Source organism: Sphingomonas sp. GV3, from assembly GCF_031082075.1.
In the GTDB taxonomy this organism is placed as follows: domain Bacteria; phylum Pseudomonadota; class Alphaproteobacteria; order Sphingomonadales; family Sphingomonadaceae; genus Sphingomonas; species Sphingomonas beigongshangi.
Genome location: NZ_JARWLE010000004.1, coordinates 1 through 50,804 on the forward strand (window position 1 = coordinate 1; position 50,804 = coordinate 50,804).

Here is a 50,804-nt window from a genome sequence, read left to right on the forward strand (position 1 = left end):
ACGTCGGCGAGCAGACCCGCATCGAGGTTCATCGCGCGCAGGAACTCCAACCGGTCGAGCAGCCGGTTCGCAGCGGCGGAATTGTTGCCCGGCTCGATCCGGCGCAGCCAGATGAAGCGACTGATCGCGCTTGGCAGCATCTCGGGGGCGTCACATAAAACGGGCACAGATATACGGTAACGGCGATCATGCCGGCAGCCGGACGGTCTGACGAAACGGGCGCAGTTCGCCATCACGCGGTGCAGGATCGGACCAGAGATAGTCGCCGGTCAGATTGATGTGCTGCCACCCGAGCGGGGAGAGGTGCTGGAGCAGGTCGGGCGACACCGGGCGGCCTTGCCGATCGAGATGGCGCATGGCGGCTTCAAGGTAGGTGGTGTTCCACAGCACGATCGCGCCGGCGACCAGATTGAGTGCGCTGGCGCGGTGTCCCTGGGCTTGCAGGCCGTGATCGCGGATGCGGCCGGTGCGATGGAAAAAGATCGCGCGCTTGAGTGCGTTCTGCGCCTCGCCCTTGTTCAGCTCACGCGTGGCCTGGCGGCGCTCCTCGGGCCGTTCGATCCAGTCGAGCGTGAACAGCGTGCGCTCGACGCGGCCGATTTCGCGCAGCGCCAGTGCAAGACCGTTCGCGCGCGGATAGGAGCCGAGCCGTTCCAGCATCACCGATGCGCTGGTGACGCCGGTGCGGATCGAGGTCGCGAGCCGGATCACGTCGGTCCAGTGACCGGCGATCAGCGCCTCATCGATCGGCTGCGCCGCGAGCGGGGCGATATCCGGTCCGGGCCGCATGTCGGCGAACAAGTGCAGGCGCCGGGCGGCGATATTCGGGATGCGTGGTGCGAAGCGGAAGCCGAGCAGGTGGCATAGCGCGAAGACATGATCGGAGACGCCGCCCCCATCGGTATGGTGGCGCTCGATCGCGAGGTCAGCGCCATGGTGGAGCAGGCCGTCCAGGACATGCGCCGCTTCGCCGGCTCCGGCGGAGATGACCCTGGAATGGAACGGCGCATAACGGTCGGAGACGTGCGTGTAGAAGGAGACGGCGGGATCGCTGCCCTTGTGCGGGTTGATCGCGCCGGTCGCCTGCGCCCGCCTGTCGAGCGGGAAGTTCTGCCCGTCCGAGCTGGATGCGGTGCCGCTGCCGAACATCGCGGCAAGCGGCATTCGGTGCTGCGCATCAGCCAGACTCGCCAGCGCCGTGCCGTAGCTGTCCTCGCGCAGGTGCCAGGCCGACAGCCATCCAAGCTGGCGCTGCGTCACCAGTCCGCACGCCTCGGCCATGCGGGCGTGGCCCAGGTTGGTGGCATCAGCGAGAACGGCGGTGAGGATCGCGCGCGGATCGTCATGCACCCGTCCCGTCGTCAGATGGGTGAAACAGTCGGTAAGGCCTGTCCAGCGATCCACGTCGGCGAGCAGGTCGGTGATCCGGATCGACGGCAGGTGCGCGTAGAGCGGGGCGAGCACGCTTTCCGCTTCGTCGGGCGTGATCGCCCGCAGGGGTGAGATGCGCAGACGACCGTTCGCGAGCTGCACGTCCTCCAGCGTATCGGCTGCAATCTTCGCCTCGACCTCCGCCAATCGACGCGCGAGCAACGCCTTGCGCTCGGCCAGCCAGCCCATGGCCGTATCGGCGACGGGCACGGGCAACGGCCCTGCGTCGCGCATCGCGGCGAACACCGGTGCAGGAATAAGCTGCTGTTCGACCGCGCGATAACGTCGGCTGCCCTCGACCCACATGTCGCCGGCGCGCAGCCGATCGCGTAGTTCGGCCAGCACGCAGAACTCGAATGTCCGTCGATCGAGGGCGGCGCGGTCGATGCGTCGTCGCCAGGTGGCGCGGAGGAACCCGAGCGACACGTCAGGCGGCAGCTTGCGCAGATGACTGCTGCCGAGGTCGCGCATGACGGCGACGGCGTGGGCGAGCGGAGCGCAGGCCGGCACCGCCCCGAAGGTGAATGCGGCGATGAACGCCGGTCCGATCTGGCGGAGGATCGGCGCATTCGAGCGGGCAAGCTCGATAGGGTCGAGCGGGTCCGGGCGGACGAGGCGGCGTGCTTCCTCGACCTCCGTCGCCAGTGCATCCCAACCTATGACGCTCTCGATGGCCGCGAGCGGGTCGGTTCCCCCGTTGCGCGCCGTCATGACCACCTCGCCGAGCCGGGCGAGCAGGCGTATCTTGGTGTTGATTGTTCGCCGGTCGCGCTTCAGCGCAGCCTCTTCGCGACGTTCCGCACGCCGGAAGAGCTGTCCGAACAGACGCTCGAACATCAGCACGGCATCGTCGGTCAGCGTCACCTGCGTCTCGATCGCGGTGGCGACCAACACCGCACGCCTGCGTACCGGGTTGAGCGTGGCGAGATGCTGGGCGGTGAGCCGGGCGCCTTCCTGTGACAGGCGACGCAGCCGTTCGGGGTGGATCGCCGCGACGAGGCCCGGATCGAGGTCGATGGCGCGCAGGACCGCCAGACGGTCGAGGATCGCGGAGAAAGCCCGGCGTCCCGGCTTGCCTGGCGGCTGACGTACCCACGCCAGCACGCTGGTCGATGTGCTGTCATGCCCGTCCAACAGCGCATCGAGCCGGTCGCGCCGCATGACGGTGAGGTTTCGGGTAAGTAGGTCGCCCACATGGCGCTCGGCATCGAGCAACGCCTTGCCGACCATCCGTTCGACGGGCGTGATGCCCGGCACGATGATCCGGCGCCGGCGCAATTCATCGAGCAGCAGTCTCGACAATGCCACGCCGTTGGTCGTCGTCAGCGCAGGCGGCAGGAGCCACGCCTGAAGCTCCACCCGAACGGGCCGGGAGAAGGGCTGAAAGCCAAACACATCGCGCAGCGTGTCGAGCTGCTCGTAGCGGGTCGGACCACGCGCCGCGTAGTCGGCCAGTGCTTCCGGCGCGATTCCGAGTTGCTCGCCGACGAAGGCGAGCGGGGCGTGGCGGATGACCTCGCCCGGCCGGAGTAGCCGCCCCGGATATCGCAATCCACATAGCTGGATCGCGAAGCCGAGCCGGTTGTGCGGGCGCCTGCGGCTGACGATCACGCGTAGATCCTCGGCGCTTAGCGTCCAGTGCCGGACCAGCGTGGCTTCGTCCTCCGGCAAGGCGAGGAGGTCGGCGCGCTGCGCCTCGGTCAGGACGGAACGGCGTGGCAATTGGGATCAGGCCCTGGCGGGGGCGGTCCACCCGATCCTTGCCAGCGTATCGATCAGCGTCGAGCGGGCGACGCCGAAGTTGCGGCACACCGCCGCCTTGCTCGCGCCTCCGTCGAGCGCGGCGGTGATCGCCTCGATCTTCTCCGCGTCGATCATCGGCGGCCTGCCGCCCTGCCGCCCCCGGCGTTTCGCCGCGGCGAGTCCGGCCATCACCCGCTCGCGGGTCAGCGCACGCTCATACTGCGCCAGCGCGCCGAACATCGAGAACAGCAGCTCGCCGTGCGGCGTGGTCGTGTCCATCGCCTCTGTCAGCGAGCGGAAGGCGATGCCGCGCGTACGGAAGTCGGTGATGATCGACAGGAGGTGCGGCAGCGAGCGCCCGAGCCGGTCGAGCTTCCACACCACCAGTGTGTCGCCTTCCTTCAGCCAGGCGAGGCAGGCCTTGAGGCCTGGACGGTCGTCGCGCGCGCCGGACGCCTTGTCGGCATGGATGTGACGCTCATCCACCCCGGCCGCGATCAGCGCGTCACGCTGAAGGTCGACCGATTGCCGGTCGTCGGCCGACGACACCCGCATGTACCCCACCAGCATGTACGACAAACCCTCCCAGCCCGGTTTCCGCATAGTAGAACAAGACGACAGGGTTTGTCGTGCAAATTTGGCGTACTTTGGCTTCCGGTTATCATCAGCTCGGTCCGCCCAGCGGAAATCACCTGTTTGGCGACAGGTCATGGCGGTCGCCCGACCTGTCAGAAGACCTTCCGCAGATTGAAGCTGAACACGCGTCCGAGCGGGTCGAGATAGGCGGGCTGGTAGCTGAGCGGTGTCGCGCCGGCGCGGTCGCGCACCTGCGGGCGGGTATTAAACAGGTTGGTGACGCCGATGGTCGCGCGCGTGCCCTTCAGCCATGCGGGTGCAGCGGAACCGCCGAAGCGTTCGGCAAGGTTGGCGAACAGGCTGAGGTTCACTGTCGCGAAATCGCCGAAGCGCAGGTCGTCCGCGGCGTTGGCCAATCCACCGATCCCGGTTCCGCTCCGCCAGGTGGCCGTGACGCGGGCGCCGAGACCCCGCTTGAAGGCGCCGGCCTGGAACTCGACCTCGTGACGACGCCGGCCACCGCCGAAGTCGACTGCACCGCCGTCGAGCAGGTCGAGTGCGGGAAGACCACCGCGCAGGGTAATCGCGTCCTCCAGGTACCAGTTGTGGTACAGGCTGACGAACACCCGGCTCGTCAGGTTGGCGGCATTTCTGGACATCGCGCTCCCCGGCTCGGCGCGGGTGAAGACGGCATTCGGCAGCGCCCGCCGGGCTTCCGCCTCGCTCGCAAACACCCGCGTCCGGGCGTTCTGAATGCCTGGGGGAACCGGTCCCAACGGCCGGGTGAAGTTGATGCCCCAACGTACCTGCCCCTGACGAGACTCGGCGAAGTTGAGTGGACGTCCGTCGATCCGCTGAAGCCGCCCTTCGCCATCGCGCGTGAAGCGATCAGGGAAGGCGGCCTCGATCCGCGGCGTCACAATCGGAAAGGCGGCGATCGGATCGTCGATCCGCGTGGCGACATAATCGAGGCTGAGGGTCAGGTCGGTGCGGGCGAGGGGGCGGACGTTCAGCCCGATCCTGACGACGTGACGATCGTCGGGACGAAGGGCCGCATTGCCGCCCGATACTCGCGTGACGTCGACCACCTCGCCCCGGCCGATATCGAACGTCCGGACATTGGGGGTGACCAGCAACGGTCCGCCGAGCTGCTCCAGCGTCGGCGCGCCTTCCTCATTGGTGACGGAAGCGATGAAGCCGACCGCATCCACCGGTGACCAGGCAAAACCGTAGCCGAAGGTTCGCAAGGTTCCGGCATCGGACAATCGCTCGACCGCGAGGTTCACGTTGGCGGAAAGGTTGCCGATCGGGGACGCTATCCTGCCGGCACGGCTGAGAAGTGGAAGGTCGAGACTGACCTGCGCCGACGCCCGGTCGCGGGAAAGGTCGGATCGGCCATCAGGGCCGCCACGTGACGATCGGCCCTCGAAGTCGCGAACATCGACACCGCCGCGCACGCTCGCCGACACCGGTCCTGCGGGCAGTTCCAGAACCGGGCCGGTCAGGAGAAGGTCGGCATTGGCAAGCGTGTCGATCGACCGTGCCTCGTCGCGCATGACGATCGTATCGGAGACATCCGTGAGCACCTTGGTGCTGGTACGGTCGTAGTTGCCGGTGAACGTCCACAGCCACCGCCCGGTCCTGCCGCCCAGCGTGGTGCCGAGGTGCCCGACGCGACGGTCGCTGTCACGCCGCAGCGGGCCATCCACGCCGAGCCCGAACAGGCTCGCGCTGCTGTTCGCCTCGAAACGGGCGTTCAACGTCGCCGACACGTCGCCCAGGACATGACCGCCGACCAGCACGTTGACGGAACCCTGCTCGCTTGACGGCAAGAGCGTTCGGAACCGGCCGAGCTCCGGCGATCCGGAAAACTGCTGCACATCCCGGTCGCTCTCCAGCAGCGACGCGGCGCGGTTGTACGTCGCGCCCAGGCCGATGCGGGTATCCCCGCGGAGCCTGAGATAGTCGACATTGCCGACGCCGTTGTCGCGCCCTCCGTCGGTCGGCGCAATATAGCTGACTTGGCCGACGCGAGAGATGAAGCGCTCGTACGTCACCACGTTCACGACCTTCTGATCGGCTCGATAGCCGTATCTAAGCGCCAGTTCTTCGGGAAACACCTCCATCCGCTCGATCGCTTCGGTGGGTATCCGGGCGATCTCGGAAAAGTCCGACACGCGCCGGCCGTTGAGCAACGTGACGGGGCCGCCGTCCCCGCGCCCTCGGTTGCTCGCCACCTGCGGACCGATCGCCTCCAGCAGCGCGCCGATATTGTCGGCACCGAACGCCCTGATGTCGAGCTGGTTGAACGTGCGTTCGGCCGGAAGGTCGCCGACCACCGCACCACGTGGCCGCTGTCCGGTCACGACGATGTCGCTTCCGTTCGCGCCTGCACCGGGCTCACCCGTCACCCTCGTAAGCGCTGACGGATCCTTGCGGAACCGCTCTTCCAGCTGACGCTGAATCTCGGGGGGCAGAGGCTTCCCATCGGCACCGCGAAACTCCATCCGGGGTACGGTGCCTTCGGCAGGGATCGGCGTGTCGGCGGGCACATCCGCCCGGCCCGGCGATGTCGGAACCTGGATCGGCGGAGTGGAAGCGGCAGTCCCTGACGTCTGCTGTGCGTGAAGCCCGCTCGACGCCACCCCCGCCAGCAACCCCGCCACGAATTTGTGTCTCACCTTCATGCCATTTTCCCCTGACCGTTCGTCCGGGTGGCGTTCAAGCGGAGCAGGGTAGCGTGGTGATGGCCGTTCGGTAGCGAGCCATGATACGCAAATGCTACATGACCTTGGTAGAACCACGTCATGAAAGCCGAGATTATCGCAGCGAGCACGATCCTCATCGTCGACGACGATGCCAGCATCCGCGATGCGCTCGCAGACTTCCTCGGCGGGCACGGCTATGCGGTCCGTACCGCCGGCAACGCCGCGACGTGCGAACGCGAACTGGCCGAGGCATCCGTCGATCTGATCGTGCTCGACGTGATGATGCCGGGAGAGGACGGGCTGTCGCTGTGCCGCCGGCTCGCCCCCGCCGGTACGCCGATCCTGATGCTCAGCGCGCTGGACGCCGTGACAGACCGGATCGTCGGGCTGGAAGTCGGCGCATGGGACTATCTGACCAAGCCGTTCGAGCCGCGCGAGTTGCTGGCGCGGGTGCGGGCGCTGCTGCGAAGGCCGGGGGCGGAGCGTCCCGCTGCCGGCCGCGCATCCGGCGGAGTGGTGTTCGCCAGTTGGTGGCTCGATATGGCCGAGCGACGTCTGCGCGATCCCAACGGACGCGTGCTATCGTTGAGCGAGGGCGAACACGCATTGCTCGCAGCCTTCGTCAGCCGCCCGGGCCGTATCCTCACGCGCGACGCGCTGCTCGATCTCGCGCGCGGGCTGGACGCAGTGTCCTATGACCGGGCGATCGACATCGCCGTCAGCCGCCTGCGTCGCAAGCTGGCCGAGGCGCATCCGGACCCCCTGATCGAGACGGTGCGCGGTGTCGGTTACCGCTTCCTGCCAACGGTCCATCCGGCATGAGGCGCGCACCCAGCGCGCTCGTGGCGATCGGCGGCTTCGGCGTCGCCGTCGCCACACTGAGCGTCGCGACCACCGCCGCGATCGTCATCCTCGCGCCTCAGCCGCCCGTGCTGCGCGTCAGCGCAGGCGAAGCCATCGCGGCGTTGCACAGGCCGGTTCCCGGATTCGAACGCCATCTCGTTGCCGAGCCGCCCCAAGGTGCGCGCCTGAAGATGCTGGAAGGACTGATCGCCGCTGAGTTGGGCCGGTCTGCGCGCGACGTGCGGGTGACATGGCCGGACGGTACGGCGCGGATGGGCATGCATGTCCAGAAGGCGACGATCAAGATGGCGCGCAGCCCCGGTGCCGCTGCGCTGCCGCCGGCGTTCGTCCTCGTGCAGCGGGCGCAGGGCCGGTTCGATATGGTCGCGCCAGGTGCCGCAGGCGGCGTGGCCCGCGCCGCACTGATCAGCCTGCCGATGACCGCCTTCACGACGAGCGTACGACAGCCGGACGGTCGCTGGCTCAGCGTGGAGCCTGCGCGGCCGTTCCTCGGCGGATGGCAACGCAACATTCTGATCGCCTTGGCCATCAGCCTCCTGCTGCTTGCTCCCATCGCATGGATTTTCGCGCGGCGGCTGACCCGCCCTTTTCGTGCCCTCGCCGGGGCGCTCGACGACGATCGCGCATCTCCGCTTCCGCACGAAGGACCGCGTGAACTGCGCGAAGCGGCCGCGGCGATCGCCGCGATGCGGGACCGGCTCGCCATCGAGGCGGCAGAGCGCGCGCGGATGCTGACGGCGATCGCCCACGACCTGCGCACGCCGCTGACCGGCCTTCGCCTGCGGATCGAGGCCGCGCCCGAGCCGCAGCGTGCCCGCATGGTCGCCGATGTCGAACGAATGCAGGCGATGATCGGCGAGGTTCTGGCCTTCGCCCGCGACGCCGCCGCGCCGGCCGAAGTGGTGGATGTCCGGCCTCTGCTCACTGCAATCGTTGAGGATATGGGTCAGCGCAGCGCGATCGTCCGGCTCCTGCCCGGTGACGAAGCGCGCGTTTCAGTGCCCGAACTCACCTTCCGGCGCGCAGTCGAGAATCTCCTGCGTAACGCGATCGATTATGCAGGGGGCGGCAGGCTTACCCTGCGACAAGCCGACACCAATGTGTGTATATCGATAATCGATGACGGCCCCGGTATTCCGGCCGGCGATCGGGAGCGCGTGCTGCGTCCGTTCGAACGCGGCGACGCCTCTCGCAATCGCGACACGGGCGGCGCAGGCCTTGGCCTCAGCATCGTCCGCGACTTCGCGGCCGGACACGGCGGTGACTTCACCTTGGCCGATGCCCCGAACGGCGGAACCATCGCGACGCTTAAGTTGCCTTCTGCGTAACGGCCCGCACCGTCCGTCGGCCTTGCCCAGGCGCTAGCGTATATCTGTGCCCGTTCTATGTGACGCCCCCATCTCGGTCGTCAGCCGGTCGAGCCGGGTGCAGGCGACGCGATCAAGACGCGCAGCAATCCGCTTCTCGATCCCGCGCTCGGCCGCGACCAGCGCGTCGGCGCACAGCCGCTCGATAGTGGTGATCGCTGGCAGGATGGTCATGGTGTCGCGGCAGCGGGCGACGAAGCGCCGGGCGAGATCGTCGTTCGAACGCGCCTGTTCGGCTTCGACGAGCAGCCAGTCGCGGAATGCGCGTGCCGGTGCGCCCTGACCCGGGAACGCCCTGTAGCCGTAGGTCCGGCGCAGCATCTCCATATGCTGCTGGCGGGTCTGGCGTCGCACAGCATAGCGGACGAGCGCGTCGCCCGCTATGCCGAGTTGGGCACCGAGGAAGGCGGACACCGCCAGCGGGATGACCTCGCCTGGTGCCAGCATACGGCCGGGATAGCGCAATGCGCACAGTTGCAGCGCGAAGCCGATCCGGTTCTCCGGCCGGCGTCGCCGGTCGATATGGATCAGGTCGTCGTCGGCCAGGATGTAGTGCCGCAGCAGCGATGCCTCGTCGCTCGGCAGGTCGAGCAGCGCCGACCGCTGCCGGGCGCTCAGGATATGGCGGCGCGGCATGGCCCAAGTGTCCCGGTTGAACAGAAGTCTGTTTTGGACAACACTGACCCCGCGCAGATCAAGGGTTTTCGAGGCCGGTTTTCGGGAAGGTTCAATTGGGACAACGCGCCGCCATCTACGCCCGCGTCTCGACCGCCGACCAGTCGTGCGAGCGGCAGTTGCGCGACCTTGCCGGTTTCGCCGAGCGGGGCGGCTATGAGGTGGTGGGGACTTTCCGCGAAACCGCCTCGGGCATGAAGGCCAACCGCTCGGCACGCGCCGAGGTGATGAAGCTGGCGCAGGCCCGCCATATCGATGCGATCCTCGTCACCGAACTCAGTCGCTGGGGCCGGTCGACGCAGGATCTGCTCGATACGCTCAACCGGCTGTCGGGCTGGCGGGTGTCGGTCGTCGCGATGAGCGGCATGACGTTCGAGGTCGACACACCGCACGGGCGGATGATGGCGACGATGCTCGCCGGCATCGCGCAGTTCGAACGCGATATGCTGAGCGAGCGGGTGCGCTCCGGCCTCGCCGCGGCACGGGCGCGTGGTCGAAGGCTCGGGCGGCAGGCCGGCGACCAACCCAAGTCCGACCGGCTCGCCCCCAGGGTTCTGGCGCTCGTCGCCGAAGGCCGCAGCTATCGCTGGATCGCGCGCGACCTCGGCCTCAGCAAGAACACTGTCGCCGCGATCGTAGGCCGGTCGCGGGTGGACACGGAACCCGTCGGCGAGGTGGTCGTCTGAGATGACGGAAGGTCAACGCCTTACCGGTGGACGCACCACCCCGGGAGTGGTTCGGATAGGCGATACCGTTCGTCGTCCCGTCACCCACAACGTGGCGTTTCAGCATGACTGCCTCCTGCATCTTGAATATGTCGGGTTCAGCCAAGCGCCCAGGTTCCTCGGTATCGACACGGCAGGCCGAGAGATGCTGTCCTTCATCCCGGGCTCGGTTCCTGATGATCTCGGCTATTACACGGACGCGCAAATTCGCATGGCCGCGGCTCTGCTGCGGGGTTTCCACGATGCCACCACCACCATGCCTTCGGTCAGGGAAGGTGGCTTCGAGGTCGTGTGTCACAACGATTGGGCTCCTACCAACACCGTATTCCAGGCCGATGAACCGAGCGCGATGATCGATTTCGACACAGCGCGTCCGGGAGAAAGACTCTGGGACGCGGGATATTCGGCCTTCACCTGGCTTGACCTCGGCAACGATGACTATTCTGCCGATGAGCAAATCCGCAGGTTGGATGTTTTCGCGCACGGATATGGTTGGCCGGAATGTACGGTCGCCCGATTGGCGGTCTATGCCTTGGCCAGGCAAACCGCCTTGGCGGCATCGACCCGCGCGCGAGGCAAGTCGGAGATTGCGGATTGGGCCGCCGGTTGCGCTGACTGGACCGCGCTCAACATCGTCGAGCGGCTGCTCCCCACTGGCTACTCCTGACCCTTCACGACCCGCTTAGGGTGTCATTTCGCCCTCAGCCGGAACCGACCCCTTCCTGTTCGTTGGTCGCGGTGGTGAGGTTAAGTGATTCTGTTAAATAGGAATCGTTAAGAAGGTTAAGGGGTCCAGAAAGCCGAATATTCCCAGCGTTATCAACGGTCTGCGGAACCACGTGGTGGGTGATACCCCGTGATTCGGTGGGTGATCCCCCGATATCACGGTGGGTGATCCCCCGAAGCAATGGTGGGTGAAACCCCGAGCCGCCGGGCCTCAAAAGCGGCGTCCGTAACTGGTTATCCACAAGCAGATGGTCCCGCCGGTGTTGGCGCAAGCTGCGGGCAGCCGGTTGGTCGCCTTCCGCCGGTGGGTGATACCCCGATAGTTACTGGGTCGGTGGGTGAAACCCCGATAGTCAGCGCCTCCCGGCAAGCCGGTCCATGCGGGCGTCCACCTCCTCAGTGCGTTGGCGATCGGCGTCGAAACGTGCGCGTCGCTCTTCTTCGGCTCGCGCCTTTTCAGCAAGCGCAAGCGCCTCGGCTTCGCCGCGCCGCTTGAAACGCACTGCGGGGCTCCTGTCTGCCGTCTCCGTCAATTCCATCGTATAATCGGGGAGCTGGTCGGCCTCGATCACGCGACGGAGCATCCGGTTGAACTCCTTGGGCTGCGCATCACTGCCGGTCTTGTCGCGGAGCAGCTCGACGCGACACACCCACCCACCCTGCTGCGATCCGACGTGCTTGCGTCCGATGCGATACAGCGCCCGCTCCAGCCCGCCCGACAGAAGGAAATAGTCGGGGTGCATGGTCAGCAACGACTTTTCGTTGACGATCCCCTCGTAAACCCAATCGGACAGGGTCAGCGTCATGCCGCGGGGCTGTTCGGTGTCGGCGTCGGTGTCAAACGTCCAGCTATCCAGCCAGTTGAAGCCAGCCTTCTGCCGCCGCTTAGTGGCGCGAATAGAGGTCGTGATGCTGGTGGTCTGAAGCCGGAGAAGCGCCGCCTGTAGCTCCTGATAGTCCCGGCCGCCGGTGCTGCGCTTGATCGCGCGCAACAGGTCGTAGGGCGTCGTCGTCAGCGTACGAGGCAGGTCGTTCAGGCCCTGCTGCTTCATGCGGTTGAGCGTGGATGCCGCCCATATCAGAATATCGGCATCCCATATCGTCGCCATGCCGTAGTCGGGGATAGCCTGCACGCGCACCCATGCCTCGCCGTCCGGGCTCTTGTACTCGATCGGCTTCAGGCGCTTGCGCTTCTGGAGCGAGAAGAACGGCCGCTCCATGACCTCCCGTTGGTCGCGAAGCGGAAGGTCGCCCAGCGCCGGGATGAACAGGTCGAACTCGGGGTTGGGATCGCGTCGCTTGGTCACGGCGCAAACCTGGTATGGCCTCGCTTGACCAGATACTGGCGGAGCAACCGTTCGGTGATGACGGTCAGCGGCTCACCGCCCTCCTCGACGCTGAGCTGACGCAACGCGCGGTGCATGTCCTCGGGAATGTGGATCAGCACCGGCTTCTTGCCCGGATGACTGCTGCGGCGCGCGGGTGTGGCCGGCGCCGGCGCGTCGGCGGGCCGCTGCGATCGGCGCGGGGACACAACCGGGCGCGGCTCAGGCGCGGTATCGGCAACGGGAACCGGTGCCGGCTCCACAGCTTCGTCATCGAAGATGCCGGCGAGCGCGGAAGGCTTGCGCGCCATTATGCTGCCTCGCTTACTGGCTTAGTCGTAAAGCCGCTTAGTCGCTTAGCCTCGGCGTAGCTGGCGCGCAGCTCGGCCGCCGCCTTGCTGTCGGGCTCGGTTTCGCTCGCGGTGCGCCCCAGCGGCGTCGCCTTGTAGAAGTCCTTGCGATAGTGGAGCCGGCTGTCGAACAGCGTCACGCCCTTGGCCGCAAAGCCGGCGCTCGCCTCCTGCCCTTCCCCGCCCTGATGAGGCACTTGGGTAAGGATGACGGCGAACGGCGTCCCCGCCTGCTGCACCTGCTTGACCGTCTGCAACACCGAATGAACGTCGAGCCCGCGCGGCGCAACGGGGATGATAACGAAATCCGCTTGCTCGGCCGCGAGCATGGCAATGTCCTTCGAGTTCGCCGGCGTGTCGATGATGATAAGGTCGATCTTGCCGCTGCTGCGCCCACGCGAGACGTGGAGCGGCAGGCCCGCGACGCTGCTGTCCTTCACCATCACGTCGTCATCGTCGCGGCGCTCAGACCAGTAGAGCGCCGATCCCTGCCGATCGTCGGCGTCGAGGATCACGACGGCTGCACCCTCCCTCGCCGCCTCGACGGCGAAGCCGGTCGATAGCGTGGTTTTTGACTGCCCGCCTTTCTGCGCGATGATAGCCCATACCTGCATAGCTGCTGCTCCTTACTAAGCGGCTAAGCGACTTATGCCGCTTAGCCGCTTAGTCGTAAAGTCTCTTAGTCCTTATCTTCACCGGCACCTTCGTCGGCGTCCAGCGGATCATGACGCATCGCACCGTGCCCTTCGATCGCACACACCGGCGCGCCCACTTCCTTCAGCCATTTGCGCGCGGCCCTCACCGTGTAGCCGCACGTCTTGCACTCGCATTTGAGCAACCGCGTCGCCTGCTTTTTCGGCCGCGTCGTCTCGCCGCCGGTATCGAGCCGGGCATGGGGGAGGGGGCCTGCGACCGCGAGGATGGACGCAACTGTCGCGAGGAAGGCGTCGCCCGGCGTGGTGGCGGTCATCTTCCCGACCAGACCAAGCCCTACCGCAAGCCGTTTAAACGCCTTCCCGTGCCCGGCTGGAATGCCGACTGCGGCGTGGACCAGCTCGTGCGCGAGGATCGCCACGATCTGCGCCGGCATGGCGTCGGGGGCATGCGCCAGGTCCGGCCGGATGAAGATCTCAAAATGGCCGTCACCGCTGCAACGGTTGTCCCAGCACTCGCCGATTGCGCGGCCCCGCGCGCCGCGGCTGGTAAAGCCGATCGCGACGCGAACGCGGGAGGGCAGGGGGGCGTCCAGCGCCTCGAACAATGGCGCCATGCCGATCGCCACCCGGTTCAGCCAGCTCTCGCGATTGTCGTGATCCATGTTCCGTCTTTCTTCCTTGCATCGCCCTTGGGCGATGGCACTCGGCCATCGGCCCTGCCTCGTGGCGAACAGCGGGGGGTGAGGGGGCAGCGGGAATCTGCCGGGGTGGTGCGGGCGCACGGAGCGAAGCGGAGGAGCCACGGCCCGGCTGATTGCCGTTGCTGGAGAGGGGGGCGGCGCTCCCCTTTCCCCTCCCCGACAAACCTACGTCGCCGGCGTTGCCGGCGTCGCTCGGCGGGCGTGTCCGCGCCCGCTCGCGCGAGCGATCGTCACCCGCACGGGGCGAGACGCTGCAAGCGGCTCGATCGGAGCGAAGCGGAGATAGAGCGCGATCCGGAACGGACGCGCAGTTCCTGCTTACTGGCTTAGTCGCTTAGTCGCTTAGTCGCTTGGTCCATTCGCGTCAGAGCAGGGCACTGGATCGTCCAACGACCCGGTTCATGTCGTCGCCAAAGACCGAAAGTGGCCGGTACAGGTCCGTTCCGTTGATGTTGACGGCGTGCCGCTCATCGCCCGTCGCCAAAACGCGGTTCATTACTGCCGCGTGGGTCGCGTCGGGCATATAGATCGCCGAAAAGCCCATACGCTTGTAGAGGCTCATCCTGGAGCTGGTCCAGAACTCCTCCGGCTCCTTGAAGAAGCCGAAACCGACGCCTTCGATCGAGTTGGCGGAATACAACAGCCGCTCGCGCGCGACCTCGCTCTTGATCGATATCACCAGGTTGGTCGGGGCACAGGGTATCAGAATATCGCCCAGCGCCTGCAAGGATGCCATTTTGCCGCTGTTCATCAGAACATGGCCCGGCATTTTCCATACCGGCCATCCCGTAGCGTCAGTGAACATGGCAGGAATGCCGGCGCTGGTCAGAACCTCGCTGCAAAGCGATTCCATGATCGCTCCGCCAGCTCCACACGGCATGGCCGGACCCGGATTGAAGCCTGGCCCCTTATGCGGATGCTGTATGAGGAAGGCGTCATGCACATTTGCTGACGTAATAGGCGTGCCAAGGGTAAGCTCGCAGAAGTGAACAATGGCCCTTGCGGACGAGGGTATCTTGATCTGGTTGTAGAGGCAGGGGCACGCCCTGAGAAGTCGGTCAAACGCTGCCTTGGGCATAGGTATCTGCTGCGTCTGCCACGGGAATAGCAGGTTCGGCACCGGACTTGGCGGCACTGTGGGGCCATTGGAGAAGTTCGCATTCAGCCACGCCGCTGCCGCGGCCTTGGTCCCCGCCTGCAAGCCAAGGGCAGGATGATCGACTATTTGCTGCCAGCTCAGCGGGTTTGGGGCCGCCGGGCAATGAGGATGAAGACAAAGCACATCGCACGATAGCGAGCCGCACCAACGGCGTTAAGGCTTTGCCCGGCAGGACGACAACGGCGCTCTCCTGCCTCTATCGGCGTCGCATCACGGCCACGCCAAGGGCTTTTCAGGGTGAACCTAGCCCAACTCCGTGAGCGGTCGTCACCCGCAGGGCGAGGGGCCGCAGCCAGCCGAAACTGCCACGCCGGCTCCCACCCATACATTATCGGAACTATCTTGATACCTTGCCGTTTTTATTGCATATATAGTGATACTAACAGGGAGGTATCCATGAGCGACATTGTAGCGGTATTCACGTCGAAGTCGGTTGAGACAATTTTGGCGGACGGGGGGTCGCAATCTTGGGCCTTGGATCGGGTACGCGCCTCAAGGTGCGATTATCTGGTGGTATGCCGCAATGCCAACGATCAGCCTGAAGGCCCGGAACCGCACGGGTCCGCATTTCTCGTCGGCAAGGTGTCCGACGTGGTGGCCTCCACCGAGACGGCGGGCCGCTACAAGATACTCATTAGCCACTACGCACTTGTGACCTGGGAGGAGGAGTGGGGAGGGGCGCGCAACCCGGTCGCCTACTGGAAGGACAGCGACTACACGGACGATGAGGGCAAGGTGCGCGACTTCAAGGCGCTCGACTTCAAGAAGGTGGAGGATTTTGCGGTGGATCGGGCTAAGGACAATGCCCCTGCCGGCCTGACGATCGCCGCGGCGAAGGCGGGCTTGGCAGCAACGTTCAATGTGCCCGAAACCGCTATCGAGATCACGATCCGCGCCTGACCTGTCAGGCGCGGTGGGCAGATACATTCAGCAAAGTCACCAAGGCATGGCGAAAGTCTCCCCGCGCGGGGGCCTCGCCATCGCCCGCTTCGAGCCAGTCCAGCCCGGAAAAACGCGGGTCATAGGGGTGGTGGACCCTGCTGCGGGCAAATGCGTCGAAAGCTGTCGAGACATGCGGCGGCTGCTCGGCAAGGGAAATCGGCCCCGTACCGGCGAACCATTCGTCCATAGCTTCAATGAGGCCAAACAGCGCCCGCAAGGCCGATGGACTTGCTGCAACCGGACGAAGAAATGGGGGCCAATCGTGGGCGATGGCGCGTTCGGGCACATCGGCAGGCAAGTGGCCCAGCTCCCGCCGGAGATTATCCATCCAGCGGAGCTGCGGACGATCATGGTTGAGGCGCGTCACGTCAGCCCCCGATCGGCAGCAACCGTACATCGCCGATGAAGCTCTCCAGCGTCTGGAGGTGCGGGCGAACGTCCTTGGGAAATGTATCGGCAATGCCGGCAGGCACCACGAGCTGCACGCCCGCATTGGTCATCTCGCGGAACTGCGGCTCGGATACGCCTTCCTGCAAGGTCAGCAGGTGCTTGGCAGGAATGCGATCGGCCTCGTTGAGGATTTGCCGCCAGCGGTCCTTGCACGTCGTCTTCACCGCCAGCATTCGTAGCCGGTCGGCAGGGAAATCTGCGTCGCGATAGGCGGCAACGGAGGGGAACAGGAAGTCGGGTCGCTTGCCGGGTTCGGATTCCGGCTGATGGGCGAAGTGTGTTCCTTCGATCAGCCGCTCCTCCATGAAGATCGCGCGGGTATGCAATTCCAGCGATCGGCCGGACCTCGCCTTACGGCGCTGGAGAACGGTCTGAGCACGGGCGATGAAGTCGTCCACCGACGCGAACCCGGCCTGTATGTGCGGCAGCTCGATAGCCTGTTCGACGCTGCGGAAAATCTCGAACTCGCAATCACGGCGACGCATCAGCCGCTTGTCGGGATCGAGGCCGGCGTCAGCGCGCAGCTCGACGGCCTTGCGGATGATATCGACACCGGACGGAAACTTCGTCCGCCATGCCGCCGGGATTTCATCGTCGGCGAGCCAGCAGTTCGCCCGCACGGGCGGCCCCTGCAACAGGCCGAGCAATCCGCCCTGCGCCGGCGGCCACAGCAGCCATTTGCCTGGTTCAACCGGACCAACGCGATCCTCAACCAGATCCTCTTCCGTTTCGTGCCGGCAAACCCAGACATGGCAGCCGGCCACCTCGGGCGGCGCGACCTTGCGGAACGCGAAGATGGTCAGCGCACCGGTGCTTTCCGGATCGAGCAGCGCAGACGCCCCACCCCCGAAGTTCGTGACCCTCGTTTCATCACGGCCGCGCTTGGCGGTCGTGTCGTGATAGTGGTTGTTATACCAGACCGCTCTCACCTCCCGGTGGTCGGCATGGGAATCGACGTACAGGCTGAACCATACGTCAGGGTTCTTCACGTCCTTGCGGTTGAGTGCAGGAAAGATCGGGAACAGCACCTCGCGCGGGATGTAGGGGCCGGCCTGATGGCTCTCGTTCGCCAGTGTGTCGTTGCCCGACAGGCGTTTCACGTACCAGACGAAGCCCGGGCCGCCATATTCGTCCATCCACTCGACAAGATCACCCACCGGCACGCAGCGTCCCCCTGATCTCCCCCCGTTTCCGATCGGAGCGGAGCCAGTCGGCCGCGAGTGGCATGACGGCGTCCGCCCCGATCCGGCCGGGGCCTTTCATCGAGCATTCCCAGATTTTCAGCACGCGCCATCCAGCATGGTCAAGCGCAGCCTCCACCTCGGCGTCGCGCTCCTGATTACGCCCGATCTTCTGCCGCCAGAAATCCTGCCGGGTCCCCGGCCAGCGGAACAGTGGGCAGTCATGCGCGTGCCAGAAACAGCCGTGAATGAAGATGACCGCGTGCCACCGTGACAACACCATGTCGGGCTTGCCGGGCAGGGCGCGATCATGAAGCCGGAACCGGAAACCAAGCGCGTGAAGGCCGCGCCGCACCACCAGCTCGGGTTTGGTGTCCTTCCCCCTGATCCCGGCCATCATGCGGCTGCGCGTCGCCGCATCGACTATATCACCCGGCAAGCGCCAGCTTCCGCTGAAGCCGTTCCGGCGCGATCTCGGCGCGATCGACAAGCCACGGCAGCATATGCTCGGCGACCGCCTTCACTACCGGCACCACGACGGCGTTGCCGAACTGGCGATAGGCCTGCGTGTCGGACACGGGAATGATGAAGTCGCGGCCATCGGGTTCATCGAACCCCATCAGCCGGGCACACTCGCGCGGCGTCAGCCGGCGGGGGTTCTTTCCCTTTTGCTCGACAAGGATTTCCGATCCGTCCTTGTAATACCGTGCCGACAGGGTGCGGGCGACGTCGTTCGGTCCGACCAGCCCGAACCCAAAGCCGTTGCCCGCTGCCTTGTGCTTGTCGGCATATCCTTGGAGGTAGCGCCACAGGTGATCGGTCAACGTGTACTTTTCCGACACCGAAGCGATGTTGCCCCGGGTGTAGGGGGAGTCCAGCTCCTCGGTGCCGTCCTCGGGATGCAGGATGGTGCCGAGTTTTGGCCCGTTGAGCATGTCGGGCAGCACGAGGTCCGCGAAGGTGAAATCGTTGGGATCACGGAAGCCGACAATAAAGATGCGCTCGCGTTGCTGGGGCACGAACGCCTTGGAGTTGATGACCTTCCAATGGACCTGATAGCCCAGCTCGGCCGTCAGCGTGCGGTGGATGACCTCGAACGTCCGGCCCTTGTCGTGGTTGACCAGATTCTTGACGTTCTCCAGCAGGAACGCCCGCGGGCGGTGGTGCTGGATGATTTTCGCCACGTTGAAAAACAGCGTGCCCTGCGTCTCGTCGGCGAAGCCGTGCGGCCGGTTGAGCGCGTTCTTTTTCGACACCCCGGCGATTGAGAAGGGCTGGCACGGGAAGCCAGCCAGCAGCAGGTCGTGTGCCGGGATGCTCTCCACCGGCACCTTGGTTATGTCGCCGGCAACCTCATGCTCGCACTCGTAGTTGGCGAGGTAGGTGGCCTGCGAATATTTGTCCCACTCACTGGTAAAGACGCATTCGCCATACTCATCGAAACCGCGGCGCAGGCCGCCGATACCGGCGAACAGGTCGATGAAACGGAAGGCTTTGCCCGGCGATTTCGTCTGCGGCTTCGCCGCTCGACTATCGCGGATCATCGTGTCGAGCAGCTTCACGGCCGCCCGGCGTGGCCGCGTCAGCCCGCGCTCCCAACGATAAACCGTACTGCGGGAAAACCCCGCCAAGTCGGCAAGGGCATCTACGCTGATGCCGGCGCTGGTACGAAGACGGGAAAACTCGGATACGGACGGCAAGCGGCACCTCTGGGAAGATTTGTGCCACAATGACGCTGTGATTCCCCTCAAGCAAGAACAAAAGGCGATTCATTTGCCGTAAGATCGTCAAGCCCGCCATCATCTGCGACCAGCTATGCCCCCATGCCCGAGGCTTCGATACCGCTGTGAGGAAGGGGACGGTTGAGAGTGCGCCAAATGGCTACCCCCCCGTCACCGACAATTGCAGACAATAACCCGCCCTGCCTTACGACGGCTCCTGATCTCCAGCCGGGAGGTATCGTACCTTTATCCCAGAACCTCTCAATATCCTGAGTGCCGCCCGTTGAGCCTCCAGCCACCTCTTTTCACCGGCAAACCCATTTGGAAGTACAACTCTACGGATAGGAGACCACGCAATGGCTCGTGCACAATCACTGCATGGAAATCTGGTGCAATACAGAGTAGCTCCTTCGAGATTTTTTCCGGCCAAATAAGCTTTAAACAGGGCGGCCCGCTCGGCATGTTCTATGATATGATAACGGTCCTCGGTAGCTACCCCCAAGTTCGCGGCTTCCATTTCAGCCTTTAATCTTGGCGGAATGACGTTCGAGGACCGCGCGAGTTCGCCACTGGCGTTAGCGATTACAGCCCCAACTGCGGACTGAGGCACGGTTTTCGCCTTTGGGTCGTCGGTGTGGAGCCTCTCTGCGAAGGCCTCCGCAAGGTAGAAGCGATCGGCTTCTGTAAGGGACGAAAAGCGCACTATGGTGTTCCGTACAAGGGGGTTTGCCGATGCTGCTTACACAGGCACAGATTCGTGGCCTAAACATTGTTTCCAACGATGTGCCGGGCGGTTGGCGGCCCACCTCCTACGATGCGACCGTTGGGGATATCGTAATCGGCGGCAAGATACTCAGCGAAAACAGCTACGTTATCCCCCCCCGGGGGGTGGCTTGGGTGGTGTCGACAGAGACCTTTGCACTGCCCGAAACAGTAACCGGTCTGGCTACTTTAAGAACAACATGGACACACAAGGGTGTGCTGGCTCTCAATGTCGGGGTCGTCGATCCATCTTGGACGGGCTCCCTTTCAACGGCTCTCGTCAATCTGAGCAAGACACCTTTTCCCATTTCAAAAGGCGATCCGTTTTTCCGTGTCGTATTCAATCGGCACCGGGCATCTGGTGCAGCACCATCCGGTCAACCCAGAGACGCTTACCTTCGTTCGACCACAGAAAGATCAGCGCTGTTTGCCCGGACCTTCCTAGATATGGACTCCCTGTCTTCGGAAATAGCGAAGGAGATACTCGGCTTCCCAAAAATCGCCGCTATTATTGGTGTCGTAGCGGTCCTTGTGTCGATAGCGGCAATATTTGCGCCCATTGGTTTCAGCACATGGTCAGAATACCGCCAGATTCCGGTCAAATACGACCAGCTCTCCAAACGAGTCGATGATATCAATGCCGATAACATCAACAAGAAGATCATTGAATTGGAGCGCGAGATTGCCGTTTTGCGCGCGCTTAGCCTCGAACGGCAGAAACCGGCACAGGTCAGGACCATCAGGCAGTACGCACCTCCTCATATCGTAGTAAACGCCAACCAGAACGCGCAGCCTTGATCTCACAACTGCTGGCCATCTCGATCAAACTGAATTTTGGTGTTCCCGATGCTTTCGCAGCACGCGCTGCACTGTCGAGCGAGATACACGAAATAGACTGGCGAGCTGGGCAGGGGAGCCTTGCCCGGCTTCTGCCTTGGCGATGATCTCGGCGCGTTGCTGGCCCGTCAGGCTTGGCCGGCGTCCAAGGTGTCGCCCTGCGCTGCGCGCGTGCGCCAGCCCGCTCATGGTCCGCTCGCGGATCATGGCGCGCTCGAACTCGGCGAACGCACCCAGCATCTGCGTCATCAGCCGGCCTGGCGCGGTGGTGGTATCGATAGCCTCGGTTAGCGACCTAAAGCCGGCACCGGCCGCGGTAATTGCCTCCAGCGTGAACAGAAGGTCGCGCAGAGAACGTGATAGCCGATCAAGCTTCCACACCACCAGCACGTCGCCGGGCGTCAACGCGCCGATCGCACGCGCCAGCTCGCGACGATCAGCCTGACCGCCCGACGCTTCCTCCTGATAGATCGGATCGCATCCCGCGTTGGTCAGCGCTCGGAGCTGTGGAGCAAGGTCTTGGGTGTCGCCGCGGGACACCCGCGCATAGCCAATTTCCATGCCTGCATTCTGACACGGGTTTCTGACACCTGCAAACCCTTGGAAAAGCGAGGGCAGTGAGCCGGTGTCACAACCGGACGTGGCTGTTGAAAATCTCGCGTTCGAATTGATGTTGCGCGATTAGGGCACTGAGCGCTCTTTCAGGCCCCATTCGGCTGGCGTGTGTTAAAAACCTATCGAACGATCCCGATTTGATGCGCCGGCCCGCCGGGGGGATGGCCGGGCCGGCGCCTGCAGCTGGCTTAGCGACGGGGGAGCTTTGCCAGGGCAGCCTTGTAAGCCGCGTAATGCGTGCCTTCGTCGACCGCGATCTGGCGGAACATCTGCGCCACCTTCTTGTCGCCGGCCGCTTCCGCCTCCTTGGCGAAATTCACGTACATCGTGACATTCTCGTAGTGCTCGCCCTTCATGGCATCTTCGAGGTTCACATTGTTGCTGCTGCCGAGCCGCAGCGCCTGCGCTTCGCGATCGAAGTGCTCGTTGGCCTCGACGTTGGCCGATGCGCGGAAGAGCTTGGCGAGTTCGGGCTTTCCCGCCGCCTGCGCCTGGTCGGCGTACCGCAGATACTTCAGGTTGGCATAAGCCTCCCCGTGCATCGCGGCTTCGAGGTTCGCCCGCGTGCTGGCGGCTAGCGGGCGGGTCGGCGCCGACGGCGCGGCGGTCACGCTGACGGCGAAAATGGTCGCGGCACCGGCGGCAGCGACGATCAGGGACTTCATCATGGTCGATACTCCATTGCCGCCGGAAGTGCGGCTGCCCCGCTATCGACCCCGGTCCTGACGACGACCTGACAGGTCCGCGGCAACCGCATTCTCGAGCCGTCGGAAAAACTCGCTGTGCCGTCAGGTTTCGGTCAGGCGGTGCTGCGATCTCCCGGTCATCGAGGCTATCCCGCCTCTGACAGGAGCTCGTTCGATGATCCGATTTGCCCCCTTGAAGGTCGCAGCCTTTCTCGCCGCCGTCGCAGCTGCGCCGATGGCGATGGCGTCGCCCGTCTGCACCAAGGCGCCTCAGGCCAAATGGATGACGCCGGCACAAATGAAAGGCCGCATCGCCAAGATGGGCTATCGCGACGTCAAGGTCTTTCAGGTGTCCGGCAGCTGCTACGAAATCTACGCTCACACCAAGGACGGCAAGCGCGCCGAAGTCTATTTCAACCCGGTGAACGGCGCGGTCGTTCAGAACAACGTCGACTGACGATGAGCCACGTCGCTCCAGCGGCTCCTTCCCGAAACCCTGCTCGCAACCGCGGCAGGGTCAAGGTCTGGGACCCGATCGTCCGCATCTTTCACTGGACCGTGGTAGGAGGTGTGATCGCCAACCTGACGTTCCTTCGGCATGAGGAGCCGCCGCATATCTATGTCGGCTACGTTGTCGTCACGGCGCTGGCGATCCGGCTGATCTGGGGTGTTATCGGCCGGCGTCACGCGCAATTCGCCAGCTTCGTGCCAGGCCCGTTCGTGTTGCTGCGCTATTTTCGCGCGCTGGCTGCCCGGCGCGAGCCGCGCTACATCGGGCACAACCCGGCCGGAGGCGCAATGATCGTCGTCCTCATTGTCCTGCTGGCGACGGTGGGGACCAGCGGATGGATGATGGGGCTCGACCAATTCTGGGGTGTGGGCTGGGTCGAGACGTTGCACGAAACCGCCGCCAATGTTCTGATCGGCGCGGTAGCCCTGCATGTCATCGGTGCGATCGTCGAGAGCGTGCGGCACCGGGAAAACCTGCCGCTGGCGATGGTCACTGGCTACAAACGTGCACCAACGGGGACCGACATCGACCATGCGCCTGCTGCTGATTGAAGACAACGCCCGGCTCGGCAGCCTGGTTCGGGACGGCCTGATCCCGCAGGGTTTCGCGGTCGATTGGGTCGAGACCGTCGAGGACGCCGAGCTGGCGATGAAGGTGGCGACATATGACCTGCTACTGGTCGACCTTGGCTTACCCGATGGAGACGGCTTGGACATCGTCCGCCGTTCCCGCCGGGACAAGAATGCGACGCCGATCCTTGTCCTGACCGCGCGAGGTGGCCTCGACGATCGCGTCACCGGACTCGACGCGGGCGCTGACGACTATCTGGTGAAGCCGTTCCAGATTCCCGAGCTCGCGGCGCGGTGTCGTGCCCTGCTGCGACGACCCGGGGCGTCGCTCGGCACCCAGCTCGCCGCGGGCAACGTCGTGCTCGATTGTGCCTCACGGTCGGCCGACGTGGGCGGCGTCGCGATCGACGCGACGCCGCGTGAAATCAACCTGCTCGAAGTTCTGCTCCGCCGCGCCGGACACGTCGTCGCCAAGCCGGCGCTTGAGAATACGCTATATGCGATGGACGCCGAGGTAACGCCCAACGCGTTGGAAGCGGCAGTATCGCGGCTGCGCAAGCGCCTGACCGCCGCCGGGGCGGACGTGCAGGTCCGCACCGTGCACGGCGTCGGCTATGCGCTGTTCGCGCCAAGCGTATCTGGTGAATAGGATGGATGCGGTTCGGCCAAGGCGACGGCCCCCTACGCTGTTCCGACAGATTGCGGCGCGTCTGGCGGCGTTCACGCTGCTGTTCGCAGCACTCGACGTCGGGATCGTCGTGTTCACCTACAGTCGCCAGCCCGAATCGCTCGCGCAGGAATTGCTGACGCTTGAAGCGACGAAGGCTCAGGCAGGCGGCGTGCTGTCGCCCGACCTGCTAACCGGACCGCCGGGGGCCGAATCCTGGTCCGCGCGCTATGTCGAACCGGGATCACCCGAACTCCGGCGGGTAGGGGAAACCGGGATCGACGGCGCGTCAACCCTGGTCGACTGGACGCGGCGCGAACAGACTCCTCGCGGCTATCGGATATCGGGCGTTCGCGCGATCGATCGCGGCGAGGAGCGGCGATGGCTGGCGATGCAGTTCGAGGGCGACGGCATCCGCCCCTATGTGCCGGTGATCGTGAACGAGATCATTCAGCACGTGATGCTGCCGCTGATCCCGTTGTCGCTGTTGCTGTTGCTGTTCAACGTCTTCGCCGTCCGCCGGGTGCTCCAACCGCTCCGCCATGCCGAGCGCGAAGTGGACGCGCTGGAACCCGACAACACCCTGCTTCGCCTTTCGGAGCCGAGTGAGCCGCGAGAGGTCAACACGCTCGTCAGTGCCGTCAATCGGGCGCTCGGTCGGCTCGATGCAGCGATGGCGACTCTGCGGGAGTTCACTGCCAACGCCGCACATGAGCTGCGCACACCGTTGTCGATCATGCAGCTATCGCTCGATCGGCTCCCCGCAGGCAAGCAACGGGACGAACTGCAGGCCGATGCGCGGCACCTGACCCGTCTCGTCGAACAGATGCTCGATCTCGCCCAAGCCGATGCGCTGGCCCTCGATGGCCACGTTGCCATCGATATCGCCGACATCGGCCGGGACGTCGTGGCCGCGATGGCGCCAAAGGTGTTCGCGGCGCAGCGTGATCTACGTTTCGAGAGCTTCGGCGACACCGCGGCGATCGGGCACCCGGAAGCGATCTTCCGCATCTATCGCAACCTGATCGACAATGCGCTGTCACACGCGCCCGGCGTCACGCCCATCGACGTAAGCGCGGGACCCGGTCCACAGCTGACGGTCCGTGACTACGGGCCGGGGATTGCAGAGGTCGATCTTCCGCACGTGTTTGACCGCTTCTGGCGCAAGGATCGCCGCAGCTCTACCGGAGCGGGCCTAGGCCTTGGCATCGTGCAACGGTTGACCGAAGCGCATGGTGGAACGGTCAGCGTCGAAAACGCGACAGGCGGGGGTGCTTCGTTTCGCGTCCGACTCGAGGTCTAGACTTGAAATTACGGGAGCCATCGCTTTCGTCAGCTGTTCGTCAGGCCCGTGCCGCAACGCACCTGGCGTAGCTACATCGCTCCATCATCCCTGCACTGCTGTCCGGAGCCAAATACAATCCAATTCCCGCCCACTCGGCGGCTCACCGAGTTCGACATACTTTAGGATAGCCAATGACGACCGACGCCATCGATCACGCGCCAGGAGAACATCATCTCGTCCACCGTACAGGCTGGCTTCGCGCAGCGGTGCTCGGTGCCAACGACGGAATCATTTCTGTTTCAAGCCTGATCGTCGGTGTCGCAGCCGCGCCAGGCTCGACTGCGAGCACAGTCCTTGTTGCGGGGGTAGCAGCATTGGTCGGGGGTGCACTGGCGATGGCGGCGGGCGAATATGTTTCGGTCAGTTCGCAGGCGGATACCGAGAACGCTGACCTTGCGCGGGAATCGGCCGAGTTGGAACGTTCGCCCGTGACCGAAACGCGGGAACTGGCCGCAATCTATGAAGGGCGTGGCGTCGAGCCGTCGCTAGCGATTCAGGTGGCCGAACAGATGATGGCACATGACGCTCTGGGAGCGCATCGCCGTGATGAGCTTGGCCTTGCTGACGACGGCGCATCGCAGCCGATGCAGGCCGCGGTATCCTCGGCCTTGGCATTTGCCGCCGGCGCGATCCTACCCGTGATCGCTGCATTAGCACCGCGTAGCGCTGTGCTTTATGCGGTACCAGCAACGGCATTGGTGCTGCTTGGCGTGCTGGGTGCGCTTGGAGCGAAGGCGGGCGGCGCCCCGATCGGGCGCGCCATGATCCGGGTGGTTTTACTGGGTGTCCTTGCGATGGGGATGACGGCCCTTATTGGGGCTTTCACCGGGGCGGTGGTTTAAAAGCTTTTCGTTGCCCGCGGCGATGCGACACTAGTCCGCACCGCTACGTCCCGAAAACGAGTAAGCAAACGCATCGCCACCCACGCCTATGGTCAGCCCCCCCCTTTCGCAAAGCTGATCGTATCCGGCACCACGCTAATTTGTTGCCGAAGTTTCCCGAAGCCTCCACCGTAACTGTCTTTGGCCGTGAAGCGACGGGGCACTCACAGCGCACACCAACCGCCAGAAAAACGACCGGTTTTCTGGCGATTGCTGTTTTTGCCTCGTCCCCCCTGCCTTGTGGTCGGAATACCCGTTGCGGAAACCACCAGCACATTGCAGGGTGTCAGATATCTTTTCTGGCGGGGTGGCGATGCTCATCGGATATGTGAGGGTGTCCAAGGCTGACGGATCGCAGACGCTGGCACCGCAGCGCGATGCGCTGCTCGCCGCAGGCGTCGATGCCTCGCGCATTTATGAGGATCTCGCGTCGGGTCGTCATGATGCACGTCCCGGCCTGACTGCCTGTCTCAAGGCATTGCAGCCCGGCAATACACTGGTGCTCTGGAAACTGGATCGCCTCGGACGCGACCTGAGGCATTTGGTCATCACCGCCGAGGCGCTGCGTGAGCGCGGCATTGGGTTGAAGGTGCTGACCGGCGCCGGCGCGCAGATTGACACCACCACCGCCAACGGCCGCCTGGCCTTTGGCATCTTCGCCGCTTTTGCAGAGTTCGAGCGCGAGTTGATCGCCGAGCGCACACAGGCCGGCCTTGCCGCGGCACGCGCGCGGGGGCGCATGGGAGGGCGACCCCGCAAGATGGACAAGGCAACGCTGGCGATAGCGATGGCCGCCATGTCCGATCGCAACGCGATCGCAGCCGATGTCGCGCGCCGTCTCGGGATGACGACGACGACACTCTATATGTACGTGAACGGTGACGGCACGCCCAAGGCGCCGGGCCAGGCACTGCTCGACGGTGTGCCATACCGCAAAGAACGGCTGCAAGCCGCGTGATAGATCACGCCGCGCCTCAGCGATCAGGCATATCGTCGAGCAGGCGAGGCGATCACGTCGTGTTCAATCGACCGGGCCGAGATCGCAGCCGGCGTCAGCGCTGCGGGGACGCATACTCCCCGGCGCGGCTTGCCCGTCAGCCGCTGGGGTCGCGCCAGGACCATCAGATTCATCACCGCCGCGCCGATCAGGAACTCCTCTTCTGCTCCGCGAATGCCGCGCAGGTGAAGCCGTCTCATGCCATGCTTGCCCTTGGCGTCGGCGAAGAACCGTTCGACCCCGCGCCGCAACCGCATAGACCGCTTGTAGAGCCCGGTTTCCACTTCGGCTCTGGCAAGATCGCGGACGTCCTCATCGTCCAGCCGAACCAGGGTACGACGCCGCGCCGTCGTGCATTTCTTCCGAAGCACGCACGCCTCGCAGTCACGCGCATCGGCTGCATAACGGTGTACGCCGGTGGGCAGATGGAAGGCGTGGTGCCGGAGCGGCTTTCCGGTCGGACAGGTAAAGCTGTCAATGTCACGATCATAGCTGAAGGCCGTTCGCGGCAGCTTGCCCTTGGTCTGTTGCGTACGGTCGATTACCGGAATGTGCGGGATTGCGCCGTGATCCCTTACGAAGCCGAGGAAGTTGGCGCTGCCATAGGCTTTGTCGGCCGCAACCCGCTTGGGACGATAATCAAAGCGATCGGCCGATCGCTCGAGCATGACGCGCCCCGCATCAACTTCCTCCGCGAACCGAGCCGGTGTCGCCTTCACATCGAGAGCGACGCCACTCGGGGTGTCGACCAGCGCATTCAGGGCGTAGCCGAACCGGCCACGCACCGTTCGCGCCGACCAAGCCGCGGCAGGATCCGTTCGAGAGACGCCTTGGCAGCTTTTCGAGCGCGCCATTTCAAAGACGGCATCTCCTGTGTCGTGCACCCACTCCCTAACCGCGCGCGACGCGTTGGCGACATACGGCAGGTAGCCAGGAACGGTCTTGCGCTGCCAGCTCGCATCAGCCGCTATGAACGATGCATCGATCGCGGCGTCTTTTCCGCCAATCAGTCCTTCACTGATGCAGCGTCGGACCGTGCTTTCGAACAGGATCCGGAACACGTCGGCATCGCGGAAACGACCGTGCCGGTTCTTGCTGAACGTCGAGTGGTGCGGAACCTTGTCTCCCGGCGCGAGACGGCAGAACCAGCGATAGGCCAGATTGTAGCGCAGCTCCTCACACAGGCGCCGTTCGGACGTGATCGCGTAAATGCGGCCGACCAAGGCCATGCGGATGAGGAGTTCGGGATCGATCGATGGCCGTCCCCTTGCGCTGTAGTGACCGGCCAGTGCCTGTCTCAACTCGCCGATGTCGAGACATCGATCGACGCGACGCAGCAGGTGGTCTGTGGGCAACATGGCTTCTACGGTGCGGGGGGACGCCCCTTCCCGCTTACCGCGACAGGCTGGTCCCATCATAGCGACGCTCCTTTCGGCAGGGGTGAAACGAAGGAGCAACCCGGCATGTCCGGCATTTTTCAACAGGCCCGGACGGTTGTGACACCAAGGAAGCGGGTGGAATGTCCAAGTGACACTCCGCGCGACAAAGGTAGTTGGTTCCAATGCGCGCTGTCCGGCTCCTCTTCGCCAACGCCACTTCGCCGTACCCATTTGCGCGGTGATGGCGGCGAGCGCAAACGACCGCCAAGAAATAATCGCGGCACGGTTCGGCAGCGCCGCTTTGCCGCAGCTAATGGTTTGCACTCTTTGATCTTGATAAGACGCTCAGGTCGCTGCGGAAAGCCGCGGCAAACAGGGCTATATCCGAATGCATGACCCGAACCGGCGTCTCGACGCCATCCTGAACAATACCACAATGGCGATCTTCATGATGGACGACCGCCAGCACTGCGTTTTTATGAACCACGCAGCCGAGGAGCTGACGGGGTATACCCTGGAGGAAGCATCGGGCCGTCCGTTGCACGACGTCGTGCATCACACCCGCCCTGACGGCAGCCATTATCCGTTGGAGGAGTGCCCGATCGATCAGGCGTTTCCGGAACGCAATCGGATGCAGGGGGAAGAAACGTTCGTCCACAAGGACGGGCATTTCTACCCCGTCGCTTTCACTGCCTCGCCCATTCTGGGGGACGGTGGAAAGCCGGAGGGCACGATTATCGAGGTACGCGACCTGACGGAAGAGAAGGCGCGTGAGGCTGCGTTGAAAGAAAGTGAGAGCCGCTTCCGTAACATGGCCGACCATGCACCGGTCATGATGTGGGTGACCGATCAAGCGGGATTTTGCACCTACCTCAATCGTCGCTGGTATGAGTTCACCGGACAGACGGAAGCGGAAGCGGAAGGGTTCGGCTGGCTCGATGCTACCCACCCGGACGATCGCGGATTGGCAGAACAGGCATTCCTCGACGCCAATGCGGTCCGGGCAGCCTTTCGAGTCGAGTACCGGCTGCGACATGTATCCGGCGCCTACCGCTGGGCGATCGATGCCGCGAGCCCTCGCTTCGGGGATGGCGGCGAATACCTCGGCTATGTCGGCTCCGTTGTAGACATCGACGAACGCCGGAGGACCGAGAACCGGCTGCACGAGAGCGAAGAGCAGTTGAGGCTCGCCACCGAGGCCGCCGAAATCGGGTTATGGGACCTCGATGTCGAAACCGACACGCTGTTCTGGCCACCCCGCGTCAAGGCGATGTTCGGCATCTCCGCAGATCGTCCGATCAGCATGGCGGACTATTATGCCGGTCTCCATCCTGACGATGCAGATCAGACCGCTGCGGCCTTCGCTGCCGCGCTCGATCCTGACAAGCGTGCCCTTTACGACGTGGAATATCGCACGATCGGGCAGGAGGACGGCGTACTGCGCTGGGTCGCTGCCAAGGGCAGGGGCATCTTCAATGATAACGGACACTGTACCCGTGTCATAGGAACCGCGATCGACATCACCGAGCGCAAGCAGATGGAGGAGGCCCTGCGCGACGTGAACGCGACCCTGGAGCGCCGCATCGGCGAAGAGATCGCCCGTCGATCGGCGACGGAGGAGGCGCTGCGGCAGGCGCAGAAGATGGAGGCCGTGGGGCAGCTGACCGGCGGCATCGCACACGACTTCAACAATCTGCTCACCGTCGTCACCGGCAACATCGACATGGCGGGCGGAGCGTTGACGCGGGCCGGCTTCAGCGACGCTAAGGTGCAACGCGCGCTGGGCAACGCATTGAAGGGGGCTGAACGAGCCGCAGCACTGACACAGCGGCTGCTGGCGTTCTCGCGGCGGCAGCCGCTCTCACCGCGGCTGCTCAACCTCGACAAAGTCGTAGGCGGTGTGTCGGAGATGCTTAACCGCACGCTCGGCGAGCAGGTCAGACTGGAAGTGATAACGAGTCCGGGTCTGTGGACGGTTGAAGCCGACCCCAATCAGCTCGAAAGCACCATCATCAATCTGGCTGTCAATGCGCGCGACGCGATGCCCAAGGGCGGCAAGCTGACCATCGAGACGGCCAACGTTCGACTAGACGAGGAGTATGCCGCAGCTCACGCTGAAGTGGCGCCTGGCCAGTATGTCGTGCTGTCCGTCACCGATACCGGCTCCGGGATGAACAAGGAGACGGTCGCCCGAGCGTTTGAGCCATTCTTTACCACAAAGGAAGTCGGAAAAGGCACCGGGCTTGGCCTGTCGATGGTGTACGGCTTCGTCAAACAGTCAGGTGGGCACGTAAAGGTCTATTCCGAGGAGGGCGAAGGCACCACTATCAAGGTATATTTCCCGCGTTTGCTGAGCGGCTCGGCAGAGCAGGAAGAAATTGCAGCTTCCAATCCGGATCGGGCGGGGGGACATCAGCTCATCCTAGTCGTCGAGGATGATGACGACGTGCGTGCCTATTCCGTCGATTGCCTGCGCGACCTAGGCTATCGTGTGGTAGAGGCGCATGATGGTCCCACCGCGTTGCGCGTGCTTGGCCGTTCCGAGCAGCCGCCTGATCTGCTGTTTACCGATGTCGTGATGCCTGGCATGTCAGGCCGCGAGCTGGTGGACGAAGCGCGCAAGCTGTTCCCGAAGCTGAAGGTGCTTTACACTTCAGGTTACACTCGAAATGCGATCGTGCATGGCGGACGCCTTGATGCTGGCGTGGAACTGATCGCAAAACCGTTCAGCCCGGTCGCGCTCGGCCAGAAGGTGCGGGACGTTCTAGACGCCGGCACCACGAAGCGCGTTCTTCTAGTCGAAGGAGATGCCACAATCCGGCTGCTGGCGTGCGAGGCCCTGGCTGATAACGGCTTTGTCGCCGAGGAAGCGGCGAACGCCGTCGAGGCGCTCGGCAAGGTCCGTGTTTCTCAAGGACACTACCATGCCGTAGTGATCGATTGTGACTTGTCCGATCAGGTTGGCGAGATGCTGGCGAACGAGATACGCGCACTCTACGCTGATCTGCCGGTCGTTCTTCTGTGTGATCGCCCTGAAATTCTGGAAGATAAATACGGTACTGACCGCTGCACGTCCGTTTTGGCCAAACCTTTCAGGGTGTCAGCGCTGAAAGACACCTTGAACGATGTCGCTGCGTCCTGTCAGATAGCTCATCAGGTGGAAGACTGAGGATGCAGGGGTCAGTGACCGCTATGTCGGCGAGCGAACAAACGGCGGTGTTGCTTGCGCGAAGAGCGCTGGCTCTGGTCGACGATGCCGGACAGGGGGACAGCACTTTTGCAATCCATCTCTCACATGCGCTCGACAGCGTAGGCGGACACGGCGGAACCCAATCTGAAGCAGCGAATGCCTGGTCAGTAGACGGCAGCATCACCGTCGAGCAAGCGCGTCACCAACTCCGCAATATGCTCACGATCGTGTCCGCGCTGGTCAACCAGTCGCTAGACGGCGACGAACTGACGATCGTATCGGCACGCGAAGCTGCCTCCCGGATAGCTATGCTAACGCGGATCAGCGATCTCCTGCTTCAACCGCAGACGCAGCTGAATGATCTGCACACGCTCGTGACGCTAGCCCTTACCGAAGGTGGCACAGGTCGCATCCGGATCAGCGGCCCTGCCTTTCCGGTCGCACCGAACAATGCAGCTTCACTGGCGTTGGCACTTCACGAACTTGAGGTGCACGCCCTGCGCTGCGGTGCGCTTAGCACCCGGAACGGATATGTGGAGGTCAGCTGGACAATCACCTCGCCCGATGAATCTTACCTCTCGCTTCAGTGGGCAGAGCGCAACGGGCCCGCAACAGCGCCGCTCGACGACGCCTTCGGCAGGCGCCTGCTGACAACCGCGACGCCGCGGCGTTTGCGCGGTGAGGCTAGTCTTGACGAGCTTCCCACTGGCCTCGTCTGGTCACTTCATGCGCCTGTGACGGCGTTACGCTGCTGACGCCGTCAGTGCCGGTCCGTTGATTTGGCATCAGCTTGCTCCACCAGCGCCTCGACGGCAGCCGCGCTGATTCGCTCGGCTGTCCTCAGCGCTGCCTTGGGCGTCAGGGCGACATCGACTGAGTCCGGGCCTTTCACGACTACGATGCCGTGACTCGTCTTCGCCTTGGAAGGCTCGTCGAATACCTCTTCCATCGCCGCTCTCCTGATCGGTCAACTACGCTGCTATAATAGCGTGTATCTATCAGAGTTTGAACGAATTTCAGATTGCTTGAATCGGCCAATGACAGGCGGATCGCATGGCCATACATTGCAAGGTCAACAGTCTACCAGCGCGCGTATCGTTTGCCTCATGCAGTTCGTGGAGCAGGTCATGGCTCACTATCGCCTGTACGTACTGAACGATCACGATAAGATCGCGGAAGCGACCGACATACAGGCGCGTGATGATACGCATGCATTCGAGGTCGCGGAAAGGGTGCGGAACGCTCAGCCTCTCGAGATCTGGCAGGGAACACGCCTCGTCGGCAGATACGGTCGTCACATCGTTTGACCCGGCGAACAATCAATTCCTCCGCCGAATTACACGCTATGCGGATGGGTCTTGAGGTAAAGATACTGCGGATTGAATCTCGCGGCGGCATGTAGCGCCGGGACATTCGGTATCATCAATTGCATATGCGAAAGCACGACTAATCCCTGCTCCCGCAACTCCCGGAGCATCCGGTTGACGTGAACAGCTGTCAGACCCAGCACATCTCCGATATCCTCCTGGGTCAGCGGAATTTCGCAACCGCTACCCTCTGCCAGTCCGGCCTGGCCGACGCGCGCATGCAGTTCGCAGAGAAGATGCGCCAGTGACCGGGCCGCATCTTTGGAGTTCAGAAGCCATGTTCGCAACACGGCTTCCTCGATAAGCTTGGATCGCCATAGAGCCTGACCGAGACGAGGCTCCGATCGAAGAGCTTTGTCCAGTTCGCTTATATCAATTTTGCCGATCTCGCACGTGGTAATCGCAGTGACGGAGTGATCCATCACAGCACCGCTCATGGCATGAATCCCGCAAAAGTCACCGGGCATTAGAATGCCGGTGATTCTGCGCGATCCGTCAGTTCTCAGGCTGTACCGGGCAGCCCACCCCTCCAAAACTACACAGAGAAAACTCGGCCGCTCGCCGACGCTAATGATATCCCGGCGCCGCTGATACGTCTCTGATACGTAGCTTAGGCGGTCCAATATGGCATGTTCGCCTTGATCGAGTTCAATCAAGGTCGAAAGTTTGCGATGAAAAGCTGAGTGCATGCCGCTCCTCTCGGCCTTATCGAGGCAGAAAAACGTAACGGTATAGAAACAAAATGCAGCTGAAACCGTTCCCGATCGTTGCGCTCGTCTCTGTTTACCCGCTGCTACATGCGCAGGCGTACGCAAGTTCCGTTGATGCAAAAGAGCACTACGGGGTGAAGGATGATGGCACAGCGGTTACCGGCAAAGTTCCGGCTGTCACCCTCGGCTTTTGGCTCATCAAGGTGTTGGCGACGACGCTCGGCGAGACGGGCGGCGATACGTTGAGCATGACGATAGGTCTGGGGTATCTGGTGGCTACGGCGATCTTCGCAGTGCTGCTGAACGGCTTCGTGGCGGCGCAGGTTACCGCCCGCCGCTTTCATCCGCTGCTCTACTGGGCAACGATCATCGCCTCGACGACAGCCGGTACGACGGTGGCGGACTATACCACCCGCTCGCTTGGGATCGGCTACGCGGGCGGGTCGATGTTGCTCCTGGCGCTCGTCCTGGGCTCTTTTCGCGTGGCGGACGATGCTGGGGCGCATCGATGCCGATGCCATCACAGATCGGCGTGCCGAATTGTTCTACTGGCTGACGATCGCCTTTTCGCAGACGCTTGGTACGGCGCTCGGCGACTGGCTCGCCGATACGGGCGGCCTCGGTTATCTCGGCGCCGCGGCAATCTTCGGTATCGGTCTAAGTGCCGTGGCGCTGCTCTACTACCGCACAATGATCAGCCGCGTGCTGCTGTTCTGGGCGGCCTTCATCCTCACCCGACCTCTGGGCGCTGCGGTAGGTGATTTCCTCGACAAACCGCTCGACAAGGGCGGTCTCGATTTCTCACGGCCGTTGGCCACCGCAGTGCTGGCGGCAGCGATCCTGACGCTCACCCTGGCCTTGCCGCAACGTGCCGGTCGTCATGGCCAGGCTCAGGCATGACGCCGCAATCTGAGTTTCAGACAGAACGGGGGGCGGTGAGAGGATGGTCAAAATCGTAGCGCTTTGCCAATTGACCATCCCATACGAGACATCTTGGGGTGTCATTCCGGCCCCGACCGTACCAGCCACCAGCGACGCATTTTTCAAAAGCTCCGGACCGTTTTGACACCGCTACGCACGCCCACGCCGGATGGCGAACGCTTTCGATGATCACTGGTTCGGCTACCCATATCCCTCTAGAAGAGAAGACAATGAGGGGAATACCGCATGGCTGAAAGTACATCTGACCGGCGTGTGGTCGCTTCAACCGGGATCGATGGCCTGGACGACATCCTCGTCGGCGGCCTGACCCGTGAGCGCATCTACCTCGTCGAGGGTACGCCCGGGACCGGCAAGACGACACTTGGCCTGGGCTTTTTGCTGGACGGTGCTCGTGCCGGCGAAGCCGGTCTCTACGTCACGCTGGCAGAGACGCAGGTCGAGCTCAACGCCGTCGCCGAGAGCCATGGTTGGTCTCTTGGCGATATCGATGTCGTCGAGATGGTGCCGGCAGATGGCCTCGGCGAGGACCAGGAGCAAACGCTTCTCCACCCGAGCGAGGTCGAACTTGGCGAAACCGTGCGAGACATCATGGCGAAGGTCGATGCGATCAAGCCTTCCCGTGTCGTCATCGACAGCCTTTCCGAACTGCGTCTCCTCGCCCAGACGCCCGTCCGCTATCGCCGACAGATACTGGCGCTGAAGCACTTCTTCGCGTCCCGGCAGTGCACGGTGCTGCTGCTCGACGACAAGAGCGCCAGCGGCAGCGATCTCCAGCTCCAAAGCATCGCCCATGGCGTCATCATGCTGGAACAGACGCTCTCCGGTTTCGGCGCCCAGCGCCGACGCCTCCATGTCGTCAAGATGCGTGGCATCCGCTTCCGCGGCGGGTATCATGACTTCGAAATCGAGCGGGGAGGCCTGTGCGTCTATCCGCGCCTCGTCGCGGCCGAACACGGCAATAGCTACGATGACGAACCCGTCTCGACGGGATCGGATCAGCTCGACACGCTGCTGGGCGGCGGGATCGTGCCCGGCACGGCGACGCTGCTGGCGGGGCCGGCGGGGGTCGGAAAAACCACCGCGACTGTCCAGATGATGGCAGCCGGTCTGCGGCGGGGCGAGAAGGCCGCATACTTCCTTTTCGACGAACGGCTGCCGACGCTGCTCAAACGATCAAAATCACTCGGCATGGACCTGGAACCCTATGTCGAGGAAGGAGTGCTCGACATCCGGGGCATCGACCCTGCCGAACTGTCTCCCGGCGAATTTGCCGGGGCCGTGCGTGATGCGGTCGAGAAGTCCGGCGCAAAGATCGTCGTGATCGACAGCATAAACGCTTACCTGCAATCGATGCCGAACGAGCAGCATCTCGTGCTGCAAATGCACGAGCTGCTGAGCTATCTCGGCCAGAAGGGCGTAATCGCCATCCTGATCCTCGGCCTGCACGGCGTCACCGGAGACATCAGAGCGGATGTGGACCTCAGCTATCTTGCCGACACGGTCGTGCAATTGCGCTATTTTGAAGCGCATGGTGAGGTAAGACAGGCGATTTCAGTCATCAAAACGCGCACTGCGCGGCACGAACGGACCATCCGGGAGTTCCAGATTACAGGGCACGGATTGTCGGTCGGTGAGACGCTACGCGACTTCCGCAATGTTCTGACGGGCGTCCCGACGTTCTCGGGCGAGGGATCGAAGCTGATGCAGCAGGATACGGGCACAGCGACGGAGCCGACTGACAGCCTGTGAAGAACCGGCTTCTTATCCTTGCCCCACGCGGTCGCGACGCAGAGGTCGCGGCCAGGCTCTTCGGTCAGAACGACATCGCGGTCCTGGTCTGCCGGGACATAACGGCATTGCTTGAGGCGATCCGTATCGGTGCCGGCGCGGTCATGCTGACGGAGGAAGTTCTTTCCGCTCTCGACGCCGACAGGCTGGGAGAATGGATCGCCGAGCAGCCCGCCTGGTCGGACCTGCCCTTCATCGTGCTCGCTAACGGTCATCGCGCGCCGCGTAGCGAACGGGCACTTCAACGGCTGCAAACACTCGGCAACACCGTATTGCTCGAACGTCCGCTGCATGCCGAGGCGATGCTGGGCGCCGTGCGATCAGCGCTCAAAGCTCGCCTGCGTCAGTATCAGATCCGCGACTTTGCGATCGCGATGGAAGCAGCCGTTCAGGATCGGACTGCGCAGCTGGCACTGGCGCGTGACAGTCTGGAGTTTGCGCTGGATGCCGCCGACATGGGTAGCTGGGACATCGATCTGGCTACCGGCATCGCCACCCGAACTTTGCGTCACGATCGTATCTTCGGATACGAGGAACCGGCACCGGAGTGGAACGTGGCCATCTTCCTCCGCCACGTTGATCCCGATCAGCGGGCGATGGTCGCGGCACAATTCGATGCCGCGGTATCGACAGGTAACATCGATTTCGAATGCAGCATTCTCGCCAAGAATGGCGACCGGCGCTGGATCGCAGCCAAGGGAAGGATGCGCTACGCGCCTGACGGTACGCCTGTCCGTATGACCGGTGTCGTATCGGATATTACCGACCGCAAGGAGGCCGACGCGCAGCTTGCCCAAGCGCATAAAATGGATGCGATCGGTCACCTTACAGGCGGCGTTGCACACGACTTCAACAACCTGCTCACCCCGATCGTCGGCAGCCTCGATCTCCTTCGACGACGCAGCAAGGAAGACGAGAAGACGCAGCGGCTCATCGGGAACGCTATGCAGGCGGCGGAGCGTGCCGCCACGTTGACGCAGCGGCTGTTGGCCTTTGCTCGCCGGCAGACGCTAAAACCGCAGGCGATCGATGTCGGGGCGCTGATCGAGGGCATGTCCGATCTGCTCAAGCGATCACTCGGCCCGTCGATCTCGATCGCATTCGAGTTGCCTCGGCACCTTCCCCCCGTCCGCGTCGATCCGAACCAGCTCGAACTCGCGCTGCTGAACCTGGCGATCAATGCCCGCGACGCCATGCCGGGCGGTGGCAAGCTGACGATCACGGCAACGAGCGTCGTTGCGGGCGATCGCAATCTGCTCAGCCTTAATGAGGGCAACTATGTGCGGATCACCGCAACCGATACGGGCATCGGCATGGACAAGGCGACGCTGGCGCGCGCGACCGAGCCCTTCTTCTCGACCAAGGGCGTCGGCAAGGGGACGGGCCTCGGCCTGTCGATGATCCATGGTTTAGCTGCCCAATCGGGCGGCACGCTACGAATCGAAAGCGAGCCGGGGAAGGGAACTTCGATCGCCATCTGGTTGCCGGTGACGGACGAAGCCGTCATCGCAGTCGATGGCGGTTCCGCCGAACCTGCTCACGCCCGTCATGCTGCCAGGATACTGCTCGTCGATGATGAGGAGATCGTGCGAACGGCGACTGCCGAAATGCTTCGCGATATCGGGTACACCGTGACCGAGGCGAGTTCGGCTTCACAAGCTATGGCGGCGATCAAGGGTGGAATCGAGATCGACGGCATCGTCACCGATTACCTGATGCCTGGCATGAACGGCGCGCAGATGATCCAGGAGCTCCGGCAAAGTGGCTTTCGCGCGCCCGTACTGCTTATAACCGGCTATGCCGCGAAGGGAGAGGATGTGCCGCCCGGCGTTCCGGTTCTCGCAAAGCCGTTCCGACAATCCGACCTGGCTCGTAACATGAACGAGATGCTACAACAGGTATCCGAAGGGATGCAGCTAAGGGTCGTATAACCGAACGGCTCTGACGCTTGGCTGGCGTCAGGCCGTAGATGTTTGCCGCATCCGTGATTAACCTTCGGAATGCCTTCAAAAACTCCGTTCCGACCCGACAACCATCGTCCAAGCGACGGCTATTGCCGGGCTGCGTGGGAAGCGGTCTGCCGATCACAGGCCGTGATCGAGTTCGACACCGCAGGGGTCATTACCTGGGCGAACGATCGCTTCCTGTCGCTGATGGGATACGGATTGGGCGATCTCCTAGGCCATCATCATCGAATGCTCTGCGATCCGGCTTATGCGGCATCGCCGGAATATGAACGCTTTTGGGCTGAGCTTCGGCGCGGCGAGTTCGAACAGGGCGAGTTTGCTCGCCGCCGCGCTGACGGGTCGGAAATCTGGATGCAGGCGACATACAACCCGATCTTCGATCAGGAGGGCGTGATCCGGCGCGTCCTCAAGGTAGCAGCGGACGTGACCCGGCAGGTGATGCTGGAACGGGCTCTGCTCGCAAACCAGGCCGCGATGCATGAGACGATGGTGGAGCTTGGCGCAGTCGTATCCGGTATCACCAATATCGCTGGGCAGAGCAATCTTCTTGCCCTGAATGCGAGCATCGAGGCGGCAAGGGCAGGCGACGCCGGCCGCGGTTTTGCCGTGGTCGCGACCGAAGTGAAGAAACTGTCGGGAGATACCAGGGAGGCGACCCAGCGTGCGAGCGACATGCTGGCTCGCCATGAAGCCCTCACCTTGCAGGCTCGCGGGCGCGAACGACCTCTTAAGGACTGATCGGGTCAGTGGGCGGCATGGTTCGCCATGCGGCGCATGGCGGCGACGATTTCCCGATGGCGGACCGGTTTGGAAAAAAATACTGTCCGAACGGGCAGATCAAGGTCAGCCTTGCTGAAGCTGGCTGCGGTCAGAATGATCTCGATAGGCGGCCAACGATCCCGGATCGCTGCCGCGATCTCGATGCCTTTGATGCTCCGAGGCATGTCGAGATCCATGTAGACGATCCGGATATCAGTGCGCGTCTCAAGGATATGGATCGCATCCTCGATATTCGTTGCCTCGACCGCTTCAAATCCGGCGTGTTCGACCATATCGATCGCTTCTATCCGCAGGATCGGTTCGTCTTCGATGATGAGCACCGGATGGCGCGACAATGGCTGTGACTGACCCATACGCTTTACTCTTCCGTCCCTCAGGCCTGCTGAATCTGGGCAAGGGGCGCACTCATCTCGACTGTAAGTCCCTGATCGCCATAACGCAGTTTGACGCCGCCTGATCCGCTCAACCCCATGCGAATGAGTCTCGATCCGAAACCGCGCGAGACAGGCTCGACCGCCGGCGGCCCGCCCCTCTCCGACCAGCTCACCTCCAGCATGTCCACGCCATTAATGCGCCGCAGCCCCCAGACGATGACGACTTCGCCCTCCGGTACGCTGAGCGCGCCATATTTAACGGCGTTGGTCGCCAGCTCGTGTAGCAGCAGCGACAGCGACATTGCCGTGCGGGAGCTGATCCTAAGCTCCGGGCCGGATAATCTGATGCGGGTGGCGGGAAAACTCGCCAGAGCAGAATGCGCCACCACCTCGAAATCGGCGGCTTCCCAGCTTCGCTTCATCAGCACATCGTGCGCAGACGAAAGTGCCTTCAACCGATTGCTGAACTCATCGAGCGCCCCCTGATCCGCCTTGCCGACCAGCGTATGCATCGCGATCGCCTGAACGACGCTGAGCGTGTTTTTGATGCGATGCGCCAGTTCGCCGTTCAATACCTCTTCCTGTTGCGCGGCACGCAACCGTTCGACCGCCTGTCGAACACGGAAGGCGATGTCGCGGATGAACGCGAGCTCAACCGGACCCCAGTCACGCGGCACATCGGAGCTGACATAAAGGAGAGCGACGAACGCACCACGCTCGATCACAGGGGCATTGACGAAGGCACGTGCGCTTCTGGCTTCAAGCGCCTCAGCGTGGTCGCGGGTACGCAGATCGGTCCGGCAATCGCGCACTATCACGGTGCGGCCTGCCTTTAAATCGTCGATGTAGCTACCAAAGTCGCGGAAGCGAAGCGTACCTGCGAGCGTCTGTGCGGCCCCGCTTGTCCAATCCTGCTCGACCGTGATCGTTTCGGCATCCGCATCCGCATCACCATAGCCGACGAGTTGAACGCCAAGCGTCTCGCCGATGATGGTGCTGGCGGCGAGGGTGATGTTCTCGACGCTTGCCTCCTGCTGCAACCGATCACCCAACGCTATCAACGCTCGTTGCCGCTTCTCGTGGAGAACACGATCCGTCACTTCGGTAAAGATGACGGTAAAATGGTCGCCGCCGGCGTGCTGCGCCACACCGTCATACCAGCGGTCGAGCGTGCCCACCTGACGCGTGAAGCGGATCGGCTCGCCGGCGTCGGCGATGCCGGCGAACTCCTTAACCCAACTGTCCTCGATCCCGGGGAACACCTCCCGGATCGTCCGGCCGACCGCGCAACCGCGCTCGATCCCGACGAGGTCGTACCAGGCGTCGTTTACTTCCTCATAGCGCCAGTCAATGACGCGACCTGTCTCGTCGCGCACCAATTCAGCAAGGATGAAGCCTTCGCGCAGCGTGTGGAAAATTCTGCGCCATCTGGCTTCGTTGCGACGCAGCCGCTCGACCGCTTCGTCACGGTCACGCTCGGCCAGCACGCGCCCGGTGGTCTCCACAGTGACGTTAAGCAGGCCGGCCACGTCGCCGCTCTCATCCTCGACGGGAGAATAGGAGAAGGTCCACCAAGTCTCTTCGGGGTAGCCGTTGCGCTGCATGGTGAGCGGCATGTTCTCGAACGTCGAGGTTTCACCGGCGAAGGTACGATCGACCAGCGGCGCGATTTCGCTCCAGATGTCCGACCACGCCTCCCCGAAGGGTGCGCCGAACGCTTGCGGATGGCGAGCGCCCAGCATCGGCACATAGGCATCATTGTAGAGGAAGGTGCGCTTCGGACCCCACGCGAGGCACATGGCGTGGCCGGATGCCATCATCATCTGGATCGCAGTGCGCAGGCTCTGCGGCCAATGAGCAGGGTCGCCGAGAGGAGTAACCTTCCAATCATAGGTTTGGAGCAGGTCAGCCATGCTCCCGCCACTTGCTACACGATCCCGCCGTTCCGTCACGCCGCTGCCCGCACGTTTGTTGGTGTTAAGCCCCGATGATGCGGCGACATTCGTTGCGGCATCCCGGTCCGGATTAGCCGGAGCGGATCGTTCGGAAAAGGGCCGGGTTGCGGTCAATCATAGAGCGTTGCGTGTCTCCGGTTGCGGAACCAGGCGCCTTCCACAATCGTATCGCTCGAACTTCACGACCGTATCCGCCTTATCCAAGATACGAACGGTCGATCAAGCGGACATGTTGTGGCGACCGAGAGCGAGAATGACTATTACGCCCCACGCGCAAGAAGAGCTTGATCTTCCCGGTTCGGCAATAGGCCCTGCGGTTAAGGCGAGTCATCTTGATCTTGCTGCCCGCTATGCCACAAAACGGGAGCTGCTTGGCCGAAATAACGGGTCATTCGATAAAGCGACATAAGGAAAACGGCTTGTCGGCATTGATTTTATCAAAGAACTATTTTGTCTGCGGCTCGACACGGACGGTGCAGGTTACGGAACTTCCTGCTTTATTCGCCCGCTTTTGACATCCCTCCACCGCTTCTCGATTGGCGGTGACGATCCTGTCGGCTGCCGCGACGTTGGCGAACGCCTCAGGCGCGGCAGTCCGCATCATCCGCTGACCGCCCTCCCACATTGGCATAGCGAGCGTGCTCGCCGCCATCTTCTCGGGCCATTGCCAGCTCGCCGGAACTGCACGCGACACGATGCCGGCGAACACGGCCCACGCGATCATGCCGACGACGATCCCGCCGATCGCCACCAGCATCACCCATCGCTTTTGATCCTCGGCACGACGCGCCGACGCGGTGACGCCCTGCAAGGCTCTCGTCGCGTCGCGCAGCTCTCCGGCCGCGGCCTTCACCGCCTGCCGGTCCTCGGCAACCGCTCCGGTGATCCGGGCTGCAACCTGGCGTGCGACCGTCTCGTCCTCCGCTGCTTTCCTCAGGATTTCGGCACGTTGGTAGGTGGCGGTCGCCAGCTTCGTGATCTGGCCCAGCGTCTCGCTATAGTCGGGCGGCTCGGGTCGGTTGTCACTGGCCGCGATCCCTTCGATCGCGCGCCGAAGTAACGCCAGCTCACCGCGCACGCCCTCGAACGCCTCCGCTGCCGCATCCCGTTCGTGATCGTCCTCGTTCATGTCGCCCCCCTTTCCCGCGCGAAAGCACGAACCTACCCGAAAGCACGAACTCTACCGGCTCATACCCCTGTCACGCTCCCGGCCCGGTTCGATCGACCGCGCCAGCGCCTCGCCGATCGACCGCTCGCGCTCGATCCTGATCTCCAGCTCGGGCGCACGACGACGCAATGCGGATTCGAGCTGCGGATCGCGGGCAAGCCCGACCGCCGCCTTCTCCATCCGCGCCTGCAACCGTTCGGCGCCGGCGGTGTCGCCGCTCCGCTCTAGACCGGCACGCAGGCGCTGCATCGCCTGCCAGCCTTCAACGAACCGGCCGGCGCGCGCGTCCGGGTCAAGGCGGACACGCTGTTCCTCGGCCATCGCCCGCACCGCGCCGCCTGTGTCGCCGCTCGCCGCCTGTTCGATCAGCTTGGGATCGCGCTGCATCGCGGAGACAAGGTCGCGCGCCGCGTCAGGCCCGGTCGCGTCCAGCGCCTCGATCGCGCGCCGTGCCGCCGTCTCCTGATGCGGCAGCACCGGCAAGCCCTGTGCCTTCATCCGCCGCACGTCGGCCGCGACGCGGGCATAGTCGCGGATCGCCTTGGCCTGGTCGGGGCGGTCGGTGCCGATCGCCGCCTCGCCAACCGGCGTCTTCTCGACCACGGGCTTCGGCCTGAACCCGGCGAACATGCCCCGCGCCTTGTCGCGAACCTTCTCGACCACCTGGCGCGCGAGTTCCGGGAACCGGATCTCGCGCCGATCGGCGAAGGCGCGGGCATGATCCTGCTCGCTGTACTCGGGCGCATAGTCACCGGCCATGTCCTTGCCGCGGTCGCGCGACAGCACGCGCGCGAGCTTGCCCTGATCGGCGAAGTCGTCGCGACCATAGTGGAGCTGCACGCCCTCGCGGTGCCGCGACAGCCCGACATAGCCGCTGTGCCGGTCCATGCCCGGCGTCGCGAGGACATGGGCGCGATCGACGGTCACGCCCTGCGACTTGTGGAACGTGGCGGCATAGCCGTGATCGACCGCGGCATAATCCTTTGCCGCGAACGTCACCTCGCGCCCGCCATCGAGCCGTACCGTCATGCCCTCGGGGCTGACGCGGCCGATCGTCCCCAGCGTGCCGTTCTTCACGCCCAGCGACCGCTCGTTCCGCAGGAACATCAGGCGGTCGCCCGCCGCGAAGTCGCGGCGGCCCCGGTCGGCCGTGAACGCCACGTCTTCGCCCAGCTCGCCGTTCGCGCGCAGCCGATCGCGCGCCTCGCCGTTCAGCTCGCGGACCTCGGCGTTGGTATGGGTTAGGATGATGCGCGACTGATCGGGATCGGCGCGGCGCTGGCGATCCCACCCGTCCACCAGCCCGGCCCGTGCCGCCTCGCGCGTATCGGCCGCGTGGACCATACCGTGCGCGGCATAGGCATCCAGCGCCTCGCCCGTCCGGCCCGTGGCGAGCGCCCGCGTCGCCTCCTTCTGCCAGTCCTCGCGCTGCCGACGGACCTCGGTGATCTCCGCCGCGCCGTGCCGCTCGGTGACGCTGCGGAACGCCGCGCCCGCCTCGATCGCCTGCAACTGCTCGGGGTCGCCCACCAGCACCACCTTGGCTCCGGCGTCGCGAGCGTGGGACAGCACCCGCTCCATCTGGCGGGTGCCGATCATGCCGGCCTCGTCCACCACCAACACATCCTTCGGCCCAAGCTGATCGCGGCCCTGCGCCCAGCCATGCTCAAGGCTGGCGATGGTGCGCGACGCGATGCCCGATCCGCCCTCCAGATTCTCGGCCGCGATCCCCGACAACGCCGCGCCGCGCACCTGGTAGCCCTCGCGCTCCCATGCCTCGCGCGCGACACCCAGCATCGCCGACTTGCCGGTGCCGGCATAGCCGACGACGGACGCCAGCCCCTCCCCGCCGGTGATATGGTCGAAGGCGTCGCGCTGCTCGTCGGACAGATTGAGGCCCCGCCCCCCAGCCGCCTCCAGCGCGCCCGTTCGCTGCCGGTCGGACACGCCATGATCGCCGCGCCGCGCCAGCTCGTCGCCGGCCTTCTCCAACCGCGCCTCGGTCGCGATCATGTCGCGCGACGTGAACCGCTCCTGGTCGCGGCCGTCCTTACCCAGCGCCACCAGCTCGGGGCTGGCGCGCACCGCCGCCATCACCCGGTCGAACTGCTCCTTGCCGTCCGAATGACGGAACGCGAACGTGGCAAGGTCGCGGGTGGTGAAGGTGGATTGCTGCCGGGTGATGCCGTCCAGCGCGATGCGTGGGTCGGCCGCGATCTTCTCGCCGTTCTCGCGCGCGATCCGTCGGTGATCGTCGGCGCGCTCTGCATCCTCGCCGCGATCGAGCCGGCGCATTCCTGCGGGTCCGATCTTGTGCTGGGGCTCCAGCTCGATGCCGCGATCGGCATGGCTGCGATGGTCGATCCGACCCTCAAGCCCCAGCTCGGCCATGCGCTCGTTGACATGGGCGGCCCACGCCTCGCGCCACCCCTGCAACAGCTCTGGCGCATTCCAGTCGCGGTTCTTCTGCCCGAACCCGTCCGGTCCCACGTCGCGCATCGACAGCATGACGTGCGCGTGCGGTTTCGGGCTACCGTCCTTCGCCTTATCCCAATGCACGTTGAGGTCGGCGACCATCCCGCGCTCCACGAACTGCTCGGCGACGAAATCGCGGGCGAGCGCGACGCCCTGCTTCTCGTTCATCTCGCGGGGGATCGAGAACTCTACCTCGCGGGCGAGCTGAGCGTCCTTGCGCTTCTCCCCTGCCTCCACCTCGTTCCAGAGTGCGGTCCGGTCGTTTAAACGCTTCGGCGCGCCTTTCGGCAACATCACCTCGGAGTGGATGACGCCGGCCTTGTTCGAGAAGTCGTGGTTACGTCCCAGCCGCTCGTCGTGCAGCTCGGATGCGGAGCGATAGGCGGCGGACGCGACGGCGCTGGAGCCGTTGGCCCGGCTGATGACCTTGACGCTGAAATGGTAGATCGCCATCGCGATCAGCACCATGCACTTCTGAGCGCACGTTGGCAACGACGTATAAGCGCGCACTCAAGATCTGCTGCGCATCTCCTGACTGACTTGAGCCGCTTTTGTGCTTGCGCTCCCTGCCTGCTCTGCCAAACTGTCTGAACAAGGAGAGCATGATGAGCCGTGCTTACGAGGAAGCGATCGAGCGACGCCGCGATGCGTATGTCGCTCAAGCGCTCGGGATTAGCGTCGAGACGCTTGATGATTACCCCTTTGATCTGGACGAGAATGCCAGCGACGACGGCGTGGTCTACGGTTGGCGTGTTCTGTGGAACGAGGAAGCACCACCCGGCGTCGATGCAAACGGAACATCGGGGCTGCTGTGGTCGGATATCCCTGCTGCGCCGGATGAACCCGACGAGGATGATCGCGATGCGTAAGGTGCGCGATTACGATGCGGAGCTGAAGGCCCTCGGCGACAAGGCCAAAGCGCTCAAGGCAAAGCGGGTGGAACAGCTCGGGATGCTGGTCACCGCAACGGGTGCCGACGCTCTCGATGCTGAAACACTCGCAGGCGTGCTGTTAGACGCGATCGGATCGAAGGATGCGAGCGCGAAGGAGGCATGGCGCGCGAAGGGCGCGGACTTCTTTCAACGGCGCGGGCGCAAAGGTGGCGGCGCTGCTGCAATCGACGGATCGGGCGCTGCGACTGAACCGCGCGGCGACGCTACGGACGGAAGCGGGTCAGCGGCGAACGGATAGCAGGGGTTGGGTCGTCCAACGCCGCGAACGCACCCGCCATCTGATCGAGCTGGGCGGCCTCGTCCAGAAGGCCGGACTCGTCGATCTCGCCGACGATGATCGCGCGACGATCTACGGTGCGCTGCTGGAATTGGTCGGCAAGGCCAGGAGCGAGACTGGCGACGACACGCTGGCATTGTGGAAGCGCCGCGGCCGGCGGGCGTTCGACGCGGAAGAAGCTGGCCGGGAGACGGGCGAATGATGACGATCGATCTCGACACGCTGCGAAGCGAAGTCCGTGCGCTCGACTATGTGCGCGGCAGCCCGGCCGAGGACACGATGTGGCGCGAGGACGACGAAGACGCCCGCGCCAACCTCGCGATCGAAGGCATGGCCCTGACGCCCGAGGATGACGCGCTGTTCGACATGCTGCGCGACGAACGCGTGCCCCCTCCCCTCGCCACCCAAATCCTTCTCAGGCTGCTCGGCCATCCCGATGCCGATCCCGCGCTGGCGATCACTCCCGCCGGTGCGAGCTGCTGATGCCGATGCGGATCGGTCCGCTCTGGGCGCTGCTGATCGGCTTCGTCGTCCTGATGGCGAGCAATAGCTGGCTCAAGGGCATCTTCGGCGTCGGCGAAATCGCGACCGACGTGCCGTTCCTGCTAACCGGCTTGGTGCTGTTCGGCATCTGGAAGTTCAATCGTCGTGGGCGCGCCCGCAACACGCTGATGGGATCGGCCCGCTTCGGCGATCGCCGCGACCTGGCGAAGCTGGAAGGCTCGGGCGATCTCGTCATCGGCCGATCGGGCCGCAACAACAAGCTGCTGCGCTATGACGGCCCGGCCCATCTGCTGACGATGGCACCCACCCGCTCGGGCAAGGGCGTCGGCACGATCATCCCCAATCTGCTGCTGCTCGACCGTTCGGTGATCTGCATCGACCCCAAGGGTGAGAATGCCCGCGTCACTGCCCGCACGCGCAGCCGGAAGGGCGATGTGTGGTGTCTGGACCCGTTCGGCGTCTCCGGGCGTCCTGCGGCCCGCTACAACCCCTTGGCGTGGCTCGATGCCGGCAGCCCGGACCTCGCCGAAGACGCACAGACGGTCGCGGACGCGCTGGTCCACGACGCACCGGGACAATCGGGCGAGGCGCATTGGAACGAGGAAGCCAAGGCGCTCATCGCCGGCATCATCCTGCACACCGTCATCCATGAGCCCACTGCCCTCGCCACGCTGGCGACGGTGCGCGACAAGCTCACCCGCGATCCCGCCGGCTTCGCCGCGCTGCTCGCCGACATGCAGGCCAGCGCTGGCGCGCACGGCCTGATCGCGCGTGCCGCCAACCGCCAACTCGGCAAGTCCGATCGCGAGGCGGCCGGCGTGCTGTCGTCCGCCCAGCGTCACACCCACTTTCTCGACAGTCCCCGCATCGTGGACAGTACGTCGGCGTCCGATTTCCGGTTCGCGGACCTCAAGGAGCGGCCGGGCACCGTGTTCCTGTGCCTGCCGCCCGATCGGCTCGATACCTACGCGCGCTGGCTGCGGCTGCTGGTGAGCCAGGCCGTCACCGACATGGCCCGCTCCCCTGCCCGGCCGGACAAGCCGGTGCTGTTCCTGCTCGACGAGTTCGCGGCGCTCGGCCGCCTCGATCCAGTGGAACGCGCGATGGGGCTGATGGCAGGCTACGGGATGCAGCTCTGGCCGATCCTCCAGGATATGCACCAGCTGAAAGCCACCTATGGTGAGCGCGCCGGCACGTTCATGTCCAATGCCGGCGTGATCCAGACGTTCGGGGTCAACGATCTTGCCACCGCCGACATGCTCTCACGCACGATCGGCGACACCACCATCGAGTATCAGACCTTCGGCACGTCGAACCCGGCGAGCATCTTCAGCGACGGCACCCGCTCGTCGTCGGCAAAATCCGCTACTATGCGGAGCGGGAGTTTGCCGGGCTCTACGATCCAGCCTGATCTGACACACCCGTAAAAAGGGACCATAGGCGTCGGGATAGCATCCTCCGCCGCCTCTCAACCTGCGCGGCGCTGACAGGTACACACCGCCGGATCGGCTTGGCTTCTCTCGGAAGCCTGCGGCCGATAGGCCGCTCTGGTGACGGCGTTAGCCGGCACGCAGCAAAAGCGTATTGGCCTTTAGGCCAATTCCGCATGCCCTTCCTGGGGTCAGTTCCGGCTGAGGGCGGAATGACACCCTAAGCGGTAGTGTCCTTGGGCCAGAGGTATTCGCCGGTGAGCAGGATGTGCGCCCATCCGAGTGGCGAGACATGGGCGAGAAGATGGTCGGGCGTGTCCAGCCCTTCGCGTCTCCGGGCCTCGACAGCATGGCCGAGATGCAGGGTGTTCCAGTAGACGATGATGGCGGTGAGTAGATTGAGGCCCGCGATCCGGTAGTGCTGGCCCTCGGTGGTGCGGTCGCGGATCTCGCCCTGGCGGCCGATGCGCAGGGCGTTCTTCAGCGCGTGGTGCGCCTCGCCCTTGTTGAGACCGACCTGGGCGCGGCGCTGCATGCCGGCGTCGAGAATCCATTCGATGATGAACAGCGTGCGCTCGATCCGACCGACCTCGCGCAGGGCTGCGGCCAGGTCGTTCTGGCGCGGATAGGCGGCGAGCTTGCGCAGGATGCGGCTCGGCGCGACCTGTCCGGCGCTCATGGTGGCGGCGCAGCGGAACAGGTCCGGCCAGTTGGCGACGACCAGCGCCTCGCGCGCCTTGCCGCCCACCAGCGGGCGCAGTTCGGTCGGCGTGGCGGCGGGGTCGAAGACATACAGCCGCTTGGAGGGCAGGTCTCGGATGCGCAGCACGAGGCGGTAGCCGAGCATGGCACTGATCCCGAACAGGTGGTCGGTGAACCCGCCGGTGTCGGCATATTGCTCCTCGATCCGCCGCCCGGCCTCGTTCATCGTCAACCCGTCGAGCAGATAGGGTGCCTCGCTGACGGTCGCGGGGATCGGCTGCGACGCGAATGGCGCGAAGCGGTCGTTGACGTGGGTGTAGGCCTTGATGCCTGGGTCGTTGCCGTAGCGCGCGTTGACCGTGTTCATCGCCTCGCCCTGTCGCGCGGCAGGGTAGAACTGGCCGTCGGCGGAGGCGGTGGTGCCCATGCCCCAGACCCGCGCCATCGGCAGGTCGCCCTGCGCGGCGACTACGGCCGCCAGCGCCTGGTCGATGGCCTCGCTCTCGACATGCCAGCGCGCGAGGCGGGAGAGCTGCCAGTAATCGTGGGTATTGCAGGCTTCGGCCATCTTGCGCAGGCCGAGGTTCAGCCCCTCGGCAAGAAGGACGTTGAGCAGGCCGATCCGGTCGCCGCACGGCACGCCGGTGCGCAGGTGGGTGAAGGCATCGGTGAAGCCGAGCGCGGCATCGACTTCGAGCAGCAGGTCGGTGATCCGGACGGGCGGCAGGCGACGGTACAGGTCGAGCACCAGCTCCTCGATCCCGTCCGGTGCATCGGCGGTGAGACGGTCGATGCGCAGCGCACCGTCCTCGATGCTGCCATGCGGGATCGTGCCGTTGCGCGCGGCGCGACCGAGCCGGGTGAGGCCATCGGCAAGCCGTGCCTTGCGGTCGGCCAGCCAGACATGCGGATCGGATGGGACTGCCAGCTTCATGGTCCGCGCGACCGTCATCGGCACGAGGACATGGCGCAGGTCGCCGTAGCGATGCGAGCGGTCGAGCCATATGTCGCCCGAGCGCAGCGCATCGCGCAGGTGGAACATGACCGCGACCTCGCGGAGACGCGCATCGTCGCTGCCTTTCACCCGCAACTGACGCCGCCACTTGGAATGCGGGCGCAGGAAGTCATCGGTTGCGGGGAGTGCGCCCCTGGCGGCGATGGCGGTCACCGCGTTGAGCAGAGATCGGGCGACCGGTGCGGCTGCGAGGTCGAGGCAGCGCAGCATACGCGGCGCATAGCGGCGGAAGCGGTGATACCCCTGATCGACATGCGCCAGCGGATCGTCGCTCAGCGTGTCGGTCAGCGTCCTGGCCGTCGCGACGAGGCGGTCGAGCCGGTCCCAGCCTGCCGTGCGCGCGACCGCATCTTCCAGCGACGCGCCGTTGCCATGCGCATCGAGCAGCGATCGGCCGAGCGCGGCGAACCCATCCAACGTCGCGGTAACCGCGCCTCTGGTTTCTGCAGTGCGGGCATCGTGCAGCTGCTTCGCCTCGCGCCAGGTCCGACCGACGATCCGGTCATGCGTCTCGATCACGGCGTCGGCGGTCGCGGCCGCCCATTCGATGACGCAGACCGCGAGGATGGCGCGACGCCGATCGGCGTTCAGGTCGCGCAGGCCATCGGCGAAATAGCGTTCGCCTTGTCGCCGCAGCCGGGTGACACGGTGCGGCGGT

43 protein-coding genes and 4 pseudogenes are annotated in these 50,804 nt (G+C 64.2%); 23 read left to right on the top strand and 24 right to left on the bottom strand.

Translation table 11 applies throughout. The features are described from left to right. Nucleotides 1-186 precede the first annotated feature (186 nt). The 3 genes from RF701_RS17400 to RF701_RS17410 all read right to left on the bottom strand — a co-directional run bounded on the left by RF701_RS17400 (nucleotide 187) and on the right by RF701_RS17410 (nucleotide 6,161). Complete coding sequence (locus tag RF701_RS17400; RefSeq protein WP_308815720.1) at nucleotides 187-3,153, bottom strand: Tn3 family transposase; 2,967 nt, start codon at nucleotides 3,151-3,153, stop codon at nucleotides 187-189. Between the two features lie 6 nt (nucleotides 3,154-3,159). Next, complete coding sequence (locus RF701_RS17405; RefSeq protein WP_285139558.1) at nucleotides 3,160-3,744, bottom strand: recombinase family protein; 585 nt, start codon at nucleotides 3,742-3,744, stop codon at nucleotides 3,160-3,162. A gap of 158 nt (nucleotides 3,745-3,902) precedes the next feature. Beyond that, entirely contained in the window at nucleotides 3,903-6,161 is a 2,259-nt protein-coding gene (locus RF701_RS17410; RefSeq protein WP_308815721.1) for a TonB-dependent receptor, read from the bottom strand. 396 nt (nucleotides 6,162-6,557) lie between these two features. Between RF701_RS17410 and RF701_RS17415 the strand changes: the two genes are divergently transcribed. Together RF701_RS17415 and RF701_RS17420 are read left to right on the top strand one after the other, a co-directional pair. Continuing rightward, nucleotides 6,558-7,280, top strand: a complete 723-nt coding sequence (locus RF701_RS17415; RefSeq protein ID WP_308815722.1) for a response regulator — start codon at nucleotides 6,558-6,560, stop codon at nucleotides 7,278-7,280. Continuing rightward, the gene (locus tag RF701_RS17420) at nucleotides 7,277-8,650 is read left to right on the top strand and encodes a cell wall metabolism sensor histidine kinase WalK (RefSeq protein WP_285139561.1); all 1,374 of its coding nucleotides are present in this window, start codon (nucleotides 7,277-7,279) and stop codon (nucleotides 8,648-8,650) included. Before RF701_RS17415 ends, RF701_RS17420 begins: the two co-directional genes overlap by 4 nt. A 72-nt stretch (nucleotides 8,651-8,722) precedes the next feature. Here RF701_RS17420 and RF701_RS17425 read toward each other — a convergent pair. Beyond that, a pseudogene (locus tag RF701_RS17425) lies at nucleotides 8,723-9,325 on the bottom strand (DUF4158 domain-containing protein); the annotation flags it as partial. 95 nt (nucleotides 9,326-9,420) lie between these two features. On the opposite strand from RF701_RS17425, the gene RF701_RS17430 reads away from it, so the two are divergent. After that, nucleotides 9,421-10,050: a recombinase family protein gene (locus RF701_RS17430; protein WP_076709881.1), complete on the top strand. Its 630-nt coding sequence runs from the start codon at nucleotides 9,421-9,423 to the stop codon at nucleotides 10,048-10,050. A gap of 1 nt (nucleotide 10,051) precedes the next feature. After that, entirely contained in the window at nucleotides 10,052-10,756 is a 705-nt protein-coding gene (locus tag RF701_RS17435) for a phosphotransferase (protein ID WP_083748081.1), read from the top strand. A 412-nt stretch (nucleotides 10,757-11,168) separates the two neighbouring features. On the opposite strand, the gene RF701_RS17440 is transcribed toward RF701_RS17435, so the two are convergent. From RF701_RS17440 to RF701_RS17460, 5 genes are all read right to left on the bottom strand, one after another. Continuing rightward, complete coding sequence (locus tag RF701_RS17440) at nucleotides 11,169-12,122, bottom strand: replication initiator protein A (RefSeq protein ID WP_308815801.1); 954 nt, start codon at nucleotides 12,120-12,122, stop codon at nucleotides 11,169-11,171. Then, entirely contained in the window at nucleotides 12,119-12,451 is a 333-nt protein-coding gene (locus RF701_RS17445) for a hypothetical protein (RefSeq protein ID WP_308815802.1), read from the bottom strand. The genes RF701_RS17440 and RF701_RS17445 overlap by 4 nt, the downstream gene beginning before the upstream one ends. Next, complete coding sequence (locus RF701_RS17450; RefSeq protein ID WP_308815803.1) at nucleotides 12,451-13,104, bottom strand: ParA family protein; 654 nt, start codon at nucleotides 13,102-13,104, stop codon at nucleotides 12,451-12,453. The genes RF701_RS17445 and RF701_RS17450 overlap by 1 nt, the downstream gene beginning before the upstream one ends. Before the next feature lie 65 nt (nucleotides 13,105-13,169). Further along, entirely contained in the window at nucleotides 13,170-13,808 is a 639-nt protein-coding gene (locus RF701_RS17455) for a transcription elongation protein SprT (RefSeq protein ID WP_308815804.1), read from the bottom strand. Between the two features lie 403 nt (nucleotides 13,809-14,211). Continuing rightward, complete coding sequence (locus RF701_RS17460) at nucleotides 14,212-14,700, bottom strand: hypothetical protein (RefSeq protein ID WP_308815805.1); 489 nt, start codon at nucleotides 14,698-14,700, stop codon at nucleotides 14,212-14,214. Nucleotides 14,701-15,402: 702 nt separating this feature from the next. On the opposite strand from RF701_RS17460, the gene RF701_RS17465 reads away from it, so the two are divergent. Beyond that, entirely contained in the window at nucleotides 15,403-15,906 is a 504-nt protein-coding gene (locus RF701_RS17465; RefSeq protein ID WP_308815806.1) for a hypothetical protein, read from the top strand. Nucleotides 15,907-15,910: 4 nt separating this feature from the next. Here the strand turns inward: RF701_RS17465 and RF701_RS17470 are convergent, their stop codons facing one another. The 5 genes from RF701_RS17470 to RF701_RS17685 all read right to left on the bottom strand — a co-directional run bounded on the left by RF701_RS17470 (nucleotide 15,911) and on the right by RF701_RS17685 (nucleotide 20,003). Next, the gene (locus RF701_RS17470; protein ID WP_308815807.1) at nucleotides 15,911-16,315 is read right to left on the bottom strand and encodes a hypothetical protein; all 405 of its coding nucleotides are present in this window, start codon (nucleotides 16,313-16,315) and stop codon (nucleotides 15,911-15,913) included. A 1-nt stretch (nucleotide 16,316) separates the two neighbouring features. After that, a complete protein-coding gene (locus tag RF701_RS17475) occupies nucleotides 16,317-17,561 on the bottom strand; it encodes a type II restriction endonuclease (RefSeq protein WP_308815808.1) in 1,245 nt (414 codons plus the stop codon). Continuing rightward, nucleotides 17,548-18,069 (bottom strand): very short patch repair endonuclease, encoded by a 522-nt coding sequence (locus RF701_RS17480; RefSeq protein ID WP_308815810.1) that lies wholly within the window; start codon nucleotides 18,067-18,069, stop codon nucleotides 17,548-17,550. Before RF701_RS17480 ends, RF701_RS17475 begins: the two co-directional genes overlap by 14 nt. Then, entirely contained in the window at nucleotides 18,008-19,330 is a 1,323-nt protein-coding gene (gene dcm, locus RF701_RS17485) for a DNA (cytosine-5-)-methyltransferase (RefSeq protein ID WP_308815811.1), read from the bottom strand. The genes RF701_RS17480 and dcm overlap by 62 nt, the downstream gene beginning before the upstream one ends. Before the next feature lie 175 nt (nucleotides 19,331-19,505). Continuing rightward, nucleotides 19,506-20,003: a deaminase gene (locus RF701_RS17685; protein ID WP_374758665.1), complete on the bottom strand. Its 498-nt coding sequence runs from the start codon at nucleotides 20,001-20,003 to the stop codon at nucleotides 19,506-19,508. Between the two features lie 29 nt (nucleotides 20,004-20,032). On the opposite strand from RF701_RS17685, the gene RF701_RS17490 reads away from it, so the two are divergent. Beyond that, nucleotides 20,033-20,860, top strand: a complete 828-nt coding sequence (locus tag RF701_RS17490) for a hypothetical protein (protein ID WP_308815812.1) — start codon at nucleotides 20,033-20,035, stop codon at nucleotides 20,858-20,860. A 24-nt stretch (nucleotides 20,861-20,884) separates the two neighbouring features. Here RF701_RS17490 and RF701_RS17495 read toward each other — a convergent pair whose 3' ends face one another. Together RF701_RS17495 and RF701_RS17500 are read right to left on the bottom strand one after the other, a co-directional pair. After that, entirely contained in the window at nucleotides 20,885-21,460 is a 576-nt protein-coding gene (locus tag RF701_RS17495; RefSeq protein ID WP_308815813.1) for a recombinase family protein, read from the bottom strand. A gap of 242 nt (nucleotides 21,461-21,702) precedes the next feature. After that, on the bottom strand, nucleotides 21,703-22,182 hold the full coding sequence (locus RF701_RS17500) for an acyl-ACP desaturase (protein WP_051693705.1): 480 nt from the start codon (nucleotides 22,180-22,182) through the stop codon (nucleotides 21,703-21,705). 193 nt (nucleotides 22,183-22,375) lie between these two features. On the opposite strand from RF701_RS17500, the gene RF701_RS17505 reads away from it, so the two are divergent. From RF701_RS17505 to RF701_RS17530, 6 genes are all read left to right on the top strand, one after another. Beyond that, nucleotides 22,376-22,657, top strand: a complete 282-nt coding sequence (locus RF701_RS17505) for a PepSY domain-containing protein (protein ID WP_038069681.1) — start codon at nucleotides 22,376-22,378, stop codon at nucleotides 22,655-22,657. 2 nt (nucleotides 22,658-22,659) lie between these two features. Further along, nucleotides 22,660-23,262 (top strand): cytochrome b/b6 domain-containing protein, encoded by a 603-nt coding sequence (locus RF701_RS17510; protein ID WP_038069678.1) that lies wholly within the window; start codon nucleotides 22,660-22,662, stop codon nucleotides 23,260-23,262. Further along, the gene (locus RF701_RS17515) at nucleotides 23,243-23,929 is read left to right on the top strand and encodes a response regulator transcription factor (RefSeq protein WP_066707257.1); all 687 of its coding nucleotides are present in this window, start codon (nucleotides 23,243-23,245) and stop codon (nucleotides 23,927-23,929) included. The genes RF701_RS17510 and RF701_RS17515 overlap by 20 nt, the downstream gene beginning before the upstream one ends. 409 nt (nucleotides 23,930-24,338) lie before the next feature. Beyond that, on the top strand, nucleotides 24,339-25,250 hold the full coding sequence (locus tag RF701_RS17520) for a HAMP domain-containing sensor histidine kinase (RefSeq protein ID WP_308815814.1): 912 nt from the start codon (nucleotides 24,339-24,341) through the stop codon (nucleotides 25,248-25,250). 173 nt (nucleotides 25,251-25,423) lie between these two features. After that, nucleotides 25,424-26,134, top strand: coding sequence for a VIT family protein (locus tag RF701_RS17525; protein WP_038069674.1), 711 nt, complete (start codon nucleotides 25,424-25,426; stop codon nucleotides 26,132-26,134). 352 nt (nucleotides 26,135-26,486) lie between these two features. After that, entirely contained in the window at nucleotides 26,487-27,131 is a 645-nt protein-coding gene (locus tag RF701_RS17530) for a recombinase family protein (RefSeq protein ID WP_038069700.1), read from the top strand. A gap of 23 nt (nucleotides 27,132-27,154) precedes the next feature. Here the strand turns inward: RF701_RS17530 and RF701_RS17535 are convergent, their stop codons facing one another. Next, nucleotides 27,155-28,588, bottom strand: coding sequence for a transposase (locus RF701_RS17535; RefSeq protein WP_211250652.1), 1,434 nt, complete (start codon nucleotides 28,586-28,588; stop codon nucleotides 27,155-27,157). Between the two features lie 349 nt (nucleotides 28,589-28,937). Between RF701_RS17535 and RF701_RS17540 the strand changes: the two genes are divergently transcribed. Together RF701_RS17540 and RF701_RS17545 are read left to right on the top strand one after the other, a co-directional pair. Beyond that, on the top strand, nucleotides 28,938-31,718 hold the full coding sequence (locus RF701_RS17540) for a PAS domain S-box protein (RefSeq protein WP_082824910.1): 2,781 nt from the start codon (nucleotides 28,938-28,940) through the stop codon (nucleotides 31,716-31,718). A 23-nt stretch (nucleotides 31,719-31,741) separates the two neighbouring features. Further along, nucleotides 31,742-32,494, top strand: a complete 753-nt coding sequence (locus tag RF701_RS17545) for a sensor histidine kinase (RefSeq protein WP_197462284.1) — start codon at nucleotides 31,742-31,744, stop codon at nucleotides 32,492-32,494. Nucleotides 32,495-32,499: 5 nt separating this feature from the next. Here the strand turns inward: RF701_RS17545 and RF701_RS17550 are convergent, their stop codons facing one another. Beyond that, the gene (locus RF701_RS17550; protein WP_308815815.1) at nucleotides 32,500-32,688 is read right to left on the bottom strand and encodes a hypothetical protein; all 189 of its coding nucleotides are present in this window, start codon (nucleotides 32,686-32,688) and stop codon (nucleotides 32,500-32,502) included. A gap of 387 nt (nucleotides 32,689-33,075) precedes the next feature. Then, nucleotides 33,076-33,795 (bottom strand): Crp/Fnr family transcriptional regulator, encoded by a 720-nt coding sequence (locus RF701_RS17555; protein ID WP_308815816.1) that lies wholly within the window; start codon nucleotides 33,793-33,795, stop codon nucleotides 33,076-33,078. Between the two features lie 155 nt (nucleotides 33,796-33,950). Between RF701_RS17555 and RF701_RS17560 the strand changes: the two are divergent. From RF701_RS17560 to RF701_RS17575, 4 genes and pseudogenes are all read left to right on the top strand, one after another. After that, nucleotides 33,951-34,716 (top strand): annotated as a pseudogene (locus RF701_RS17560) (hypothetical protein). A 267-nt stretch (nucleotides 34,717-34,983) separates the two neighbouring features. After that, nucleotides 34,984-36,507 carry an ATPase domain-containing protein gene (locus tag RF701_RS17565; RefSeq protein WP_308815817.1) on the top strand — a complete coding sequence of 508 codons (1,524 nt, stop codon included), beginning with the start codon at nucleotides 34,984-34,986 and terminating at the stop codon, nucleotides 36,505-36,507. After that, a complete protein-coding gene (locus RF701_RS17570) occupies nucleotides 36,504-38,477 on the top strand; it encodes an ATP-binding protein (protein ID WP_308815818.1) in 1,974 nt (657 codons plus the stop codon). Before RF701_RS17565 ends, RF701_RS17570 begins: the two co-directional genes overlap by 4 nt. 162 nt (nucleotides 38,478-38,639) lie before the next feature. Further along, a complete protein-coding gene (locus RF701_RS17575; RefSeq protein ID WP_308815819.1) occupies nucleotides 38,640-39,251 on the top strand; it encodes a methyl-accepting chemotaxis protein in 612 nt (203 codons plus the stop codon). A 5-nt stretch (nucleotides 39,252-39,256) separates the two neighbouring features. On the opposite strand, the gene RF701_RS17580 is transcribed toward RF701_RS17575, so the two are convergent. The 4 genes from RF701_RS17580 to traA form a co-directional block, all read right to left on the bottom strand. Continuing rightward, nucleotides 39,257-39,646, bottom strand: coding sequence for a response regulator (locus RF701_RS17580; protein ID WP_062126997.1), 390 nt, complete (start codon nucleotides 39,644-39,646; stop codon nucleotides 39,257-39,259). A 20-nt stretch (nucleotides 39,647-39,666) separates the two neighbouring features. Then, nucleotides 39,667-41,580: an HWE histidine kinase domain-containing protein gene (locus tag RF701_RS17585; protein WP_308815820.1), complete on the bottom strand. Its 1,914-nt coding sequence runs from the start codon at nucleotides 41,578-41,580 to the stop codon at nucleotides 39,667-39,669. A 487-nt stretch (nucleotides 41,581-42,067) separates the two neighbouring features. Further along, the gene (locus tag RF701_RS17590) at nucleotides 42,068-42,700 is read right to left on the bottom strand and encodes a DUF6118 family protein (RefSeq protein WP_308815821.1); all 633 of its coding nucleotides are present in this window, start codon (nucleotides 42,698-42,700) and stop codon (nucleotides 42,068-42,070) included. 102 nt (nucleotides 42,701-42,802) lie between these two features. After that, the gene (gene traA, locus RF701_RS17595) at nucleotides 42,803-45,718 is read right to left on the bottom strand and encodes a Ti-type conjugative transfer relaxase TraA (protein ID WP_062127000.1); all 2,916 of its coding nucleotides are present in this window, start codon (nucleotides 45,716-45,718) and stop codon (nucleotides 42,803-42,805) included. 152 nt (nucleotides 45,719-45,870) lie between these two features. Here traA and RF701_RS17600 point away from each other — a divergent pair, with 152 nt between their 5' ends. The 5 genes and pseudogenes from RF701_RS17600 (at nucleotide 45,871) to RF701_RS17620 (ending at nucleotide 48,410) form a co-directional block, all read left to right on the top strand. Next, complete coding sequence (locus RF701_RS17600) at nucleotides 45,871-46,134, top strand: hypothetical protein (RefSeq protein WP_308815822.1); 264 nt, start codon at nucleotides 45,871-45,873, stop codon at nucleotides 46,132-46,134. Continuing rightward, on the top strand, nucleotides 46,127-46,456 hold the full coding sequence (locus RF701_RS17605) for a conjugal transfer protein TraD (RefSeq protein WP_197462280.1): 330 nt from the start codon (nucleotides 46,127-46,129) through the stop codon (nucleotides 46,454-46,456). Before RF701_RS17600 ends, RF701_RS17605 begins: the two co-directional genes overlap by 8 nt. Before the next feature lie 13 nt (nucleotides 46,457-46,469). Further along, nucleotides 46,470-46,697: pseudogene (locus RF701_RS17610) on the top strand (conjugal transfer protein TraD); the annotation flags it as partial. Beyond that, nucleotides 46,697-46,978: a hypothetical protein gene (locus RF701_RS17615; protein WP_374758667.1), complete on the top strand. Its 282-nt coding sequence runs from the start codon at nucleotides 46,697-46,699 to the stop codon at nucleotides 46,976-46,978. The pseudogene RF701_RS17610 and the gene RF701_RS17615, both read left to right, overlap by 1 nt. After that, a pseudogene (locus tag RF701_RS17620) lies at nucleotides 46,978-48,410 on the top strand (type IV secretory system conjugative DNA transfer family protein). Before RF701_RS17615 ends, RF701_RS17620 begins: the two are co-directional and overlap by 1 nt. A gap of 239 nt (nucleotides 48,411-48,649) precedes the next feature. Here the strand turns inward: RF701_RS17620 and RF701_RS17625 are convergent. Next, a partial coding sequence (locus RF701_RS17625; protein WP_308815826.1) for a Tn3 family transposase occupies nucleotides 48,650-50,804 on the bottom strand: 2,155 nt, incomplete at its 5' end.

Coding starts and splice junctions, on each gene's coding strand:
- RF701_RS17435 (WP_083748081.1), top strand. CDS start 10,052: ATGACGGAAGGTCAACGCCTTACCGGTGGACGCACCACCCCGGGAGTG.
- traA (WP_062127000.1), bottom strand. CDS start 45,718: ATGGCGATCTACCATTTCAGCGTCAAGGTCATCAGCCGGGCCAACGGC.
- RF701_RS17615 (WP_374758667.1), top strand. CDS start 46,697: ATGACGATCGATCTCGACACGCTGCGAAGCGAAGTCCGTGCGCTCGAC.
- RF701_RS17555 (WP_308815816.1), bottom strand. CDS start 33,795: ATGCACTCAGCTTTTCATCGCAAACTTTCGACCTTGATTGAACTCGAT.
- RF701_RS17530 (WP_038069700.1), top strand. CDS start 26,487: ATGCTCATCGGATATGTGAGGGTGTCCAAGGCTGACGGATCGCAGACG.
- RF701_RS17495 (WP_308815813.1), bottom strand. CDS start 21,460: ATGGAAATTGGCTATGCGCGGGTGTCCCGCGGCGACACCCAAGACCTT.
- RF701_RS17420 (WP_285139561.1), top strand. CDS start 7,277: ATGAGGCGCGCACCCAGCGCGCTCGTGGCGATCGGCGGCTTCGGCGTC.
- RF701_RS17460 (WP_308815805.1), bottom strand. CDS start 14,700: ATGGAATCGCTTTGCAGCGAGGTTCTGACCAGCGCCGGCATTCCTGCC.
- RF701_RS17505 (WP_038069681.1), top strand. CDS start 22,376: ATGATCCGATTTGCCCCCTTGAAGGTCGCAGCCTTTCTCGCCGCCGTC.
- RF701_RS17545 (WP_197462284.1), top strand. CDS start 31,742: ATGTCGGCGAGCGAACAAACGGCGGTGTTGCTTGCGCGAAGAGCGCTG.
- RF701_RS17525 (WP_038069674.1), top strand. CDS start 25,424: ATGACGACCGACGCCATCGATCACGCGCCAGGAGAACATCATCTCGTC.
- RF701_RS17600 (WP_308815822.1), top strand. CDS start 45,871: ATGAGCCGTGCTTACGAGGAAGCGATCGAGCGACGCCGCGATGCGTAT.
- RF701_RS17510 (WP_038069678.1), top strand. CDS start 22,660: ATGAGCCACGTCGCTCCAGCGGCTCCTTCCCGAAACCCTGCTCGCAAC.
- RF701_RS17580 (WP_062126997.1), bottom strand. CDS start 39,646: ATGGGTCAGTCACAGCCATTGTCGCGCCATCCGGTGCTCATCATCGAA.
- RF701_RS17520 (WP_308815814.1), top strand. CDS start 24,339: ATGCAGTTCGAGGGCGACGGCATCCGCCCCTATGTGCCGGTGATCGTG.
- RF701_RS17550 (WP_308815815.1), bottom strand. CDS start 32,688: ATGGAAGAGGTATTCGACGAGCCTTCCAAGGCGAAGACGAGTCACGGC.
- RF701_RS17490 (WP_308815812.1), top strand. CDS start 20,033: ATGCTGCTTACACAGGCACAGATTCGTGGCCTAAACATTGTTTCCAAC.
- RF701_RS17540 (WP_082824910.1), top strand. CDS start 28,938: ATGCATGACCCGAACCGGCGTCTCGACGCCATCCTGAACAATACCACA.
- RF701_RS17500 (WP_051693705.1), bottom strand. CDS start 22,182: ATGATGAAGTCCCTGATCGTCGCTGCCGCCGGTGCCGCGACCATTTTC.
- RF701_RS17415 (WP_308815722.1), top strand. CDS start 6,558: ATGAAAGCCGAGATTATCGCAGCGAGCACGATCCTCATCGTCGACGAC.
- RF701_RS17445 (WP_308815802.1), bottom strand. CDS start 12,451: ATGGCGCGCAAGCCTTCCGCGCTCGCCGGCATCTTCGATGACGAAGCT.
- RF701_RS17585 (WP_308815820.1), bottom strand. CDS start 41,580: ATGGCTGACCTGCTCCAAACCTATGATTGGAAGGTTACTCCTCTCGGC.
- RF701_RS17515 (WP_066707257.1), top strand. CDS start 23,243: ATGCGCCTGCTGCTGATTGAAGACAACGCCCGGCTCGGCAGCCTGGTT.
- RF701_RS17455 (WP_308815804.1), bottom strand. CDS start 13,808: ATGGATCACGACAATCGCGAGAGCTGGCTGAACCGGGTGGCGATCGGC.
- RF701_RS17535 (WP_211250652.1), bottom strand. CDS start 28,588: ATGATGGGACCAGCCTGTCGCGGTAAGCGGGAAGGGGCGTCCCCCCGC.
- RF701_RS17405 (WP_285139558.1), bottom strand. CDS start 3,744: ATGCTGGTGGGGTACATGCGGGTGTCGTCGGCCGACGACCGGCAATCG.
- RF701_RS17465 (WP_308815806.1), top strand. CDS start 15,403: ATGAGCGACATTGTAGCGGTATTCACGTCGAAGTCGGTTGAGACAATT.
- RF701_RS17565 (WP_308815817.1), top strand. CDS start 34,984: ATGGCTGAAAGTACATCTGACCGGCGTGTGGTCGCTTCAACCGGGATC.
- RF701_RS17450 (WP_308815803.1), bottom strand. CDS start 13,104: ATGCAGGTATGGGCTATCATCGCGCAGAAAGGCGGGCAGTCAAAAACC.
- RF701_RS17605 (WP_197462280.1), top strand. CDS start 46,127: ATGCGTAAGGTGCGCGATTACGATGCGGAGCTGAAGGCCCTCGGCGAC.